Genomic DNA, 45,102 nt, shown 5'->3' with positions numbered 1-45,102 from the left:
ATGAGACCTGATTCATACCCGATACTTAATAGAAACATTCAATCTCTTAAAGAAAATCCTGATAAGCAGATTATCATTGAAGGACATACCGATGAACGGGGGACAAATGATTATAACTTAACCCTCAGTGAGCGCAGGAGCCGGGCAACTAAAAGATATCTCGTTGCCAGGGGTATAGCCCCTGAAAGAATTACGACTATTACCTATGGAGAGGAACGACCCTTCTGCCATGAGCAGACAGAGGAATGTTATCAATTAAACAGACGAGCTCATTTTGTACCATCTGAGTAAGTGGATGAAGCATGAATTCTCTCAGGACAGCCTTTCCCTCCCCCTTTAAGGGGAGGGAAACATCTCCCTTGTTATCCTGAATTGGTCCCGGCACCTTCTGATCATTCTGATCATTGAAGTCCTTTCTCAAATCTGCTATTATAAATCCTGGTCGATAATATATCTTTGATAATTTCATAATAATCTCCGGATATACTGATCGTTTTAATTGTGATCGTATTTCTGCAAAAAACAATTACTTGTAATTTTTATAGTATACGAATAGGAGGATTTATTGGATTTAAGGTTATTGAATCTACTAATCCCTTTGGGGATCGCATTCTTATCCGCCAGTATTCTATTAATTATCAGAAATATCTCCTTCAGGCTGCTGCACAGATGGGCTAAAAAAACAGAGACAGAAGTAGACAATATAATTATCTTATCTTTCAAAACACCGTCTATTTATTGGTGTATCGCTATTGGGCTTTATATTGGCGTTGGAATATCAGACCTTCCTGACAAGTATATTATTTATCTAAGTAAGATTATTCATATTATAGTGATTTTATCCGTTGCGATAGCTACAGCAAATCTTTCCGGCAAGGTCTTTACACATTATATTCAGAAGTCTAACCTCCCGCTACCGACTACAGGGCTGGCCTACGGGATATTAAAGGGGACTATTCTTGTATTAGGTGGTTTGATTGCACTCAGTGTCATCGGTATCTCAATAACACCATTCCTTACTGCACTTGGTGTAGGAGGGCTTGCCGTAGCACTGGCCCTGCAGGACACCCTGGCGAACCTTTTTTCCGGTATACATATCCTTATAGAAAAGTCTGTCAGGGTTGGCGACTTTATCAGACTTGAAACCGGGCAGGAGGGTTATGTGGATGATATTACCTGGCGGACTACAAGGATAAGGATGCTCCCGAACAATATGGTCATAATCCCAAACAGCAAGCTTTCACAGAGCATAGTAACAAACTACTATCTCCCGGAAAAGAGGATGTCGCTGTTGATTCCAGTGGGAGTCAGCTATTCTTCTGATCCGGAGAGGGTGGAGAGAATTCTTGTAGAAGTGGCAAAAAGCGCGGTTGGCAAGATACAAGGGCTTCTTGGGAATCCTGAGCCGTTTGTAAGGTTCATACCGGGATTCGGGGATAGTTCTCTTGATTTTACGCTGATTTGTCAGGTCCAGGAATTTGTTGATCAGTATTTTGCACAACATGAGCTGAGGAAGATGATTTTTAAGAAATTCAGGGAGGAAGGTATAGAAATACCATTTCCACACAGAACTGTTTATCTCAGAGAAGAAAAGGATTGGAAAGGATAATGGTATTGCATGGAAAACAGGGGTAATAGCGTATTGGAGATTTAATATGAATATGTTGAATAATATCATAGAAGAGAATTTTCCTGACAAGACCCTGGTCATAGTATCCAACAGAGAACCTTATATCCACAAGAAGAGGGGAGACACAGTCAGGGTTGAAACGCCGGCAGGTGGTCTCACATCAGCCATGGATGACATTCTAAAAGCTACAGGCGGAACATGGGTAGCCCTTGGCACTGGCAATTATGACAGGGAAGTTGTTGATGAGAAGGACTGCATCATGGTGCCGCCGGATAATCCATCCTACAAGTTAAAAAGGGTCTGGCTTGAGCATCATGTCATAGAAAACTACTATCATGGATATTCAAACCAGGTGCTGTGGCCCCTGACGCATATCACCCTTGACAGGATCCACTTCAGGGAATGTTTCTGGAAGGATTACAGGATTGCGAATCAGGCTTTTGCCGATGCCGTTCTCGAAGAGGTTGATGAAGGCGGAGTTGTATGGATACATGATTATCACCTTTGTCTCCTTCCTGCCATCCTCAAACAAAAAAGGGGAGACCTTACCCTGGCCCATTTCTGGCATATCCCCTGGCCAAACTGGGGCGTTTACAGGGTCTGTCCTCAGGCGCAAGATATCCTTGAAGGGTTACTTTGTAATGACTTGATAGGTTTTCAGATCCCGCTCTTTGTGAAGAATTTCATGGATTGTGTGCGTGAATGTCTTAAAGCTGATGTAGATTACGATAATGCCTCTGTCACTTACAGAGGTCATACCACAAGATTAAAGGCATTTCCCATAAGTATTGACTATGATAAGTTCAACTCAATGGCTACTGCCCAAAAGGCTATCCGCTTGATAAAGAAATTCAAATCAGTTCACGGCATCGAAAAGATGCTCATTGGAATTGGTGTTGACAGGCTTGAGTACACAAAGGCCCTGCTGAAAAGATTTCAGGCTATTGAACATTTCTTTGAGACATATGAAAGGTTCAGAGAAAAATTTACATTTATCCAGATAGCAGTGCCAACGAGGATGAGTGAGCCATATATAAGTTATAAAAAAAGTGTTGAAGAGTCTATATCGTGGATTAATAAAAAATATTCAAAGGGTAAATGGAAACCAATTATCTATATTGACAATAAGGTAGATCATAAAGAGCTTGCGGCCCTTTACAGGATGTCTGATGTAGCCATAATAAGTTCGGTGTACGACGGGATGAACCTTGTGGCAAAAGAGTATGTTGCCTCTCAGGTTGATGAAAAGGGCATGCTTATCCTGAGCGAATTTGCAGGAGCAGCGGAAGAGCTGGAAGGTGCATTACTTGTCAATCCTTATGATATAGAAGATTTCTCTGAAAGAATAAAAACGATACTGGATATGAGTCTTGAGGAGAAAATGACAAGAATGAACTCGATGCGAAGACACGTAAAGACACATGACATATACCAATGGATATCAGATTTCCTGAAGGAGACAGCAGAGATTTCATTATCCAGGGACGAAAAGTTTCACTATATATTTGATTATGCGGATGAGTTAAAAGCTCGTATGGCCGGAAAGAACATATTTGTTTTTATAGATTACGATGGGACGCTCACACCTATAGTTGAATCACCGGATAAGGCAAGGCTTTCTGACGACATACCACCTCTATTGTCAAGGTTGAGGATGACCGTTCCTGTAGCCATAGTAAGCGGCAGAAAGCTTGAAGACCTAAAAAGAAGAGTAGGGGTGGAAGGCATAATCTATGCGGGCAATCATGGGGCGGAGATTTTTGATGGGAGCAGGACGGTAGTAAATCAGGAGTCTTCTGCAGATCCTGATTTACTAAAAGATTTCCTGGAAAGGCTGGGTTCTGCCTTATCTCATCTTGAAGGTGTGGTAATAGAGAATAAGGGGATTACTGCAAGTATCCATTTCAGATTGGTAAACCCGAAGTATCTCTGGGAGCTGCTTTCCATTTTCAGGAAGACAGCAAAGAATTATGAAGGTGCTTTCAGGATCACTCATGGTAAAAAGGTCATTGAAATTAGACCGGGCAATACATGGAACAAAGGAAATGCAGTTTCATGGATAATGGAAAATATGGGGCAAGAGGGTATACCCCTTTATATTGGTGATGACACCACTGATGAGGATGCTTACAGGGCTATAAAGGACAAGGGTATCAGTATAAGCATAGGGAAAAATACCGAGGCAGAGTATTATTTGAAAACCCAGGGCGAGGTAAAAGGTTTTATTCGGTGGTTTTTAGAACAATAGCTTCTATTACAATTCTCTTCATATTGCTTTGCAATGCCTGCGGTTGTACCAGGAGTGGGAATGATTCGGACAGGTCTGTTGTCCTCGTATTCAAGCATGGCAAGACAGCCGGTGACGCCGGACTTTTCCGTGAAATAATCAAAGAATTTGAAAACAGGAATCCCGGCATCAAGGTAAAAGATGAGACCCTGCCTGCGTCAACAGACGAACAACATCAGTTTTATGTTATTAACCTTGAAGGAGGGAGTTCCGAATTTGATGTCCTCAGTATGGATGTCATATGGGTGCCTGAATTTGCGCGGGCCGGATGGCTTAAAGATATAAGTAACCTCCTGCCCGGGGATGAAAGGGAAAAGTACTTTCCAGGCCCGATACAGTCAGTTTCGTTCGAGGGAGGATTCTATGCAGTTCCGTGGTATATAGATGCAGGCCTGCTCTATTATAGGAAGGATATCCTTGAGAAATACAAGTTATCACCTCCGGAAACATGGCAGGATCTTGTTGATATTTCAAAACGAATTACTGAGAAAGAAACCGGCATGTATGGATTCATCTGGCAGGGCAAACAATATGAAGGTCTGGTGTGCAATGTACTCGAATATTTCCAGGGCAACGGAGGGGAGGTCCTCGAAAACTCAGTGTCTGCTCTCGGCGGATGGCAGCTCGGAATTAACAGATACTCAAAAAATCCTGAGGCGGCAGAGAAACTTATAAACTATCTTACTTCAACAGAGATACAGAAGAGACTTGCGCTTACAATAGGCTACAAACCAACAAGAAAGCAGCTTTATAAAGACCGTGATCTGATAAGGGAGCAGCCTTTTATCACCAGCCTTTATGCCGTCTTTATGGCGGCTGTGCCAAGGCCCGTTACCCCTTACTATATGATGATAAGCCAGATCATGCAACCAGAGTTCAGCGCCGCCGTATCAGGGATAAAGAAACCTGAGGATGCCCTCAGATCGGCACATGAACAGATTGAATATATTCTACAAGTGGAGAAATGACCTCAGCTAAAAATGGTAACGGATATAGATTTGTTTCGCCTGTCCTTATATTATTACTTTTAATTACAGTATATCCTGTCTTGTATGTCGTGTATCTCAGCCTCAACAGGAGGTTGCTCATCTTTGATATATCAAGGTTTGCAGGCATTGAAAATTATCTTTTCCTGTTGAGGGATGACAGGTTCTGGAATGCGTTGAAGAACACTGTGTATTTTACTGTATCATCAGTAACGCTTGAATTGTTGACAGGCCTCTCTATAGCCCTGCTGTTGAACAGGCAGTTCAGGATGAAAGGCATAATAAGGGCAATAGTCCTTATCCCATGGGCTGTACCAACCGTTGTCTCTGCAAAGATGTGGGAGTGGATATATAATACAGACTTCGGAATATTAAATTATATTACGGGCATTAAGATAAACTGGCTTGGCAGCCCTTTATATGAAACCGGCCAATACCTTTGTTGCAGGATTCATCGGAACTCCCCTGATGAATTTTATTCCTGCGGTTGTCAGGAAATTCACCCCAGTGCAAGTAGATTGTAATGGACTATTACTGTCCCCATTAGTGGACAGTCCACCGGAGAGAGAAAATGTTGTTGCCGGTATCAGGCCGGAAGATGTTATTATAACGTCTCAAAATGGAGGTAATGCTATAGCTGTCACAGTATCTATGATTGAACCTGCTGGGTCATTCAACTGGGTTGAATGAAAATGGAATGCTCTGATTATTAAAGGAAATTCCAATTTAGATGAGAGGCTCAGACCCGGAGACACTGCATTTATGAGTCTGGCTCAATCTAAAATAATCCTGTTTGACCAGATAACAGGTATAAAAATATAATAGGCATCAAATAGGGAGATATTAAAGCTTTTTTATTTCTGCAGAAGATGCCGAAAAGTTTATAATTGATTCTGATAACCTGGTGTATGACTACAATCATTGTTAAAATTTAATTTACGGGAGAAGGGATGAAAAAACTATATTTAGCTGTCGCCTTTTTGGCAATAATATTTTTCCTGACACTTGTTAATCTGGGAGTGAAGGGGGAGGGCGATGAGGGAGTAAATCGAGACAATGTATACAGGGAGATAAGCGGGGTTGTAAAACGTGGCGAAACCTTCTCTGATATATTTAAAAGATACCGGCTTAATATCTCAGAGCTGTTCGAGTTGAGGAAGGCATCGGCTGACATTCATAAGCTTAAAAATTTAAAGCCTGGACAACCTTACAAGATATCTCTTGATGAAAGAGACCAGATAAAAGCATTAACATACCTGATAGACGATGATAATGTCCTTACCATAACCCGCACCGACTCAGGATTCTCTGCGGAAAAGGAGGCTATTGAATATGAAAAGAGACTTATTCACATGTCAGGCTCAATAAGTAATAATCTTATATCCTCTATAGGGAATGGTAAGGAAAATCTTATGCTGGCACTGACTCTTTCTGACATCTTTGGCTGGGATATTGATTTCACTTCAGATCTCCGTAAGGGAGATACATTTAAGATAATTGTAGAAGGCTTGTACCGGGATGATCAGTTTAAGAAATACGGTGATATCATCTGTGCCGAGTTTATCAATGACGGACAGGACTATAAAGCCTATAGATATGAACATGATGGTGAGACTGACTACTACGATGATGAGGGTGGCAGCCTTAGAAGGAGCTTTCTTAAATCACCACTTAGTTTCAGGAGGATCAGCTCATCTTTTTCATTGAATCGCTTTCATCCAATACTGAAGACATACCGCCCTCATCACGGTGTGGATTATGCCTCTCCCGCAGGTACGCCGGTTTCGGTTACAGGAGACGGGGTCGTTCATTTTGCAGGGCTTAAGGGGTCGTATGGTAAGCTGGTTATTATCAAACATCCCAATGGTTATAAAACATATTACGGCCATCTTTCCAGTATAAGCAGGGGAGTAAAAAAAGGAAAAAGGCTGACACAGGGAGAGGTAATTGGGAAAGTGGGCGCTACAGGAATTGCGACCGGTCCTCATCTCCATTATGAAATGCGGATAGGAGATCGTCCGGTCAACCCGCTTACTGTTAAGTTGCCGAAGGGAAAAGCTATTTCAGAAAGACAACTGGCTGAGTTCAACAGGATGAAAGAGGGGATGCAAAAACGCCTGGCGGCTATCAGCACACCTGATAGCCTGTCAGCGTTCTGAAGATATTAATTCGCGTTTGGACTATAAGGCTTAATAATTTTGCCGCCGGATTTTATTTTATCTTTTTGATCTTTTTTGTTGTCCTGGCAACCACTTTTTTTACCGATTTTTTTACCGTATTTTGTGTGTTTTTTTCCAGTTTAACGATCTGTAATTCAATCTTCTTGATTCTGGTGATTGCAGCTTTAACTGTACTGTCGAGCATTGGGTTTTTCACCTTTGCACTCAATCCGTAGACCTTTCCTCCCAACTCGGATATTTCCTTTTGTACTTTTGTCTTAAGGAGAAATATCTGGTAACGCCTTTTCCCTTCGTCCGACATCTCTCCGGCTTTTTCCTTTGCAACTGCAACGCCCTCTTTCATTACTTCAACCCCATCCTTTAAACCTTTCTGTACATCCCTTTTGACTTTCTGCCAGAAATCCATCTTTGTCCCCCTTTCGTTAGTGTTCCTTGTTCTTCTTAAACTTTAACAAAGTAGAGTGAGGAATTCAATGTTTTTACTTCTCACAAAGCGACGGACCTATATTTGATGGGATACTCGATTCCCTCCTGCCTTTAATAATGGGTGGCCGTTTTTCCTCGAAACAAAAAAAACACCAGTGGTCATCAGGATGTTTGTCATGACAATAACAGCAAATGTATAGTCCGTAAAATGTTCAGTACCAATAATGTTGGCCGTTGCCGGGAGAGTAGCCAGGACAGCCGAGGCAAGTCCCCTCGGAAGCATGGAAAGCATCACGAACCTGTCCCTCTTTTTTTCCTGAAAGAACAACGCAATTACAAAGACGCTTATATACCTGACCAGCAGGATAATCAAAACCAGTGCAAGACTCAATGCAAGGAAGTCGCGACTAATGAGAGAGAAAGAGATCATCATTCCCATATAGACAAAGAAAAAGGTCCTGATAAAGAAGGTTACTTCTCCATGCAGAAATTTGATGGATACATCTACCAGAGAGCAGGTCTTTAATTTCAGAAATCCAGCCAGATCAGTACAATTACCGAGTATGATGCCAAATATCAGAATAGAGATCGGCCCGCTCCCTCCAAGAAAATTTACTAACGCATAAACTATCAGCATTGCAGCCAGCGTAGTCATGTAGGAATATTTTCGGTCCTTGAAAATATCAAGTATCTTCAGCCAAAATAACCCTGAGGCTACCCCTAATACAATTGCGATTGAAAAAGAACTGGCGACTGCTCGAAAAGGTGCATCAATTCCTTTAGTCTCGAGCTGTACAAATTCGATTAATGAGACAGTAAATATGACTGCAAAGACATCGCTGAATGCCGACTCTACGGATAGTATAGTCTTTATTTCCTCTTTTAATGACATCATGCCAATAACAGGAATAACTATGGCTGCGCTTGTACAGCCCAGAATTGTACCTAACAGAAGGCTTCTCAATATGTCCCAGCTTTCTATGAAAAATAGAAAACCTGCGATGGAAAGGGTGGAAAGTACGAAGGAGAGCATAACAAGGAGAGAGGCTGTCCCGAACTCTTTCATCAATTTTTTGAGGTCCATATCCATCCCACCCTCGAAGAGAATGATCATGAGTGCCAGAGAACCGAAATATTCTGCAAATCGGGTTAGGTTTTTTGGGTCAACAAGACCGAATAAGGGGCCCAGGACTACACCTATCCCCAGGAGGACAAGGACATCCGGGATTTTTGTCCTTTCGAAAGAGACACCTCCAAAAAAACCGATAATTATGATAAGCCCTGCTATTAAAAAAACGAACGATATTTCCATAACTCTTTAAGTTGCACTTTCCCGAAGTCAGGCCGTTTCAGATTGTTATATTATTAGTAGCCGGCAAAAATGAGGTCGGCACAGCTACTTACATAGATGTAAGTAGTATTATTTCCTGAACCACCGGATACGTCTATTTTACATGATTTCCATATCTATATCCAGTCAAATTTTCTGCCATTACCTTTTCTAACAATCCTTTAATATTGGATTATTATAATGACTTATAGAAATTGGAAGGAGGAATTAAAATGGGTAAACATACAAAAATTCAGCTTTATGCGGGGTTGGTCCTGACCATAGTAGTAATATCAGCTACGGCATTTGGAGTAGTCATCTATGGCTTTTAATGCAGCTTTAATATTGGATTATTATAATGACTGTAAGAAATTTAAAGGAGGATTAAAATGAGTAAATATACGAAAATTCAACTTTATGCAGGGCTGGCACTGAATATATTAGTAATATCTGTAACTGTTCTTGGTGTAGCCGTTTACAGTTAATTTGAAGAAATATTAATTGTTCCTTAAAATAAGCCCCATTATCAGAGATATTGGGGCTTATTCAATATTATGCATTAGAAACCTGATCAGTGGTGTCCTACTGACTCCCCTTCGTGCAGTGCGAGCATTTCACGGTCAACAGATGACATGTGGTACTCCTCGGCGAATGATCCTTCAGGCTCCTTTAACAGAAAGATACATGTTAAAAAACTTACAAAAGCGCCAGCCGCAATAATCAAGAAGAACTGACTCGGGGTGACAAAAGTATAAAGGAAGAGATAGAAAACAGCCCCAACATTGCCGTAGGCACCAGCCATCCCGGCTATCTGACCTGTGATGCGTCTCTTGATCATAGGGATTACGCCGAATGTTGCACCTTCAGCTCCCTGAACAAACATTGAACATGCAACAGTCAGAATTGTGGCGAGAATTATAGGCCATGCAGATGATATGAATCCCATCCCCAAAAATCCTAAAGCTATACCGAACATGTAGATGGTCATAATCAACTTCCTGCTGCTGAGTTTATCAGACAGGAACCCTCCCAGGGGCCTCGCAATGAGATTCACAAAGGCAAAGGATGAGGCAATGAGACCGGCTGCTGTGGGGGTCAATGTGAACGTACTTTCAAAGAAAGCCGGGAGCATGGAGACAACCGCAAGTTCAGCGCCAAAGTTTGCAAAATAGGTCGTATTCAGGGAGATGACATTATTAAACTTATACTTGTCATCTTCAGGCACACCTTTCTTTAAAATCGGAATATTTACCCTTAATATCTGAATTATCTGGTAAAGTATAACGACAACTATAACAGCATATGCGATAATTGCACCATCTGCACTGAGATAACCAAAGTTCTGGATTCTCCAGATGAGGATGGAGAGTATACCCCAAAGTGGGATGGTTACAATAATGAGTTTGATCATATCAAACCAGGTGCTGACTTCCATAGCAGAGGTCTTTCTCGGTTTATGCTGAGGAGCCCCTGCCGGACCATCAGTAATAACAAAAAAATAGAGGATACCGTATCCGAGCATTACAATCGCGTTTGCTGCCAGGGCATATCTCCATCCCTGGGAGCCTCCGCCAAATAGATACAATGCAACCCATGGCAGTGTCATTGCAGCTCCGGCAGAGCCGAAATTTCCCCATCCTGCGTAAAACCCCTCTGCAAAGCCAATATCTCTCGGTTTAAACCAGAGGGCTGTCATATGTATACCGATACTAAAGCTGGCGCCGATGCAGCTGAGGATCAAACGGGTGACGAGAAGCTGTGCCCCGCTGTTGCCAAAGGCAAATGCCAGGGCTGGTATTGCCATCAGTATCATTAATACCGAATAGCATTTTCTCGGTCCATACTTGTCCTGAAGCATGCCGAAGAAGACGCGGGCCGGGATTGTGAGTGCGACATTACATATCGCAAAGAGTTTGATATCCTTCATGGTCAGCCATCCCAGCTCTTTGATCATGGTGGTAGCAAGAGGCGCCATGTTAAACCATGTATAAAAGGAAATGAAGAATGCGATCCATGTAAAATGCAGGGCACGAATTTCCGGGTTTTTAACTTTAAATAAGTCTGATACTGTCATTTTTATCCCCCTTTGAGAAAGCCATTAAGTCATAATCAGCAAGGGGCGTGTTGAATGCCTGACAAGAAAGGCACTTACACTCCCCAGCAGCATCTTTTCCATCTCAGTCTTACCACGTCTTGCCACAACGACCATGTCTGGCAACTTCTTATTTATTATCTCCAAAATCATTTTTCGCGGATCTCCTATGGCAAGGATAGAGTCAACGTCCAGTCCGTGATCAGCTACATATGAACTTACTATTTTTAATTCTTTGTGCCGGTCCTGCCGCCATTTATCAAATATAGCTTCATTCTCCAGACTTGCATCAAGGGGCTGCTCCACGACAGTCAACAGGATAATTTCCGGGCTCTTTTGCTTAAAAAACTCTATAGACTTTTCCATTGCCCTTTGTGATGCAGGTGACCCATCGTAGCATATCAATATTTTCATACTTACAACAACACCCCCCTTCCGGGTTAGAATTACTCCCTCAATAGTATTACTATAATACCAGGCTAAATTATAACTTTGCTTGAAGTTTAAGAGCAAAAAAAATGCCATAGTTCGATTAATATGTTATTTTGTCTTAGTTAACAATAAGATATGGTATTTTTGATAGGTCAGCAGAAAGTTCAGGCTGTTTCAATTTGGTAACACTCTAAAGAGTGATATTGGTCAATATTGCAACCTGACGATGTTATGATTAATAATATCAATAAGATAGGATGTTACGAATTCGCAACGGAAGTATAATCTTCATTTATTATATTGTAACATTCCATCTACATAAAATCTTTATCCCCCCTCCATTTAGGGGAGTGGGTAACGGAGAGGGGTAAAGGAAAAGAGAACAATATAATATGTTAAGTCATAACAAGCACAGGGAGTGGTGAGTGCCGCACCAGGAATGCACTGACACTCCCGAGTATCATCTTATCCATCTCTGTTCTTCCCCTTTTCCCTACGACAACCAGGTCCGGAGCTTTCTTTTCTATCGCCTTAATCAGCATCTTCCGGGGATCGCCCACCGCAAGAATCGCATCAGCCTCCAGACCATGTTCTGTAACCCACTTTGCTGCATCTAAAAGTTCATTTTGCCGACTATTTCGCCATCTTTCAAATACTTCTTCATTTTCAAGGCTGGAATCAAGGGGGGGGTCCACGACTGTTACAAGTATTATCTCCGGCTTATGAGCCTTAAAATAATCTACTGTTTGTTCCATTGCCCTGTGTGAGCCTTCAGAACCATCATAGCAGATCATTATCTTCATGAAATATTTCACCTCCTTCCACGGGTAATTACCATTCTGATTCCTCACGCGAAAGAGTTGTTATTTCGGCTATCTTACCTCTTTAAATAAGATAAATCAAGGAGAAATAGAAAGGAGAAAGAGGTGTTCTTCTTATCTGAAGAATAAATACCACACGAGTGCATATGTTGGAATAAGAACAGGTAGTGCATACTTGTAAAAGTATTCAAAAAAACTGGGGCATTCCACCCCGGACTGTTCAGCGATTGACTTTACCATAAAGTTTGGGCCATTGCCAATGTATGTATTTGCCCCGAAAAATACAGCTCCAAGAGAGATGGCCTGCACATATTTCCACGTATAGACAGTCACGCCGTTTAGTAATGTTATAGTATGGCCCGGGTCAAGAAACTTCATCATATCCGTATCCACTGAGAGATTTGCAAGCCCAAACGACGCACTGAGGAAATTAAGATAAGTGGGTGCATTGTCCAGAACGCTTGACAGTATCCCTGTTCCCCAGTAAAACTGCCCATAGGTATTTACGCCGAGCGCGGCTGCATTCTGCTCAAGGTAATCGAGGGCAGGTATCATAGTGGCAAATATGCCTATAAAGAGAATTGCAACCTCTCTTATTGGAAGAAAATTAAATTCGTTTGCCTCAATGGCCTCTCTGTTTGATCCTTTATATGCGATAGCTGACACAATGATCATAAGGGTTGCGACTATCATTGTTATATAGAGTTCGCCATTCTCCCCAATCATCTCTTCAAAATGCTTAATAGAATCCATCTTTTGCATCAGTACCAGAGCAAGTACCATAAAAAGATAAATGAAATTTTTCTTGCCCAGGATTTCCATCTTCCCCGGAGCGCCAACTTTAGAGATCTTTGTCTTAACCCTCGAATAACTTATGGAGTCCATTACAAAAAATACTGCCAGTACTATTGCAGTGGTAAGCAGCCATATATGCCAGACACGTCCGATTACCCAGAAAAACGGGACACCTTTAAGGTAACCCAGGAATAATGGCGGGTCCCCTATAGGGGTAAGAGCCCCGCCTATGTTGCTTACAATAAAGATGAAGAATACTACCTGATAACCCTTTACCCTCTCCTTGTTGATCCTCAGGAATGGCCTTATGAGGAGCACTGAGGCGCCGGTAGTACCAAGGAAATTGGCAACTATAGCGCCTATAAAAAGTATGACAGTGTTTATAAGGGGGGTTGATTTATTGTTAAGCTTTATATAGATTCCGCCAGAGACAACAAAGAGAGAGCCGATAAGCGCTATAAAGCTGAAATATTCAACACCGGTATGAATGAGCTTGTGAAGTCCATATGACGTTTCCCCTGAGATGTCGGCAAAGCCATTTGAGGCACGTATATAAATGAGATAATATAATATCACCAATAATCCCAGTCCAAAAGAGACGAGGTGATAATTTTTTTCCCACCAGTGTCTGTTTATAAATGGCATTACCGCTATCGAACCGAGGAGAAGGGCAAATGGGATTATTGTCATTGCACTGAAGTGTCCCATGCTGTGCATTTCAAATTCACCGGCCAGGGCAAGACTGGATGATGATATAAGTATCAAAGCCGTAAAAATTACATAAGCTGCAAATCTCTTCACAACTGCCTCCATTAGTTCATTACCCCTCCGAGGTTTTATATATATACATTAATAGTACTGTTCAAGTCAACGAAATATTGACTGTTGACTTAATCTTGACTGCTAAATCCTATCCTGCTATTATTGCGGTGAAAATGAATCCCTGAACATCCTGATTTCAATAAAAGTATGTAACCGAAAAGGAGAAACAATGCTACGGCGAATCCTGATTCCTTATGACCCTTCACCTTATGCAGCAGCTGCTTTGGAGTATGGTTGTTTTCTGGCAAAAAAACGGAACGCTGAAGTCACTGGTGTCGTAGTGCTGGATACCCCTGGAATCAAGAAATCCATCGGGCCGACACCTCTTGGCGGGATTTACTATGCAGAGAAACTGGAGAAGACCAAAGAAGAAAAGGCCCGTGAACATATTAAGGCATTACTGGGTAACTTCAGGGAGAAATGCCAGCGGGAGGGCGTTGCCCACCGTGAATCTGAACTTCAGGGGTCTCCAAGTGAGCAGATTATTCAGGACTCGATATTCTATGATTTAATGGTGATGGGGATATCTACACACTTTGATTTTGAAACGGCACAGACTCCGGGTGATTCTGTTGAGAGGATACTAAGTAATGTAGTTACCCCTGTTCTGACAGTGCCTGACAGCATTTCACTCAAGGAAAAGATGAATGTCCTGATAGCATTTGACGGAAGCCTGCCGGCTGTCAGGGCCATGAAGGGGTTTGTCCATTTATTCGATACCGCTGTCTTTGAAACAGACATTACGTTATTGATGTCCGGGATTGATGAAGATATTGCGAAATTCTATCTCGACGGCGCCACTGCTTATTTAAATGCCCATTCCTTCAGCAGCGTTAAAGTTGAACAGATATCGCAGGACATTATCGAGGCAATGGAAGAAAGATATCTTCAGTGGGCGGATATGGTAGTGCTTGGGGTTCATTCTAAAAAAGGACTTCTTGATTTTATGATAGGGAGCCTTAGCAGGCATTTGATAAGATCGGGAAATAAACCACTATTGTTTGGTCAGTGAGTTTTTCCATAGAGTAGTCCCTTAATATTTATCACTAAAATAATCATCCAGGATCCTTCTATGATCAAATACGATCTCATCAGGGAGTGAGTTCTTAGTATATATCCCTGCGTCCTGTGCATCATCAGCTGCCATAGGAGTGCCGGTTGCCCGGGCAATAAATACTGTAGACACGGTATGAAATCTCGTGTCGCGGTCAGGGGATGAATAGACGTGGAATTGCCGGAGGAGTTCTACCCTGAGAGATGTCTCTTCCAGCGCTTCACGTGTCGCAGCGTCCTCGACTGACTCTCCGTAATCAACGAAACCGCCCGGTATCGCCCATCCATAAGGAGGGTTTTTACGTCGTATCAGTACAATGCCCTTCCCATCAAGCTCGATAATTATATCAACAGCAGGGAAGGGATTTTTAGGCTGGATCACAGCGCCGCAATCAGGACAAGCCAATGACTTCATGCATAAATTTATAGCAGATGCAGAGATGAATAGCAATGACGGAAAGGTAGTGTTTTCGAGTGAATTTATTCAACTATACAAGTGATTGTGCCATCATGGAGTTTAGCCTCTATCTTATCTCCATTCTTCACATCAGCAGATGACTTTATAATTGATCTCTCAGGGAGCTTATATGTAATGCTGTAGCCCCGAGACAGAATAGCCAGTGGGCTGAGGCTATCAATCCTCGCAACGACAATGTGAAATCCCTCTTTTTTCAGTGCAAGCATGTGTGAAAAATTCTTAAACAGAGAGTTTAGTGAAGTATCCATTCTGTGTTTGTACAGCTGGATTCTGTTTTGCGGGTTGAAGGAATTTATATCCATTATCAGTTTTTCAATGTTATGTTGTTTGTCTTTAATTAATCTTTTAATCCCGTTTCTCAATCTAATTTCCACATCATCTAATCTCTGAAAATATCTGCCTATCTCCTTTTCCGGGCTGAATACCCTGGCTCTCAAAGAGTTGATTCGTTCCCGTGTCTTCCCTAAAAAAGTCTTCTCAGCATACAACAGTCTCTGATAGAGCGTATGCAGATGCCGCTGTATATCTTCCTTGTTCTTAACAACCATTTCTGCCGCTGCCGATGGCGTAGGCGCCCGCAAATCAGCAACAAAGTCAGCTATTGTAAAGTCTATCTCATGCCCGACTGCAGATATGACAGGTATCTGTGAGTTAAATATTGCACGGGCTACTATCTCTTCATTAAATGGCCATAGGTCTTCTATCCCTCCGCCGCCCCTTGTAACAATAATTACATCAATGCCTTCAATCGCATTCAAATCCACTATTGCATCAACGATCTCAGGAGCCGCCCTCTCCCCCTGTACTGACGCAGGGGCGATGACTATTTCCACACTGGCAAAACGCCGCTCTATTACTTTGAGTATATCTCTTACGGCGGCCCCTGTAGGAGAAGTTACAATCCCGATCTTTTTCGGGAAGGGGGGTATCGGCCTCTTTCTTGATTCATCAAACAGGCCCTCTTTCAATAGACGTTCCTTTAATTGTTCAAAGGCCATCAGGAGTGCTCCAATCCCCCTCGGTTCCATGTATTCTATTACAATCTGGTACTCGCCCCTGAATTCATATACGGTAATCCTCCCTCGGCAAAGTACATGAAGACCCTCCTTAGGGACAAATTTGAGCATGCGGGCAGATGTTCTGAATAATACAGCCCTGATCTGGGATGAGTTATCTTTCAGTGTAAAATAGATATGCCCTGAAGAAGGTACCCGGAAATTAGATATCTCACCTTCTATCCACACGTCTGTAAATTTATCTTCAAGTGATGACTTAATTATGGAAGTCAGCTGGGAGACGGTAAGAATATGCCGGAAGGGAATGTCCATTTGCTCAGTCATCTCTTAACTGTAACCTTTCAATTGATAACGCCTTTCCATCAAGTTCATTTACCTCAATTACCACTGCAGACAGGATAGTTCTGCCTTTAGCTACTTCAAAGCGCTTTGGCATCAGCGTAAGATATTTATCAATGACCATTTCCTTTTCTATACCTATGACTGAATTTGTTGGTCCGGTCATCCCGACGTCAGTAATATAGGCCGTGCCTTTTGGCAGGATCTGTTCATCAGCCGTCTGGACATGCGTGTGTGTGCCTATGATAGCTGATACCCTGCCGTCCGCATACCACCCTAATGCAATCTTTTCAGATGTTGCCTCGGCATGAAAGTCAACTATGATAATATCCGACTCAGCCCTAAGCCGCTTGATTTCACGGTCAATAAGACGGAAGGGGCAGTCAAAATTGCCCATAAAGACACGACCGGTAAGATTAAGTACAACGACCTTATCACGGGTATTCGTGTAAGCGGTGAAACTTCCGTGCCCAGGGACACCATCAGGATAGTTGGCAGGCCTCAGTACCCTACGCTCTTTCTCGAGATAGGGCACTATCTCCTTCTTATCCCATATATGATTACCTGAGGTAATTACATTTATCCCGGCATCCAGCAGTTCGTCCGCAATCCTGGGCGTTATGCCGAAGCCGCCTGCAGCGTTTTCACCATTCGCAATTACCAGGTTGATCCTGTATTCATCAACAACCGTCTCAAGTTTATTTCCAATTATCTTCCGTCCTGTCTCGCCTATAACGTCACCAATAAACAGGATATTCACTTGGCGAGCTCCACGTAACGGCTTTCTCTAATAACTGTTACCTTGATCTGACCAGGATATGTCAACTCATCGTGAATTTTCTTCGCCATGTCACGCGCTATCTGTGCGGCCTCCGCATCTGAAATATTTTCATGTTTTACGATGACGCGTATTTCCCTTCCTGCAGATATCGCGTATGCCTTATCTATTCCTTTAAAGGATGTTGCAACCTTTTCCAGATTCTCAAGCCTCTTTATGTAAGCCTCAAATGTCTCTCTTCTTGCCCCTGGTCTTGCGCCGGAAAGGGCGTCAGAGGCAGCTACGAGCACACTCTCCACGCAGTTTGGCTCAATGTCCCCGTGGTGTGAAGCTATCGCATTCTGCACCTTTAAATTCTCACCATATTTTTTTGCAGCTTCCAAACCGAGTGTTGTATGGGCCCCTTCATGCTCATGAGTTAAGGCCTTGCCGATATCATGAAGCAGCGCCATCCTCTTGCATAAGGTAACATCAAGGTGAAGCTCGGATGCCATCATGCCGCAGATAAAAGCTACCTCCCTGGCGTGGAAGAGATTATTCTGGCCATAACTTGTCCTGTATTTAAGGCGGCCCAGAAGTTTAACAATCTCAGGATGGACGTTCTGAATCCCGAGTTCAAACAATACCTTCTCGGCATCCTCCTTCATATTTTTTTCCACATCCTTCTTAACTTTTTCCACAAGTTCCTCAATACGTCCAGGATGTATCCTGCCGTCTGATATTAGTTTTTCAAGCGTTTGCCTTGCAACCTCACGGCGTACAGGGTCAAAGCCTGAGATGATTACTGCTTCAGGTGTATCATCTACGATAAAGTCCACTCCTGTAGCGCTCTCAAGTGCGCGAATGTTTCTTCCTTCCCGTCCGATAATCCTTCCCTTCATATCGTCATTCGGCAGATTTACTACTGATACCGCCACCTCTGCAACATGTTCATTGGCATATCTCTGAATAGCGGTTGTAATTATTTCCTTGGCCTTTTTCTCAGCGTTAGCTTTGGCATCATCCTCTATGTGCTTTATTTCTTTGGCAGCCTCAAACTTTGCCTCATCTTCCATAGCCTGCATGAGGTGCTTCTTTGCTTCTTCTGCCGACATTCCTGATATATGCTCCAATTGTTCTCTGGACGTGCGCAATAATTGTTCGTATTGATCTATCTTCTCAGTCGCGAGCTTTTCACGTACAACCAGTTCCCGTTCTTTTCTGTGCAGATCGTTATCCTTTCTGTCTAACTGGTCCCCTTTTTTATCCAGGTGGGACTCCTTCTGGCTCAGTTTCTTGTCCAGGTTTACAAGCTCTGCCTGTTTGTCCTTGGTTTCACGTTCTATTTCAATCCTTGCCTGATAAAGCTTATCTTTAGCCTCTATCTCGATTTCTTTTCTTTTGGTTTCTGCCTCCCTCTCAGCATCTTTGATGATTCTCTCAGCCTGCTCACGTCCTTCCTTAACCTTGTCCTCCATCATCCGGTTTCTTATTATGAATCCAGCGATTGCCCCGATAATGATCGCACCGATTCCTATTATTACGACCTCTATAATTTCCATAAATTCCATTTTTTCTCCCCTCTCGTCCTTAGTCTCTGCCTGACTTAGAATTTTTCAGTTCAGCAGCCCTTTTCTTAATATTTGCTTCATACCCATTTGAGGTCGGGTTGTAATACACGGCTTGTTTCAATAAATATTTCTGCTCCACATAACCGCCGAAGTCGTGTGGATATTTATAATCCTTTCCCTTTTCAAGCCTCGAAGCGCCTTTGTAGTGACTGACTTTTAGATATTCCGGTACAGATTGCACAACGCCATTCTCAACATCCCTCAATGCCGCATCAACTGCCGCATAGGAGGCATTGCTTTTCGGGGCTGTAGCAACATAGACAGCGGCCTCTGCAAGGGGGATCCTCCCCTCCGGCATACCTATGGCCTCAAGGGCATGCAGCGCCGAGACAGCAACAGTGAGCGCCCTTGGATCTGCCATACCTACATCCTCAGAGGCACATATGATTATTCTCCTTGCGATAAACAGAGGATCTTCCCCTGAATAGATCATCTTTGCAAGCCAGTAGATGGCGGCATCAGGATCTGACCCCCGCATACTCTTTATAAATGCTGAAATTGTATCATAGTGGCTGTCTCCGTCGTCATACTGAACATACTTCTTCTGAACAGATTCTACTGCAACAGTTAAATCATATAGTATCTCTCCTTTTTCATCCGGTTGAGTAGTTAAGGCGCCTATCTCCAGGGCGTTTAAGAGTCTCCTCGCATCACCTTCTGAAGACATTATCAGATGTTTCCGCGCATCTTTGCTCATATGCAGTTGATGGTTGTTAATTATATCCCTAATGCAGGCAATAGCCCTCTCCAGGATAATATCTAATTCTTCCTCCGGCAAGGGTTGGAATTCAAGTATAAGTGACCGCGATAACAATGGCGGAATAATAGAGAAAAAGGGGTTTTGAGTAGAAACGCCTATTAAGATTACGATACCCTGTTCAACATGAGGCAACAGGGCATCCTGCTGTGTCTTGTTGAACCTGTGTATTTCGTCAATAAATAAGATCGTTTTTTCATGTCCGGAATTACGCCATTCCCTGGCACGTCCTATGGCATCCCGTATATCGGCTATCCCTGCAGTGACTGCATTTATCTCAATAAATTGTGCCTTGGTAAGACTTGCTATTAGATGGGCTATTGCGGTTTTACCACTGCCAGGTGGTCCAAAGATGATGAGAGACCTGATTCTGTCAGCGACGATGATGCGCCTCAGTAGTTTGCCGGGGGCCATTACATGCCTTTGACCGACAAACTCCTCAAGCTTTTTAGGCCTCATTCTCCACGCGAGCGGGGCACTCTTATCGTCTGCGAAATTGAATAAGTCCATTCTTCTCATCTTGATCTAAAAATACCTTCATTTCTATTGCAGAAGAGAAGCGGGCTTTATGACAGGTACTATAAGGATGGTTTTATCAATGCTAATCGGGATCTACATCATCCCTCTTTTTATTGTTTCCATATATAAATTGACTATCCACCTTAGCAAACTGATATCTTATATCTTTACCCATATTAAACCCTTATCTCTTTTGCCCCACTATTGCCGTGTAAAAAGAAAATTTTTACCTGGTCAGACCAAGTGGGCACCCTGACAGACGCTTAAGGCTTCCCTTCGTTAAAAGGGCATGCACACCGCATCTTTGAACAAGGTCCCCATTTTAAAACTGTTCGGTTAAAATTTCCTTTATATCACGAACAGAGCAGGGCATATCTATAATATCAAAGTCAGGTCTTAAATTCAACAGAAAGGAGATCTAACAGTTTATCCGTCCTTTTTGCTATTACCGAATCCTTTTCATCCATCTCCTTTTTTAATGAAAACAACTCATGTGCAATATTTATTGCAGACAACACGGCTGTCTTCGCAGGTGTTGAGAGTTTATGCCGGCCATGCATCTCGCGCATCTTCGAATCAACATAATCTGCTAATTGCTGAATATATGCCTCATCATTATTACCCTTGATGACATATTTCTGGCCGAATATCTCGACTTCAACTCCCTTGCCGGTTTCTTTACCGCTATTCAACGGGTTGGCCGCCACCTCCCACTCCTTTTAATGAATCCAATATCTTTTCAATCCTTGAGCGTACCTCGCCCCTTTCGTCTTTCATCTTGCTGAAATCATCCTCGACCTTCTTATATGATGCAACCTGTTCTTCCAGGTCTTTAATGATCGTCTCCTTTTCCTGCAGGCCCTTCTCAAGCTCGATCCTCTCCGCCTGAAGTTTCATAATATATTCCATCACCTGGGTTACACGGTCTTCCAACACCTTGATCTTGTCAATGCTCATAAAGTCCTTTCCTTTCGTGATATTAATACTGTCTTAGCTTTGATGCCTTTTTTATCAACTCATGCATGTCTTCATTGTCATATGGATATGTACTATATCCTATATAAATTGAAACGTCGGATTTTTTTTCTTTTAATGTCCCAAGTCCATCCGCTATCCTGACAACAGCATCCTTCACCGAAGGCCCGGTATCAGGGAGGAGGATAGCAAACTTAGCCTCCTTCAATCTTACCAGCACGTCAATGTATCTGAATGTCTCCTTTACGATCCGTGAAGCATAATGTATGATGGTTTCATCAGCAGGTTTGACATCCAGAAAGATAAGGGATACGGACCTGTTATATCTTCTTGCACGATTCAGTTCTTCAGGGAAACGCATCTGAAGGTATCGCTCATTCCTGAGTCCTGTTAACTCATCTATAGTTATCAGTGACTGATTCTCGCTGTAACGCCTCGCGTTTATTATTCCTCTTGCAATATACTGTATGAAACGTTCTGCAATCTCTCTGTCATCATCACTGAAAACGAGACTGCTGAAGACTTCAGGGGCCGTCTTATTATAAAAAGAGAGTGTGCCAAGAACCTCAGTGCCGTATGTGACCGGAATAACCATTGCCGTTTTATAACGGAATTCACCGGACGAAGTGAGAATTATCCCTGATTCAGCATACTCCGCAAGGTCATGTAGAATAACAGGAATCTTAGTCTGCATGGCGGTGGTGCAGAGTTCATTGTCAATATCAATCAGAGTCTGACCGGCACTATTTTCCTTTAAACCGCAGGTAGATTTTACGACAAGACCACCATTCTCATTTAAACGGAGAACTGCTGCCTCGGAATCCAGGAGCATGGCTGATGATGAAGTCGCCAGGGTTCCTATTTTCTCAATGTCAACTGTGGATAGGATTTCTATCCCCTCTTCGTTTACCGTGTATAATTTGAGGATTTTCCGCGACATGCGATGGCGTTCCACATCATTGCTAATAGAGCCTGCAAGCTGGAACCCGATATCTTCCAGACAACTGATGGCCTTTGGCGTCAGATTGCGGACATTGGTAAATTCCATTGCAATTACACCAACCCCGTCACCTTTGGAGACAAGTGGGAGATACACAATGGATACAGTGTCTTCTCTTTTTGCAAATTGAGAGATACTCTCGCCTTCAGAAAGACCCGGTTCAGAGAGAGTAATCAAATTCCGCCGTTCGAGGATCTCGCTCAATATGCCTGTCCCGCTCCTTATCCGTATCTCTCCTGTAAGAAAAGGAAATTTCAAGGTGGTAGCTTGAAGGACAATATCCCCTGTTGCCGGGTCTTTTATGTAGATATGTGAATCTTCTGCCTCGACAAAATTACGCAATGTCCTGTTAATATCATTGAGTTTCTGTCCCGCAGGCTTATCTGACCGGATAATGTTTAGTGGCTCAGTTAAAAGTCTTTCTTCTATATTCAGCAGCCGTGATTTTTCAGATTTGATGGCATCCTGGATATACTCCCCGAATAGACTCACTAACGGCAGAACAAATGAAATGTCATCTTCAGCACGATTAATATTGTCATTTGTATAGTAAAGCCAGACCATAGCTATTACATCACCGTCTTTAGTAACTGGAATTACTGCCCCGGTATCCAACTTATAGACTTCTCTTTTTTCTACAACACTTCTGATGATCCTGTCCGCTTTTTTGTCATCACTGACAGGAGAGTTAATCCTCCCCTTTTTGATGAGGAGGTCTCTTCCGCTGCAAATATCCTTTAATATTTTGCAGCCGGAATCTTTGCTCAGTATCGTTAACTGAGCTGAATCAGCATGTACCCCGAGAAGGGCACTCCTTAATATAAGGGAACTGACCTCATTTAATGCATGGGCATACGGGATTTCAGAAATGCCTGTTTTGAGATCTTCAAGTACTGCAGTCAGACGCCCTGATATGAGGTTTCTTTTATCTTTCATGTCTGATTTGGATTTAAGCTCCCATACAAGCCTTGCGGAAGAACCGTTCATTATCTCGGCCGGGCGGAGGTATATCGAGTAGATATCCTTATGGTATTTCTCAGGTGCAGTATCAATAATCAAGCTGAGGTTCTGTATGGAAGACAGGGTCTGGAACCGCTGAGAAAACCCTAAGTCAAGGTTGTCAGAGTATTTATAACCATAATCGGCCAACCTGAACCCCAGAGCGGACTTATCGGGGTCAACAAGCATCATTACAGAGAGGTCAGGGTCCTTCCTCATAAGAGAAAGAATCTCTAACCCTTCCTGTCCTGCCCCTATCAGGGCAACCTTTATCTTTCCATTATGATTCATTATGAATTGCCTTTATCAATCCCTCGGACTCTAATCTTTTTAAAAACTCAAGCGTTTCATCAACAACTATACGGACTTCTTCTGTCGCTTCTACTCGTAAAGGTTGTTCTTCTATCTTTTCATCATCCTTTTCCTTATGCGTCTCACGGTACTCTATCCAATCCATAATAAGAGACTGGATGTCCTTTTCTATCCGTACCGTTAAATTTTTCTCAACAGATGTGCCAATGTAGAAATCTGCTCCCTCCCAGTCAAGCAGATGATATAGCGCAGGTTCACCACTGAGAGATCCAGATATTGCATCAACGATCCTTCCGTCTTTTAGGAAGATCTCTCCCTTCTCATTTCCCTTCTTTAGAAATAATGTGCATGTTTTCTTGTTGACAGACAGGACTTGAAGGACATCCGTAAGGTTTATATCAAGGAGTGATCCGGTATGATTTTCCTCAGAATGGTATTCTTCAGGATGGCTTTGCAAGTTTGGCTCCCGTAAAAAAGAGTATAAAAATAGTAAAGGATAGAATCGGCAGATTTTCGACAGACTATACACCTTTTACTACAGGGTGTCAATCCTCATTTCTTCTTTATACAGACGGTTATATTCCATATAACTCCTGAAGACTTTTTTTACATATTCGCGAGTCTCCTTATACGGGATATCCTCAATAAACTCATCAAGTTCAACTCCACTGAGTTCATTCATCCATTGCTCAACAGCCTCAGGCCCTGCATTATAACTTGCTATTGCGAGGAAGATGTTCCCGTCAAATTGACGGAGTCTCTCGGAGAAAAATTTCGTTCCCAGTTCTATATTTGTCTCCGGATCGAATAAAGATTCTCTTCCGGCATATGAGTCTTTTGCCACGCGTTTGGCAGTCCCGGGCATTAACTGCATAAGACCTAATGCGCCGGCAGGAGATACGGCCTCTTTGTTAAACCAACTCTCCTCCCGAATTATAGCGTAAACCAGAAAGGGGTCCAGATTACTCCTTATTGCATGTTTTGTAATCAGATCGCTGTATCCCGCAGGATATACCAGCGGCCACAGGCTGTTGTCAGAGCCGTCTACGTTGTCAGACTTTAGTGAAGGAATATATGGCCGTATCGTGTACATGGCTCGATTATACTCGCCCAGTGAAGAGAGGATGTTTGCAAGCATCAGCGATGTTTCTTTGTTATCATTCATTCTGCTGCGTAACTTGAGAACTTCAGTTTTAGCGTCATCCTTTAATCCGAGATAAAGAAAGAGCCTGATGCGTTTCAGTCCTTGTTCCTCAGGATTATTGCTGATGCTGTCACGCGAAAATGAAATCCCCCTGTCATCCCGAACCTGAATAATTTGAGATACTGAAGACGATGCTGATTCGAGTTCAGCCCGATGTTCCGGTTGACATGCCTGTTTTTCATCATTTCTGTTCACATTAAAATAATATTTAGAAAACAGGCAATAGAACGATTGACCATGGTTACTGCATAACCGGCAAAGGTCCTTATTCATTGCCTCATAATCCCCGTTTTTTCCCAAAAGCTTTGCCCGCCAGTACAAGGCCTGTGCCTTATATGGATGTTCACCAGGGGAATTAATAATTGTATTGAATGTTTGCAGTGCTCCTTCTTTATTGCCGGTCTTATATGAAATCCATCCCTTCTTCCACGTGCTGTCAGCCGCAAAACTGTTCAGAGGATACTCGCTGATCACCCTGTCGAAATAAAAAACGGCATTTTTAATATCATTTCTTTCCGCGCAGATGTTCGCCAGCCTGAACAATACCTCCGGGTACCTTTCATCTTTTTTATACTGTTTCAGGAACTCTTTACTGGATGAGATATACGCGTTCTCTTTACCCAGCCTGAGGTAGGTTCTTCCAAGCCAATATGCGGCGTCCGGTGCCATTTTATCATGTGGATATTTTGTCAGAAAGAGTTCAAGGTTAGTTTCAGCCTCACCCGACATCCGCAACCTGTAATATGACATTCCAATTTTGAAAGCAGCCTCTTTCCTGACTGCCTTTGAAACCCCCTTTTTCTTTGATAACACGCTCTTATATTCGTCAATTGCCTCTTTATAATATCCTTTATCATAGAAGCTTGACCCCCTCCTGAAAATATTGTCTGCACTTAGAGGGAGATGGACCATCGTCTTTACTAACCGGGCCTCCCTGCTTAAAGGGTAATCAATCCATATTTTTTGGAAGAAGTTTTGGGCATCTGATTCCCTGCCCTCGCGAAGATAACTAATCCCGATGTTATACAATGCCTCAGGTACTGCCGTATCTTTTGAATAAATATCCAGGAATGTCTTAAAACCTGCCCTCGCATCCTTTGTATTACCAGTTAACTGGAAATTCCTTGATGCCCTCAGCAGGGCCTTTTTTTGTAAACCTGAGTCAGGATATGAATCATAAACCCTTGTATATAGTTTTGCCGCTTCGGCAGGGTTATCTTTTCTTTCTTCAGATTCAGCTAACCTGAACAGTGCATAATCAATAAGAAGCGGATATACGGAGATAATCTGTTCATAGTATAATGCAGCCCCTTCCAATCCAAGCTCACTCATAATATGTCCGGTCATGTACAGGGATGGACCTGTAATTTCAGGATCATTGATCTCCAGTCTGTTGTCTGCAAGGAACCTGAATTTTTCAAGGGCGCCATTGGGGTTCCCATCCTTATATTGACTAATGGCATCTTCATAGTAGGCTTCAGGATTAAATTGATATTCACAGCTGACGTCTCCTGACAACGAAGATGGTAATTCAGTTAAATTATTTGATGTTTCTTCCCCCTGCGGCAGGAGGCTTAAGGGAGGTGTGAGGTGTGCTATTTTGTCAGCAAAAATATCTGTCGTAGTACAAATGATTATGACCAAGGAAATAAGGATGGACCTGATTCGCATATTTATATTATAACAAGAAATGTCTGTGATTAACAGCGAATGAAGGGAAAAAAGTTAGTCCTTCGGTAAAAAAAGGATTTTTCTCAGTGCAGTCGTAAGCCGTCTCTCGCATTCTTTGCTGCGGTGTAGGCACCCTCAATATTTGCCGTAACATCCTCCATGTTAAACGTGTGCCATGATGTCTTTGCATTCTTCAAATAATTCCTGGCAATTGTCAGCTGTTTTTCAGATTCAGGGGTACTTTTTCTATCCTTCTGTGCCTCTTTGATGAAATCTTCTGACCAACTTACAACTGTATTAGCCAATTCCATCATACTAAGGACATTTTTGACTTCCTTTGGTGCATTAGGAAGAATGCCTCTCTTATTATTATGGCATATGGTGCAGAATTCCGTTATCTGTCCTGACGTAAGGATGAAAGTACCCATCGAACCATGACACGTTACACAGGATGGACCTCTGCCTGAGGTCTTCAACTCTGCATAATGCCTGCTCCTGGAAAAATTGACAAGCTCCTTGCCATGGCACTTTCCGCAAGTTTGTGGAAGGTTTCTGAAATAAACAGGGCTCCCGGGATCACCTGATCTGAGGACTCCTTTGTGAGCTGCAGTCTTATCAGCAGATACCGGATCCCCGCCGTGACATGCCTCACATCTGACATTATTCTTGTCATGCACAGAGCCTGTATAATCAGAAAATTTATGTCCGGCATAAGAGCCAGCGGGAAGGTCCTTGTGACACCCAATACAGGAGTTGTTTTGTTCTGCAGCAGAAATGGCAACCGGCATCAAGGTACCAAGAGTAAGAAGTAAAACAAGAAAAATAACAGACATGTTTTCTCCGCTCTTTCTATTTAACTCCCCATGAACGTATGAATGCCATGAGAGAGTCTATCTCTTCAGGCTTAAGGAGTTTCTGGTAGCCTGGCATACCTTTAACCCCTTCTGTTAAAGTCTTTCTGATCTCTTGATCCGTCTTGCTGAGGACCTTAGGATCATTTATTTTGATCGCAACCCCACCCTGACCCTGCTCTCCGTGACACATTACACATTTTTTCTTAAAGACAACTTCCCCGGACTTCAAATCAGCGGCATGAGAAGAAGAACCCAGTAACAGTATCCCTGTAAATACTGCATTAACGACTATTGCGAAGATTAATTTTCTGTAATTCATACTATCTCCCTCGGTTATTTGTTTTTCTGTGATGGCTCATGTCAATCATTTTGCAGGCAAGCAATCGCAGTCTTTCGATTCTGTACCGGATATTGTATTGTGAATTTTCTTTGATGAGTATTTCCAGGTAGTATATCATAATTAAAATAGCAGTAGGATATTATTCTGTCAATCTCTGCGTGACTGATAGTAAGGTAGTGATGTAAAATGATTGAATATCCCCTTTCCCTTCCGTTTTTCAGAGGGGGTATCGGATTCCCATCTTTACAGGGGGAGGGGATGGAGGGGTGAGCGGGAATATTCTTGTGAAAAAAACAGACCTGAAAAATCTAAGTTTAACAGAACTGGAGGAGTTTTCGCTTTCTTCAGGGCTGCAAAGGTACAGAGGGCGTCAAATATTTCACTGGGTTTACGGTAAGAGTGTGGAGTCACCTGAAATGATGACGGACCTCTCAAAAGAGAGCCGTGAGCTCCTATCCGGGAAGGCATACATAAGCAAATTGCTTGAAATCAGGAGGCAGGTATCTTCTGATGGTACAGAAAAATTCCTGTTTAAGCTTGAGGATGGTCACAGTGTAGAAAGTGTTCTGATACCGGAGGAAGACCGTTTAACACTCTGCATATCAACGCAGGTTGGATGCGGGATGGGTTGCACATTCTGCCTCACAGGTAAAGGCGGGCTCGTGAGAAATATGAAAAGCTCAGAGATAGTAAGCCAGGTTCTCCTGGTTCAGAAGGGTCTGCCGGAGAGAATGGGAATCACGAATATTGTGATAATGGGTATGGGTGAACCCCTGTCGAATTATAATAATGTGACTAAAGCAATTGAAATCCTTAAGCACCCTATGGGGCCTGCTATCGGAGCCCGCAGGATTACGCTCTCGACCTCCGGGCTTGTACCGGGAATCAGGAAACTGGGGGGATGCAGTCTGAACATCAACCTTGCAATATCTCTGAATGCATCAACAGATGAACAGAGGAGCTCGATAATGCCGATAAATAAAAAATACCCATTGAAAAATCTGCTCGATGCGTGCAGGAACTATCCCCTTCGCAAGGGCAGGATGCTGAGCTTTGAATATGTCCTCCTTGAAGGGATTAATGACAGCCCGGAAGACGCAAGGCGTGTTTCCAAGCTGCTCAAGGGATTACAATGCAAGATTAACCTGATACCTTTTAACGAGTTTCCAGGATCCCCTTATAAGAGGCCGTCTGAGCAGTCTGTTTACAGGTTTCAGGAGATACTTGTCAATAACAATTACTCAGTATTTATTAGAAAGTCACGCGGCCGAGATATCCTTGCCGCATGCGGTCAATTGAGGGAGGAGATCATTCCACCATCCGCGCAATAGTAATTACATATACCCTGTCAGCTCCGTTTTCCTTCAAAACCCTTGAGCACTCATTGATTGTTGACCCTGATGTGTAGACGTCATCCACGAGGATTATCTCTTTACACTCTATAATCTTTCTGTCATCAACACTAAAAGCCCCTGATACGTTTTCTTTTCTATCCTTGCCGTCCAGTTCAACCTGTGGTCTTGTGTGGCGATGGCGTACGAGAGCGTTTGCTGCAATTGGAATGCCGAGGATCCTCCCAAATACTGAACCTATGATGGCTGACTGGTTAAACTCACGTTCCCTGAGCCGTTTAACATGAAGAGGAACGGGTACAATCACTGTTTTCGCTGAAACAGCTGATTCAGCCCGATAGGCAGGGAAGCCGCACACTTTATCAGTAGTTCGAGGGAAATGAACTTCTCGAACTGTTCTTTCAATTAAAGAAGATGTCAGCGCCTGCTCAGCCAGCTTTTTCCCAAGTTGTATCTTTTTTTTATATTTAAAGAGCTTTATGGCCTCAGACAATGCACCTGTATAACGGCCAGCCGATACGGACATGTCAAAATATGGAGGTTTCTCACGACAGTCTCCGCAAATGTGACCTGCAGCAGATTGTCCGGGCCAGGATTTCTTGCCGGTATCAAAATAATTATTAACATATGGCACTCCGCACCTCGGACAGGATGGAAAGTCTAACCACTCGATACCCTGCCAGCACTCCTTACAGAAATAGGGTGTAACTGCATCTGCAGAGACCATTCTATTGCAGTTTTTACACGCTGAGGGAAAAATCAAGTTTATTGCATGAGACAGCAGTTTCATACGAAGATAAAGCCCCCTGTCACTCACACCGCGGTCATCCTGAATGTATTTAAGGATCTGAAACAACTGGGTTACATTTCATGAAATATGCCAATCTCTAACTGCTTATAAGCAAAGTAAAACACAGAGTTGTGAACCCATGCCTGCACATTGCTATATGCACAATGAAACGAGGATGACCGTAATCATGTGCATTTATGTTATTGCTTTTACACTGCTTTTTATGATAAAAGTTAATAAGTTAGGAGGTGAGAAAATGCAGGATGATGATCAGTTTACGATAAGGGATAAGAGGCGATTTAAAGAGGATGGGGATGCTGCCGATGTTCCGAAAGATCAGGAACCCGGACATGAGAAGCGGGAAGAGGCTGGCGCTGAAGAGCAGTCTTACTCGATTCCAACTGAAATTAATTTTGCAGCATTTACATTCTCCCTTGGCAGGTCAGCTTTTATACATCTTGGCGAAGAACCGGATCCTGTCAGCGGCATAAAGAAGGTATCACTTCAATTGGCTAAAGAGACTATTGATATTATCTCAATGCTTGAAGAAAAGACAAAGGGTAACCTTACTCAGGAAGAAGGTCAGTTAATTAAGAACCTCTTGTATGCCTTGCGGATGAGGTATGTTGAATTAGTTTCCAAGAAAAGTGCTTGAAGCTGAAAACTCATAAAAAAGCACACCTGTCATGCTGAACTTGTTTCAGCATCCTGCTTGTTCCCTAAGAAGGATGATATAGAAACAGAGTTACTGATATAGGAGAGCGGTTGAAAAGTAAGTATGTGATTGTTTTCTCCATTATTGTTTTCTCCCTCCTCATAATTTCTGCGTCAATTTATCTGGAACGTGAATACCTCACGCGTATAATTGAACAAAAGGTCTTACATATAGTTGAAGATTCCATAGGTCGGAGAATTACATTTTCTGACAGTCAGATAAACCTGTTCCCCTTTTACTGGAACCTTAATAATACATATATGACAGAGAAAGACGATGGCAAGGTTCTGCTGACAGCTAAAGAGACCAGGGTCTATCTCAGTCTTGCCAATTTACTAAGTAAAAGAGTACACATCGGAAATATCAGGTTGGTTGAGCCGTCCCTTACCATAAGAAGATATCCTGACGGCAGTATGAACATTGCAGGCCTCTTTCCTGACACACCAAAGACCGGATGGGTCGTGAAGATTGAAAAAATCCAGGTGGTAAAGGGACGTATAAGGATTGATGATCAGCTAAAAGAGAGAGATGTCTTACTGACGAACTCTGAGGGATTCGTATATCCTGACCTGGTCAGGAAGGAAGTCACTACGGACCTCTCAGCTACAGGTGATTATAGGGACCCATATATATCCAAAAAAAAACTCAATGTTAAGGGGGTCCTTGTCTTTGTGGCAAAAGAGAAGAAATTAGAAAGGGTTAAAATCAGGAAGATTAACATCTCTTCGGCAGGCGGATCAAATGTTTACGGCGAAGGATATATCAGGGGGGATGACTATGTGGAACTTACGGGGAACATGTCCATATTACTGAAAGATATAGCCTCTGACATCCCAGGCAAAAAAGACTTAATCGGCAAAGTAACATTTAAGGGAGGCATTAGAGGAATGCTGCCGCAGCCTGCAGTAGAAGGGACTGTTGACGCGGAGGAGGTTGCATACGATGGTGTTAAATATGGTAAGGTCAGGGGAAGGCTATTATGGGAAGATGATCTTTTATCACTTTCAGGTCTTAAAGGTCATGTCCTTGGAGGTGATATAGATGGAAACATAAGTATCAGGCAATCAGATGGAACACCATCGTATACGGTAAATATAAAAGGAAAGGCTGTAGAACCATATGCGCCTTTGTCCCGCTATCTGCCAGGTGTTACTGCGTCTATAGATGAGAAGGGCACGGTGAATGCAGAGATATCGGTCAATGGCAGTGGACATGACATGGATGAGATTGAAGCCAGAGGGTGGCTTACATATAAAGATGAAAGTCAGGATCTCTCTGTTTCAGGGCAGTTAAACAAAGGGCTTAACCTGAGTGCCGGCTTTACAGGAGGATTAAGAGACATAGCAAGTTATCTCCATATACCCTACTTTCCCCTGCACGGACCTGCATCTCTAAGCGGTGATGTTTCAGGAAACATGGAGAAACCTGTGGTGAGTGGCATTATTACTATGCCTGAAGGTATCGTAAACGGGGTAGCCTTTGATTCAATTACAGCAGATATTTCTTTATCAGGAGGCAATCTGACACTGAAGCCGGTGGTCTTCAGAAAGATGGATGCTGTTTACAGCGTGACCGGCACTATCAAGTTCCGGTCACCAGGTTTTAAAGACCCGTATTTCGACCTGGGGGGCGACATAACGCTGGGAATCCCTAAGGATATTAGCGCTATATTCTATAAAGAAATACCGGTAGATATGAAGGCAAGCGGCAGGATAAAATTTGCCGGAGAAGCACATGATTTCTCCGGAAGTGCAGATATGAATGTTTCAACTTTTTCAGTATACGGACAGAAGTTCGACAGCGGTCATGTGGCTGTATCGCTCACAACGGAGAGGGTAATTTTTGACAAAGTAAAGGTGGAGCGCAGTGATGAGTCTGTAGTTGGAAGCGGCTGGATAGAATACAGCGGAGAGTCAAAGGGGACTTTTCATGCAGAACTGGATTCTCAGCAGTTTAACCTGCAGAATTGGGAAATACTAAAGAGTACCTTTTCTTCCGTGAGTGGTGCAGGGACATTTAGTGTAAAGGGAAGCGGTAAGTTGAGTGCTCCTGTTTTGGAGGCTGTGATTAATGTCCCGCATCTTATGATTAACGGAACAGACACTGGTCAAACGCAGCTGACGGTGTCAAAATCAGGGGATGAACTGAAGCTCAGCGGAAAACTTATGGATATAGATTATAAGGGTACCGTGGGGTGGAACAGGGATGCACCGTTTGAGATATTTGCACAAATTAAGAATAGCAGCCTGAATACATTCCTCCTGCTTTTTAAACCATCGCTGGCACGCGATATTACGGCTACTGTGACAGGGGAGTTTACATTAAAAGGCCTTCTATCTGATTTGAAGACATTAGATGCAAAGGCCCTGATTTCAGAATTTACAGCTAATTATGGCGAATATAGCGTAGAAAACGATGGAGATTTACAATTCAGTATTCAGGAAGGCAGGTTGTCACTTGATATCGTCAGGTTTAAGGGAGAAGGGACATCACTTGGTATGATAGGCACTATCTCTCTGCATGGAGAGTCTAATGTCTTCACAAATGGCGAGGCTGATCTGAGACTACTATCACTCTTTACCCCTGAGATCAAATACAGCAGGGGAAAGATGTTCATTGCATTTTTGATGAGCGGTGACTTAAAGAACCCCGCGATTCAGGGCGGACTTGTTATAAAGGATGGTACCCTCAGGAGCAATACATTAAAGCAGACACTGGAAGGAGCAGAGTTGTCGCTATTTTTTAATGGACGTGAAATTGTGCTTGAATCAATGAGCGGCCGCCTTGGCGGCGGCACTGTCAATGTCACAGGCAAGGTAACTACAGAGGACTTCGTTGTAAAAGAGTTCGGGTTCGTCCTGGAGATAGCTGATGCCATTTTCAGGTATCCGGAAGGACTTACAACGAAGATTGACGGAACGCTTGTTTTTCAGGGGACACCGGAGTCAAAGGGACTGAAGGGTGAGATAAACCTGGAAAAGGCTTCCTATGAAAGAAACATAAGCATCCGATCGCTTATCTTTGAACTCCGGAAAAAGAAGGCAAATAACGAACAACCCCTGCCCTTTATAGGAAACACAGATATTAATATATATATTACCGGAAAGAAGGACCTCTGGATAAATAATAACATTGCCAAACTTCCCTATGAGGTTGATCTCATCCTGAAGGGGACCATAGATCACCCGCTGCTTTTTGGGAGGATGGAGGCACTTGACGGGACATTTATATTCAACAGAAATGATTTTAAGGTGATTTCTGCTTCCCTGGACTTTGTCAGTCCGGATAGCATCAATCCTGTAATTGATCTCCACGCGTCAACAGAGGTTAGAGGATACTTGATAGACATGAGGCTTTCCGGAACAACTGACAGAGTTGATCTTTCACTCAGTTCTGACCCTTCTCTGAGCGAGACTGATATTCTTGCACTTCTGACAACAGGTCAGACGGCCTCAGAGGCATCCGATACACTGGCTGAAGTGGGCGCTTTTGAGGCAACAGCATTTCTTGCGGCGCCGATTCAGGAAAAACTGGAAGAGACTTTAAGTGATTTTATAAAGGTTGACAGGTTTCAGGTAGACCCTTACTATTCGAATTCAACGTCATCAGCAGGCGCAAGGCTTACTGTCGGCAAGAGATTAATGGATGACAGGCTCTATGTTACATATACCACAGGTCTTACTACTGTAGAAGAGCTCATTAAGCTCGAGTACCTTCTCAGCAGGAATGTTTTCCTTGTTGGTGAGAGGGATGAGCTTGGAAGAGTGAGCGGGGATATCAAGTTCAGGTTTGAGTTCAAATGATATGTATTTCATATATTCATTATTTCTTGCTGCTATTTTATTAACTGCTCAATGCTCATATGCTCAGGATAGTCTGAGTACATTTGCCGGCAGGCCGGTATCATCTATAACTACGTTTACTGATACCGGCATAACAGGCAAAGATGTAGAAGAGGAGTGCAATATCAAGACAGGTGAGTTGCTTTCGCTCCCTCAGGTAAGAGATTGTATCATCCATTATTACAGGAAAGGAATCTTTAAAGATGTTAGTGCAGAGGCCGTGCAGGAAGGAGACGGAGTTGGTCTCAGGTTCCACTTTGTTGAAAAGATGAAGATAGCTGACATCAAAATAAAAGGTAATAAATATTTTTCAGCAAAGAAGATTAAGGCGGCTATTACGCTTAATAAAGGAGGGGAGTTATCGGATGAGAAGATTACAGTATCAAAAGAGAATATCATCAAGTTATATAAAGAGGCCGGATTTTTTAATGTATCGTTAGTTATACTCACTAATCCCGAGGGTGACTCTAAGAAGTCGGACATAGAGATTAATATAGAGGAAAAAGGGAGGGCCCGGATTTCAGATATAACGTTTTCTGGCTATAAGGTCTTTGATGACGAAAAACTAAGATCACTTCTCAGAACAGGCAGGAACGATTATTATAATGAAAGAGATATGTTTTCGGGTATAAAGGCTATTACCAACTATTATTATAAGAAAGGCTATATTAAAGCGCTTGTCAATGCACCGGAATTGATTTATGACAGGGTCAGGGAGGAGGTCTCTGTTAATCTCCCAATAGATGCCGGTCCTCATATAGAGATTAAATTTGAGGGTGCAAATGCTGTTAGCCCGGCTGCCCTTACGAAGGAGCTTCTGATATGGAAAGAAAGGGCATATGACAGCTCCGTTATTGATGAATCTGCTGATCATATTACAGAATTTTATCAGAAAAAAGGGTATTACTTTGTGTCAGTCTCATACAAAGTTGAGAAACCGGATGACAGAAATATACGTATCGTCTTTATCATTAAGGAAGGTAAGTCAATCACTATAAAGAATATCAGTTTTATTGGAAATTCTTTTTTTAAGGACGAAACACTCAAGGAATATGTTGATATTAAAGAAGGGGGATTTTTAAATGATGATGTCCTGAAGGAGGGATTGAGGGGCATAGCGAGTCTCTACAGGAGCAACGGCTTTCTTGCTGTCAGGATAACTCATGAGGTCTTATATATAGAAGAAGCTCAAGCCGTCAGCGTTGATATCAATGTTGATGAAGGTCCGCAGACCCTGTTATCACAGATCCGTCTTGAAGGCAATAATTCATTCAGCAGGGAGGAGATTCTTATCAGTAGTAAGTCAAGGGTTGGAAAGCCGTATAACGAATCACAGATAGTAGATGACATATACAATATACAGTCGTTTTACCTCAGGAAGGGTTATATATATGTATCCGTAGAGCAAAAAACCACATTTAATGATGATAATACTACTGCTGTAGTTGATTATATAATACGTGAAAATAATCCTGTTTACATAGGGGAAATAAGTTTGACAGGCAACTCGTTTACAAAGGAAAGGGTGATCAGGCGGGAATTGCTTATTAAGGAGGATGACCTGTTCAGCTATGAGAAAATATTCCGAAGTCAGAGACAATTGCAGAATCTGGGTATATTTAAGAATGCTAAGGTTGACATTCTGAACCCTGATATAAAGGAAGAGAAGAAAAAAATATCTGTCAGTATAGAAGAGGGTTATCCCGGACGGGTAGAGTTTGGAATAGGTTATGGAGATGTGGAAAGGATAAGGGGAATGATCGAGGGCGGGTATAAAAATCTATTCGGGACAGGCCGTCAGATATCGTTACGCGCAGAGGGTAGTTCAATAGAACAAAAATATAGCATCAACTATAAAGAACCGTGGGTACTTGGTTATAAGATGGACGGCAGGCTTAATTTAGTTGACTTGGCTGAAAATAAAAGTAGTTTTAACAGAAGGACACTCGGTTTCTCTGTCGGATTAGATAAAAAAATCAGTGATCGTATAACAGGGTCATTAATATACCAGTATGAGGATGTGAAACTCTCTGATGTCCAGTCGGAGGCCATTCTGACACCGGAAGACACTGGAAAGGTTGAAATATCAACAATCAACCCCTCCGTAATCATTGACAGACGGGATGATCCGTTTAATCCGTCTAAGGGCTCTCTATTTAGTATTTCATTCCGTGAGGCTGCCAAGATTCTTGGATCGAGACCACAGTTTGCCAAGATAACGGTTCAGGACAGTCATTATTTCTCACCAATAAGTAAGCTTGTTGCCGCATTATCAGTCCGCGGCGGAGTGGCATGGAACTTTGGTGAATCAAATGAAGTGCCAATATTTGAAAGGTACTTTGTCGGGGGTCGAAGTACGATACGCGGATATGATCAGGACAAGGCTGGCATTCCAGGGAAGACGATAACATATGATGGTAAATCGTGGACGCCAACAGGAGGGAATATGATGCTTGTACTTAATGGTGAGCTCAGGTTTCCTCTCTTTAGAGGTATCGGGATGGTAGTCTTTATTGATGGAGGCAACGTCTGGAGAAATGTGGATGAGTTTGATATGTCTGAGATCAGGGCAACCTCAGGTGCAGGGATTCGTTATAATACCCCGGTTGGTCCTCTAAGACTTGATGTAGGTTGCAAGCTGGACCGGGAAAAGGGAGAGGATACCTGTACACCACATTTTACGCTGGGGCATGCTTTTTAGATTCCTAATTAATCTAATTAATCCTAACCAGGAGAATGATACCATGACCTTACATCCTTTAGCAGGGAAACCTGCCCCGCAATCTATACTGATCAACGTCCCGGAGCTGATCACCTCATACTTTACGAGGCATCCGGATGTGTCGGATCCGGCCCAGTGTGTCGCATTTGGCACCTCAGGACACCGGGGCGTTTCCTTGCAAAAAGGTTTTAACGAGGATCATATCCTTGCTATAACGCAGTCCGTTATCCATTACCGTAAAGAGAATGGTATTGACGGCCCGCTATTTCTTGGCATGGATACACATGCACTGTCGGAACCGGCCTATGTTACGGCACTGGAAGTCCTGTCAGCCAATGGGATCAACGTACTGATCCAGAAGGGGCGGGGTTATACGCCGACACCTGTAATCTCCCATGCCATCCTGACATACAACCGTGAAAGAAAGTCCGGCCTGGCCGATGGCATCGTCATTACGCCCTCTCATAATCCCCCTGAAAGCGGCGGCATCAAATATAACCCGCCAAATGGCGGACCTGCGGACACAGGTATTACACGGTGGATAGAAGGTATGGCCAATGATCTGCTTAGAAATAGTAACAGTGGTGTAAAAAGGATCCCATATGAAAGGGCGATCAAGGCAGATACTACGCGTGAACATGATTATATCAAATCATATGTAGAAGACCTTGAAAATATCATAGACATGGACATCATCAGCTCTGCCAGGCTCAGGCTCGGAGCCGATGCCATGGGAGGGGCAGGACTGGCATTCTGGGAACCTATAGCAGAGAGATATGGCCTGAATATTGAGGTTAAAAACCAGTATGCGGATCCTACGTTCCGATTTATGACTGTTGATAAAGACGGCAGGATCAGAATGGACTGCTCCTCTCCCTACGCCATGGTCAGCCTTATCAACCTCAGGGATCAATATGACATAGCCTTTGGTAATGACCCGGACTTTGACCGTCACGGGATTGTTACCCCTGGTGCAGGACTGATGAATCCGAATCACTATCTGTTAGTTGCCATCTGGTATCTGTTCCAGAACAGGAATGGGTGGAGGAGTGATGCCGCCGTTGGAAAAACCCTCGTCAGCAGCAGCATGATAGACAGGGTAGCAAAACACCTGGGAAGAAGGCTTTCAGAAGTACCTGTTGGATTCAAGTGGTTTGTTGAAGGGCTTATTGATGGTTCCTGCGGGTTTGGCGGTGAGGAGAGTGCAGGGGCATCTTTTCTGAGGAAGGATGGAACCGTCTGGACCACGGATAAGGACGGGTTTATTATGGATCTGCTTGCTGCAGAGATGACGGCAAGGACGGGCCGCGATCCGGGGGAACATTATCATGATCTGACAGAGATGTTTGGAGATCCTGTCTATGAGAGAATTGATGTTGCTTCATCCAGAGAACAAAAGAAGATTCTTGAAAGGCTCTCACCTGATCAGATTACCACAACTTTACTGGCGGGAGAAAAGATCATTTCAACATTCACGACGGCCCCGGGAAATGGGGCGCCTATCGGCGGTCTAAAGGTCGTTACAGAAAATGGATGGTTTGCCGCAAGGCCCTCAGGGACAGAGGATATCTACAAGGTCTATGCAGAGAGTTTCAGGGGAAAAGAACACCTCAGGGAGATCCAGGTTGAGGCAGAGGAGATCATCCGTAACACATTCAAGACCGCAGGAGTTTTATGACAGCTAACAAAGTGACGAAAAATTTGACAGTTGTTTAAGTGAGGTAACTTATTGATATATAAGTAAATTGTGTGATTATGAATTCAATCATTCTTTCTCCACCTCTAAAATAACTCAAATAGTGAAATAAAATTTAACACAAACTTAGATGGATAATTTTAATTCTATTAAAAAACAATGGGTTATATTGATGGCAAGGAATTTGCTAACTAAATGTTATTATCATCTAATTTTACAGAAAGGAGAGAAATCGATGAGGAATATATTAACAGGTGTAATCGTTATGGTCCTGTTTGTTACCGCGAATGTCGCTGCTGGAGGAACTCCTCCTCTCCCGCCTGTTACGCAGGTGCCTGAGCCCAGCTCACTTTTATTACTGGCTTCAGGGGCTGCATCAATAGGTGGAGTAGTCTTGTGGCGGTGGAAAAAGAGATAGGACATACCCATCACATTTTTTAAAGGGGCAAGGTTAGAGACCTTACCCCTTTAATTTTTTGTAATTCAAAAAAACCTTTTTTTCCGTTGTAACACTATAAATCTATGACAAGACGCAGACTGTTAAAGGTGATACTATTGTTTGTCATTGTATCAGTTTATACGACTGTCCTCTGGCGTTCTGAGTGGGGGAGATATCACATCTTACGCATTGTTAAGCCCCGACTCAAGGCCTCCTCACAAACCGGAGTTTTGTCAATCAGGGAAAAGGAAACAATTATTGCTTTTGGTGAAGTTTTGGTCAAGGAAAAGAGCCTGACGGAAGAAGAGAGAAAATATTTTATAGAACATATAGATTACAGAACACAAAACACACCTGGTTATCTTTCAATCTATCGCAGAACGGCGAATCTCTTAAATCGTCTTGCAAATTCCAATTTCTCCACGTTAGACCTGAATGATCGTGTTACAGTTGTCATATCCAATCATCTGAACTCTCATCATGTTAAGGGCTGGGAGTATCTTAACCTTTTTCGACGTCAGGATCTGACTATACGGACATATGTTGTCCCTGATATAATAAAAGGGTTTTATAGCTCTCCTGCTGGTTGGGCTATAGTCGGATATAAGACATTCCCCGGGAGATGCAGCAGCCAGTTCAGATATACTCATTCAGAAGTGTAATCACAAGAAGTTTATTATGAAATTGGAAAATCCTGATGTCTGTATTATTGGTGCCGGTGCAGCAGGTGGAATTATGGCATGGGAACTTGCCCGGCGTGGGATTAAAGTTGCTGTGATAGAGTCAGGTCCTGTTCATCCCATTGAGCAGCGATTTGAATACATGTATAGATTTCTGAGGGGCGAAAATCCCTGGCAAACAAAACTTCCAGGATTGGACCTCTACAGCACAGGGGGAGGTTTCCCTTATCATCTCGAGTGGAATCGTGCAAGGGGTGTAGGTGGAAGCACCCTCCATTGGGAAGGGTACACCCTTCGCCTGCATGAAAATGATTTTCGCATGTTCAGTCTTTACGGTATTTCAGAGGATTGGCCAATATCCTATGAGATCATTGAGTCGTATTATGGGAAGGCAGAGATTGCATTAGGTGTGGCAGGGACTCCAGATGACCCATGGAGTTCGTTCAGGAGTACACCATTTCCGCTTCCTCCTTTTGAATTCAGCTATTCTGACGGATATTTTTCCAGGGGGTGTAACAAACTCGGCATTGCCCTGCACCATCTGCCGCAGGCACGAAACTCAACAGCTTACGATAAACGACCCCAGTGCCAGACCTGCGGGACATGCCATGTCTGCCCCATTGGAGCCAAGGCGAGTATTGATATTACGCACATGAAAAAGGCTGTAGAAACCGGGAATGTGAATGTATTAATGGATTCTACTGTGTTAAGGTTAGAGACTGATCATTCGGAAAAGGTAAGCGGAATTATCTATGCTGGACACGACAGGATTGAACATCGTTTATCCTCACCAATTGTTGTTATTGCTGCCGGAGCTGTTGAAACACCACGACTTCTATTGCTATCTGCATCAATAAGTTTTCCGGATGGACTAGCCAATAGAAGTGGCCTGGTTGGTAATTATTTTATGTCTCACCCTGCGATAGACGTGACTGGCCGTGTGATAGAGAAGGTCTATCCATATCGTGTTGGATTTTCAACGGCGATGACACGGCAGTTTGCCATAGATCGTGACCGGGCGGCAAAGGGGGCATATTTTCTCGAATTTTTGAATTCTGCCGGCCATAAGCCTGAAGAGATTGCACTTTCATCTGAAAAATGGGGAAAGACTCTGGAAAGACATGTGCGGGAGGAGTTTGGTCATACATTAGGTGTTCGAGTCTATTGTGAACAATTACCTGATAAAAATAATTCTATTTCCCTGGACACTTCGAAAAAAGATTATTTTGGGAATCCGGTTCCCAAAATTTATTGCGGCTTAGGGGAATATGAACGCGGGGCATTAAAAGATGCCGCAGTGGCAGCAAAGACAATCCTGCAATCTGCAGGAGCCTCCGACATTGAGACCGGCACCCTTAGGTATGCTTCACATCAGATAGGAACTCACAGGATGGGCAAGGATTCCGGCTCAAGTGTTGTAGACGAAAATCTTTGTGCACATGATATCCGAAATCTCTATCTGGTTGGCAGCGGGGCTTTTGTCACATCGAGCGCATCGCCCCCTACTCTAACTATTGCTGCATTAGCGATCAAGACGTCGGAGCATATTGCCTCACTACAGCGGTCAGGGAGGACAGTATAAATTGAACCCTTTGTTTCAGATTTTATGTTATCTTAGTGCTGCCCTTCAACGTGAGGGGCCTATCAGAAGCAGAGGTATGCTGATCTTGTGTTTGAGAGTCCGGGAAACACTTCCGAACAGAATGTCGCCTATGAAAGAATGACCATGGGTGGCCATTGCCACTAGATCATAATCTTTTTCCTCGATCTCCTTCAGTATCTCTTTATCCGGTTCTCCGCTTCTGATAATGATATAGGTTTCGATATTCCTGGCCTGCAACACATCGCGGTGGGATTTCAAGGATGCTTCAGTCAGTTCACGCAACGCACGGTCCTGGTCGAGTGTGTGAGAGTGAACAACATGTAAAAGATAGACCTGAGCGTTGTTCTGAAGCGCCAGGGCCGACACATGCTCGATTATGGCATCGTCAACGGGTGAGCAGTCCATCGCGACCAGGATCTTCCTGTATGCCTGCATATCATCCTCCTCCTGCGATTGTTGAATAAAACAGGTAGATGTTCAGGACAATTACGACACTGGAGATGGTCACGGCGGCAGCGAACTCCAGTGTGCTGCTTTTAAAGAGGCCCATGCGGCTGTGATCGCGGCACAAAATTAGAAGTGGAATCAGTGTGAAGGGTAGCTGAATGCTCAGTACAACCTGACTGAAGATCAGAATGCGAAACGTGTCCATGGCGAAAAGAATGATTATAAATGATGGTATGGCCGTTACAAAAACGGAAACTCTGTAGAGCAGGGTCCGTGGATCTTCCGGTTTTCCCAGGAACCCGGTGATAACATTGACCTCTGCCATGGACGACGTCACTGATGAGCCGATTCCCGCGAATACAAGGGCGAGGGCGAACAGGAAACCGGCAAGAGGCCCGGCCAGAGGCTTCAGTGTTTCCGATGCCTGCTCAATGCTGTCAACCAGGATATGATGGCGGAAGAAGACGGAGGCCGCCACGATGATCATCGCTGAGTTCACCACCCAGCCTAAGAGCATGGCAGTAAGCGTGTCTATCTTCTCGTAGCGCAGGAGTGACATTTTTTCGCTCTCTGAAATACCCCAATTCCGGCTGTGAATGACGTTGGAATGAAGGAAGATATTGTGAGGCATCACAACCGCTCCAAGTATGGCCATGGCCACGTAAATGCTGCTTCTGTTGATATTGGGAACGACCATTGACGATGCCAGTTCGGACCAGTCGGGATTAACGATAAGAATTTCCACGAGGTAGCACAGACCGATGATTCCAAGAAAGATCATGATGATCGCCTCTACACGATGATATCTTTGGCTGACAATAAGAAACACTTCAAAGAGCACTGTGAGTAGTGCACCCGACCAAAGAGGCATGCCGAAGAGGAGATTAAATCCGATTGCCCCTCCCAGTAATTCCGCCACATCGGTTGCGAAACAGGCCAGAACAATCGTCAGCCCGAGGAATGCCGAGACCGGAAGAGAGAATCTCTCCCGGATGTTGACTGCAAGAGATTTTCCTGTGGCAATACCGAGCTTGGCGGCCATGTTCTGTATCACGATCAGCATGATCGTACTGAGCGTGATGACCCAGAGAAGTTCATATCCGAACTTTGATCCACCCTCAATATTGGTAGCCCAGTTGCCGGGATCTATAAACCCGACAGTGACAAGGAAACCAGGTCCAAGAAAGCTGAGAAGCGTCTTGAGGGGGAAACCTTTTCTGGATGCTGACAAAATTCTCATATATTCTTCTCCGGTTATAGCGTCAGACCGGAGGTTGTCAGGAGGAGTTGTGATCCCGGTCTCAGGCGCTCCTTTTCCGCGAGTCCTTCGTGGACTTCAAGCACATACCTGGAGTTTAGCGGCGGTTTGTATGTCGGACAGGGCTCAGAACGGCATGGAGGGACGCGTTCCTTCACATAGATAATACGGTAGTTACTGTCCAGCCAGAGAATGTCCAGTGAAATCAGGCAGTTCTTCATCCAGATACCATGGATCCCGTCCTGGGGATATATGAACAGCATTCCGCGGTCTTCCTCAAGGTGTTGACGATACATCATTCCTTCCATCTGTTGTTCGTGTGTTATGGCCTCTTCCGCAGTTATTAACCTGCCGGAAGGCAGTTGAACCGAGATCAGGGTGGAGGCTTCTCCGGAAGTACCATATTTCGATAATGACCAGAAGATGATAAGCATCCACAAGACCCACCGAAGCCTCATACCGGTAATCATAAGAGAGTCAAACTTTGTTGTCAATTACGCTGGGAGTCATTCCCTGACCATCTGCTCTATCATCAAAGGCCTCCATATCTTTTGCAGGATAAGGAATGAGTAAAGGCAGTATCCTTTTTTTATCATGGATTTCCGGATCAAGCCATTATGTTATAAAAAATGTCACGGAAGGTTTGTGGTTTCCGCAAGATCAAAATGATGTTATAATATTCTATAAGTTTTATAAAGCGTCCATACTTTTCTTAAAACTAACCCCTGCGTGCAGCAAGGAGGATAGGCCAATGATGTTTCCCAAGGAACAGAATAATCAGGGAGAATTTGTCAGACAGGAAGACCAGTTCAGGGGCTGGGTGACACACGATGGCTCAAGCGGTTATCCGGCTGAATCGGGCCGTTATCACCTCTATGTTTCTCTTGCCTGTCCCTGGGCTCATCGCACCATTATTATGCGAAAGTTAAAAAGGCTTGAAGATATCATCGGCATGACAGTTGTAGATCCTATTCGTGATGAGCGTGGATGGGCGTTTCGAAAAGGTCCGGGGTACAGTGAGGACCCGGTAAACGGCTTTCAGTTTCTCAGTGAGGCATATAAGGCATCGGATCCTGACTTTAACGCAAGGGTCACGGTTCCGGTCCTCTGGGATAAGGAGACGGGCCGGATCGTCTCAAATGCTGATGATGACATCATGCGTATGTTAAACAGTGAATTCAACTCATTTACCGGTTGCAATTTTGATTACTACCCTGAGCCGCTTCGTGAAGAGATTGATGAGATCAACGACATTGTTTATTCAAATATTAATGACGGTGTATATCAGGCCGGCTTTGCGACCACGCAGGGTGCCTACGAACAGGCAGTCCGGGCACTGTTTAAGGCGCTCGACTCCATAGATGAACGCCTCGCTGCAAGCAGATACCTGGTGGGCAATCAGATTACTGAGGCTGACTGGCGGCTGTTTGTGACACTGATACGATTTGATGCGGTCTATTACTCCCATTTTAAGTGTAACATACGCAGGATCGTAGATTATCCAAACCTGTATGGATACTTACGTGAGCTGTATCAGCACGACGGAATCGCAGAGACCGTTAATCTCGACCATATCAAACGACACTATTACATCACCCATACAGATATCAATCCCACCGGGATAGTCCCTCTCGGTCCTGAACTTGATTTAGATTATCCACACGGTCGTGATACTCTCACGTTTGAGCCATGAACATCCAGATTAAACGCGTGTATGACAAATCTGGTCCAAAAGATGGACTCAGGATTTTTAGTTGACAGGCTTTGGCCCAGGGGGCTGTCCAAAAAGGATGCGAAAGTTGACCTTTGGATTAAAGATGCAGCACCTTCCAATGAACTTCGTCGCTGGTAT

At 43.4% G+C, this 45,102-nt stretch carries 39 protein-coding genes, 1 other RNA gene and 1 pseudogene; 18 read left to right on the top strand and 23 right to left on the bottom strand.

Going from position 1 to position 45,102, the window contains the following annotated elements:
• From IT392_10815 to IT392_10785, 7 genes are all read left to right on the top strand, one after another.
• Window positions 1-291 (top strand): OmpA family protein (locus IT392_10815; GenBank protein MCC6544969.1); only part of this gene is annotated, 291 nt, incomplete at its 5' end.
• 289 nt (window positions 292-580) lie between these two features.
• Window positions 581-1,609 carry a mechanosensitive ion channel family protein gene (locus IT392_10810; protein ID MCC6544968.1) on the top strand — a complete coding sequence of 343 codons (1,029 nt, stop codon included), beginning with the start codon at window positions 581-583 and terminating at the stop codon, window positions 1,607-1,609.
• A 46-nt stretch (window positions 1,610-1,655) separates the two neighbouring features.
• Window positions 1,656-3,878 carry a bifunctional alpha,alpha-trehalose-phosphate synthase (UDP-forming)/trehalose-phosphatase gene (locus tag IT392_10805; GenBank protein ID MCC6544967.1) on the top strand — a complete coding sequence of 741 codons (2,223 nt, stop codon included), beginning with the start codon at window positions 1,656-1,658 and terminating at the stop codon, window positions 3,876-3,878.
• Window positions 3,860-4,885, top strand: a complete 1,026-nt coding sequence (locus IT392_10800) for an ABC transporter substrate-binding protein (protein ID MCC6544966.1) — start codon at window positions 3,860-3,862, stop codon at window positions 4,883-4,885. Before IT392_10805 ends, IT392_10800 begins: the two co-directional genes overlap by 19 nt.
• Window positions 4,882-5,427, top strand: a complete 546-nt coding sequence (locus IT392_10795; GenBank protein ID MCC6544965.1) for a sugar ABC transporter permease — start codon at window positions 4,882-4,884, stop codon at window positions 5,425-5,427. Before IT392_10800 ends, IT392_10795 begins: the two co-directional genes overlap by 4 nt.
• Complete coding sequence (locus IT392_10790) at window positions 5,372-5,593, top strand: hypothetical protein (protein MCC6544964.1); 222 nt, start codon at window positions 5,372-5,374, stop codon at window positions 5,591-5,593. The genes IT392_10795 and IT392_10790 overlap by 56 nt, the downstream gene beginning before the upstream one ends.
• Window positions 5,594-5,853: 260 nt before the next feature.
• Entirely contained in the window at window positions 5,854-7,062 is a 1,209-nt protein-coding gene (locus tag IT392_10785; protein ID MCC6544963.1) for a peptidoglycan DD-metalloendopeptidase family protein, read from the top strand.
• A gap of 52 nt (window positions 7,063-7,114) precedes the next feature.
• Here the strand turns inward: IT392_10785 and IT392_10780 are convergent, their stop codons facing one another.
• The 6 genes from IT392_10780 to IT392_10755 all read right to left on the bottom strand — a co-directional run bounded on the left by IT392_10780 (window position 7,115) and on the right by IT392_10755 (window position 13,696).
• A complete protein-coding gene (locus IT392_10780; GenBank protein ID MCC6544962.1) occupies window positions 7,115-7,489 on the bottom strand; it encodes a hypothetical protein in 375 nt (124 codons plus the stop codon).
• A 96-nt stretch (window positions 7,490-7,585) separates the two neighbouring features.
• A complete protein-coding gene (locus IT392_10775; GenBank protein MCC6544961.1) occupies window positions 7,586-8,821 on the bottom strand; it encodes a cation:proton antiporter in 1,236 nt (411 codons plus the stop codon).
• Between the two features lie 589 nt (window positions 8,822-9,410).
• Window positions 9,411-10,913 carry an MFS transporter gene (locus IT392_10770; protein ID MCC6544960.1) on the bottom strand — a complete coding sequence of 501 codons (1,503 nt, stop codon included), beginning with the start codon at window positions 10,911-10,913 and terminating at the stop codon, window positions 9,411-9,413.
• A gap of 24 nt (window positions 10,914-10,937) precedes the next feature.
• A complete protein-coding gene (locus IT392_10765) occupies window positions 10,938-11,345 on the bottom strand; it encodes a universal stress protein (GenBank protein MCC6544959.1) in 408 nt (135 codons plus the stop codon).
• A gap of 413 nt (window positions 11,346-11,758) precedes the next feature.
• Window positions 11,759-12,166: a universal stress protein gene (locus tag IT392_10760; protein ID MCC6544958.1), complete on the bottom strand. Its 408-nt coding sequence runs from the start codon at window positions 12,164-12,166 to the stop codon at window positions 11,759-11,761.
• 132 nt (window positions 12,167-12,298) lie between these two features.
• Window positions 12,299-13,696, bottom strand: a complete 1,398-nt coding sequence (locus IT392_10755) for a sodium:proton antiporter (protein MCC6544957.1) — start codon at window positions 13,694-13,696, stop codon at window positions 12,299-12,301.
• A gap of 274 nt (window positions 13,697-13,970) precedes the next feature.
• On the opposite strand from IT392_10755, the gene IT392_10750 reads away from it, so the two are divergent.
• The gene (locus IT392_10750) at window positions 13,971-14,813 is read left to right on the top strand and encodes a universal stress protein (protein MCC6544956.1); all 843 of its coding nucleotides are present in this window, start codon (window positions 13,971-13,973) and stop codon (window positions 14,811-14,813) included.
• A 21-nt stretch (window positions 14,814-14,834) separates the two neighbouring features.
• On the opposite strand, the gene IT392_10745 is transcribed toward IT392_10750, so the two are convergent.
• The 13 genes from IT392_10745 to IT392_10685 form a co-directional block, all read right to left on the bottom strand.
• Entirely contained in the window at window positions 14,835-15,269 is a 435-nt protein-coding gene (locus tag IT392_10745) for an NUDIX hydrolase (GenBank protein MCC6544955.1), read from the bottom strand.
• A gap of 65 nt (window positions 15,270-15,334) precedes the next feature.
• A complete protein-coding gene (locus IT392_10740) occupies window positions 15,335-16,660 on the bottom strand; it encodes an exodeoxyribonuclease VII large subunit (GenBank protein MCC6544954.1) in 1,326 nt (441 codons plus the stop codon).
• Window positions 16,661-16,664: 4 nt separating this feature from the next.
• The gene (locus IT392_10735) at window positions 16,665-17,447 is read right to left on the bottom strand and encodes a TIGR00282 family metallophosphoesterase (GenBank protein ID MCC6544953.1); all 783 of its coding nucleotides are present in this window, start codon (window positions 17,445-17,447) and stop codon (window positions 16,665-16,667) included.
• Window positions 17,444-19,006, bottom strand: coding sequence for a ribonuclease Y (gene rny / locus IT392_10730; protein MCC6544952.1), 1,563 nt, complete (start codon window positions 19,004-19,006; stop codon window positions 17,444-17,446). The genes IT392_10735 and rny overlap by 4 nt, the downstream gene beginning before the upstream one ends.
• A 28-nt stretch (window positions 19,007-19,034) precedes the next feature.
• Complete coding sequence (locus IT392_10725) at window positions 19,035-20,342, bottom strand: replication-associated recombination protein A (protein ID MCC6544951.1); 1,308 nt, start codon at window positions 20,340-20,342, stop codon at window positions 19,035-19,037.
• Between the two features lie 200 nt (window positions 20,343-20,542).
• Window positions 20,543-20,725: non-coding RNA, 6S RNA (gene ssrS, locus IT392_10720), on the bottom strand.
• A gap of 15 nt (window positions 20,726-20,740) precedes the next feature.
• A complete protein-coding gene (locus IT392_10715) occupies window positions 20,741-21,043 on the bottom strand; it encodes a cell division protein ZapA (protein MCC6544950.1) in 303 nt (100 codons plus the stop codon).
• A complete protein-coding gene (zapB, locus tag IT392_10710; GenBank protein ID MCC6544949.1) occupies window positions 21,036-21,308 on the bottom strand; it encodes a cell division protein ZapB in 273 nt (90 codons plus the stop codon). Before zapB ends, IT392_10715 begins: the two co-directional genes overlap by 8 nt.
• Window positions 21,309-21,330: 22 nt before the next feature.
• On the bottom strand, window positions 21,331-23,616 hold the full coding sequence (locus IT392_10705; GenBank protein MCC6544948.1) for a GGDEF domain-containing protein: 2,286 nt from the start codon (window positions 23,614-23,616) through the stop codon (window positions 21,331-21,333).
• Window positions 23,606-24,094, bottom strand: a complete 489-nt coding sequence (locus IT392_10700) for a DUF4388 domain-containing protein (protein ID MCC6544947.1) — start codon at window positions 24,092-24,094, stop codon at window positions 23,606-23,608. The genes IT392_10705 and IT392_10700 overlap by 11 nt, the downstream gene beginning before the upstream one ends.
• Window positions 24,095-24,172: 78 nt before the next feature.
• A complete protein-coding gene (locus tag IT392_10695; GenBank protein MCC6544946.1) occupies window positions 24,173-26,512 on the bottom strand; it encodes a tetratricopeptide repeat protein in 2,340 nt (779 codons plus the stop codon).
• Between the two features lie 83 nt (window positions 26,513-26,595).
• Window positions 26,596-27,345, bottom strand: coding sequence for a hypothetical protein (locus IT392_10690; protein MCC6544945.1), 750 nt, complete (start codon window positions 27,343-27,345; stop codon window positions 26,596-26,598).
• Between the two features lie 16 nt (window positions 27,346-27,361).
• Complete coding sequence (locus tag IT392_10685) at window positions 27,362-27,685, bottom strand: cytochrome c (protein MCC6544944.1); 324 nt, start codon at window positions 27,683-27,685, stop codon at window positions 27,362-27,364.
• Window positions 27,686-27,984: 299 nt separating this feature from the next.
• Here IT392_10685 and rlmN point away from each other — a divergent pair, with 299 nt between their 5' ends.
• A complete protein-coding gene (gene rlmN, locus IT392_10680) occupies window positions 27,985-29,037 on the top strand; it encodes a 23S rRNA (adenine(2503)-C(2))-methyltransferase RlmN (GenBank protein ID MCC6544943.1) in 1,053 nt (350 codons plus the stop codon).
• Here the strand turns inward: rlmN and IT392_10675 are convergent.
• Window positions 29,015-29,914 (bottom strand): ComF family protein, encoded by a 900-nt coding sequence (locus tag IT392_10675; GenBank protein ID MCC6544942.1) that lies wholly within the window; start codon window positions 29,912-29,914, stop codon window positions 29,015-29,017. The two genes, rlmN and IT392_10675, sit on opposite strands and share 23 nt — an antisense overlap.
• Window positions 29,915-30,104: 190 nt before the next feature.
• Here IT392_10675 and IT392_10670 point away from each other — a divergent pair, with 190 nt between their 5' ends.
• The 7 genes from IT392_10670 to IT392_10640 all read left to right on the top strand — a co-directional run bounded on the left by IT392_10670 (window position 30,105) and on the right by IT392_10640 (window position 41,524).
• A complete protein-coding gene (locus tag IT392_10670; GenBank protein MCC6544941.1) occupies window positions 30,105-30,503 on the top strand; it encodes a DUF1844 domain-containing protein in 399 nt (132 codons plus the stop codon).
• A 110-nt stretch (window positions 30,504-30,613) separates the two neighbouring features.
• Window positions 30,614-34,366 carry a translocation/assembly module TamB domain-containing protein gene (locus tag IT392_10665; GenBank protein MCC6544940.1) on the top strand — a complete coding sequence of 1,251 codons (3,753 nt, stop codon included), beginning with the start codon at window positions 30,614-30,616 and terminating at the stop codon, window positions 34,364-34,366.
• 1 nt (window position 34,367) lies between these two features.
• Window positions 34,368-37,106: an outer membrane protein assembly factor BamA gene (gene bamA / locus IT392_10660; protein MCC6544939.1), complete on the top strand. Its 2,739-nt coding sequence runs from the start codon at window positions 34,368-34,370 to the stop codon at window positions 37,104-37,106.
• Between the two features lie 43 nt (window positions 37,107-37,149).
• Window positions 37,150-38,805, top strand: a complete 1,656-nt coding sequence (locus IT392_10655; GenBank protein ID MCC6544938.1) for an alpha-D-glucose phosphate-specific phosphoglucomutase — start codon at window positions 37,150-37,152, stop codon at window positions 38,803-38,805.
• A 253-nt stretch (window positions 38,806-39,058) separates the two neighbouring features.
• On the top strand, window positions 39,059-39,241 hold the full coding sequence (locus tag IT392_10650) for a PEP-CTERM sorting domain-containing protein (GenBank protein ID MCC6544937.1): 183 nt from the start codon (window positions 39,059-39,061) through the stop codon (window positions 39,239-39,241).
• Window positions 39,242-39,345: 104 nt separating this feature from the next.
• Window positions 39,346-39,924: a hypothetical protein gene (locus IT392_10645; protein MCC6544936.1), complete on the top strand. Its 579-nt coding sequence runs from the start codon at window positions 39,346-39,348 to the stop codon at window positions 39,922-39,924.
• 16 nt (window positions 39,925-39,940) lie between these two features.
• Entirely contained in the window at window positions 39,941-41,524 is a 1,584-nt protein-coding gene (locus IT392_10640) for a GMC family oxidoreductase (GenBank protein MCC6544935.1), read from the top strand.
• Between the two features lie 45 nt (window positions 41,525-41,569).
• On the opposite strand, the gene IT392_10635 is transcribed toward IT392_10640, so the two are convergent.
• Genes IT392_10635 through IT392_10625 form a run of 3 tightly spaced genes read right to left on the bottom strand, consistent with a single transcriptional unit; the run spans window position 41,570 to window position 43,744 of the window.
• Window positions 41,570-41,980: a universal stress protein gene (locus tag IT392_10635; protein ID MCC6544934.1), complete on the bottom strand. Its 411-nt coding sequence runs from the start codon at window positions 41,978-41,980 to the stop codon at window positions 41,570-41,572.
• A gap of 1 nt (window position 41,981) precedes the next feature.
• Window positions 41,982-43,232, bottom strand: coding sequence for an Nramp family divalent metal transporter (locus IT392_10630; protein ID MCC6544933.1), 1,251 nt, complete (start codon window positions 43,230-43,232; stop codon window positions 41,982-41,984).
• A 14-nt stretch (window positions 43,233-43,246) separates the two neighbouring features.
• A complete protein-coding gene (locus IT392_10625) occupies window positions 43,247-43,744 on the bottom strand; it encodes a DUF192 domain-containing protein (protein ID MCC6544932.1) in 498 nt (165 codons plus the stop codon).
• A 257-nt stretch (window positions 43,745-44,001) separates the two neighbouring features.
• On the opposite strand from IT392_10625, the gene IT392_10620 reads away from it, so the two are divergent.
• Together IT392_10620 and IT392_10615 are read left to right on the top strand one after the other, a co-directional pair.
• Complete coding sequence (locus tag IT392_10620; GenBank protein MCC6544931.1) at window positions 44,002-44,943, top strand: glutathione S-transferase family protein; 942 nt, start codon at window positions 44,002-44,004, stop codon at window positions 44,941-44,943.
• Window positions 44,940-45,102: pseudogene (locus IT392_10615) on the top strand (DUF488 family protein). The gene IT392_10620 and the pseudogene IT392_10615 overlap by 4 nt, the downstream one beginning before the upstream one ends.

Source organism: Nitrospirota bacterium (genome assembly GCA_020846775.1).
Lineage (GTDB): Bacteria > Nitrospirota > 9FT-COMBO-42-15 > HDB-SIOI813 > HDB-SIOI813 > RBG-16-43-11.
This window is presented reverse-complemented; position numbering and strand designations above follow the sequence as displayed.

What these genes read in the sequence shown, in the direction of transcription:
- IT392_10785 (MCC6544963.1), top strand. Translation starts at nt 5,854, where the DNA reads ATGAAAAAACTATATTTAGCTGTCGCCTTTTTGGCAATAATATTTTTC.
- IT392_10750 (MCC6544956.1), top strand. Translation starts at nt 13,971, where the DNA reads ATGCTACGGCGAATCCTGATTCCTTATGACCCTTCACCTTATGCAGCA.
- IT392_10755 (MCC6544957.1), bottom strand. Translation starts at nt 13,696, where the DNA reads ATGCACAGCATGGGACACTTCAGTGCAATGACAATAATCCCATTTGCC.
- IT392_10775 (MCC6544961.1), bottom strand. Translation starts at nt 8,821, where the DNA reads ATGGAAATATCGTTCGTTTTTTTAATAGCAGGGCTTATCATAATTATC.
- IT392_10805 (MCC6544967.1), top strand. Translation starts at nt 1,656, where the DNA reads ATGAATATGTTGAATAATATCATAGAAGAGAATTTTCCTGACAAGACC.
- rny (MCC6544952.1), bottom strand. Translation starts at nt 19,006, where the DNA reads ATGGAAATTATAGAGGTCGTAATAATAGGAATCGGTGCGATCATTATC.
- IT392_10650 (MCC6544937.1), top strand. Translation starts at nt 39,059, where the DNA reads ATGAGGAATATATTAACAGGTGTAATCGTTATGGTCCTGTTTGTTACC.
- IT392_10620 (MCC6544931.1), top strand. Translation starts at nt 44,002, where the DNA reads ATGATGTTTCCCAAGGAACAGAATAATCAGGGAGAATTTGTCAGACAG.
- IT392_10705 (MCC6544948.1), bottom strand. Translation starts at nt 23,616, where the DNA reads ATGAATCATAATGGAAAGATAAAGGTTGCCCTGATAGGGGCAGGACAG.
- IT392_10745 (MCC6544955.1), bottom strand. Translation starts at nt 15,269, where the DNA reads ATGAAGTCATTGGCTTGTCCTGATTGCGGCGCTGTGATCCAGCCTAAA.
- IT392_10645 (MCC6544936.1), top strand. Translation starts at nt 39,346, where the DNA reads ATGACAAGACGCAGACTGTTAAAGGTGATACTATTGTTTGTCATTGTA.
- IT392_10640 (MCC6544935.1), top strand. Translation starts at nt 39,941, where the DNA reads ATGAAATTGGAAAATCCTGATGTCTGTATTATTGGTGCCGGTGCAGCA.
- IT392_10780 (MCC6544962.1), bottom strand. Translation starts at nt 7,489, where the DNA reads ATGGATTTCTGGCAGAAAGTCAAAAGGGATGTACAGAAAGGTTTAAAG.
- IT392_10760 (MCC6544958.1), bottom strand. Translation starts at nt 12,166, where the DNA reads ATGAAGATAATGATCTGCTATGATGGTTCTGAAGGCTCACACAGGGCA.
- IT392_10695 (MCC6544946.1), bottom strand. Translation starts at nt 26,512, where the DNA reads ATGCGAATCAGGTCCATCCTTATTTCCTTGGTCATAATCATTTGTACT.
- IT392_10770 (MCC6544960.1), bottom strand. Translation starts at nt 10,913, where the DNA reads ATGACAGTATCAGACTTATTTAAAGTTAAAAACCCGGAAATTCGTGCC.
- IT392_10670 (MCC6544941.1), top strand. Translation starts at nt 30,105, where the DNA reads ATGCAGGATGATGATCAGTTTACGATAAGGGATAAGAGGCGATTTAAA.
- IT392_10765 (MCC6544959.1), bottom strand. Translation starts at nt 11,345, where the DNA reads ATGAAAATATTGATATGCTACGATGGGTCACCTGCATCACAAAGGGCA.
- IT392_10635 (MCC6544934.1), bottom strand. Translation starts at nt 41,980, where the DNA reads ATGCAGGCATACAGGAAGATCCTGGTCGCGATGGACTGCTCACCCGTT.
- zapB (MCC6544949.1), bottom strand. Translation starts at nt 21,308, where the DNA reads ATGAGCATTGACAAGATCAAGGTGTTGGAAGACCGTGTAACCCAGGTG.
- IT392_10795 (MCC6544965.1), top strand. Translation starts at nt 4,882, where the DNA reads ATGACCTCAGCTAAAAATGGTAACGGATATAGATTTGTTTCGCCTGTC.
- IT392_10790 (MCC6544964.1), top strand. Translation starts at nt 5,372, where the DNA reads ATGAATTTTATTCCTGCGGTTGTCAGGAAATTCACCCCAGTGCAAGTA.
- IT392_10725 (MCC6544951.1), bottom strand. Translation starts at nt 20,342, where the DNA reads ATGGACTTATTCAATTTCGCAGACGATAAGAGTGCCCCGCTCGCGTGG.
- IT392_10630 (MCC6544933.1), bottom strand. Translation starts at nt 43,232, where the DNA reads ATGAGAATTTTGTCAGCATCCAGAAAAGGTTTCCCCCTCAAGACGCTT.
- IT392_10740 (MCC6544954.1), bottom strand. Translation starts at nt 16,660, where the DNA reads ATGGACATTCCCTTCCGGCATATTCTTACCGTCTCCCAGCTGACTTCC.
- IT392_10690 (MCC6544945.1), bottom strand. Translation starts at nt 27,345, where the DNA reads ATGTCTGTTATTTTTCTTGTTTTACTTCTTACTCTTGGTACCTTGATG.
- bamA (MCC6544939.1), top strand. Translation starts at nt 34,368, where the DNA reads ATGTATTTCATATATTCATTATTTCTTGCTGCTATTTTATTAACTGCT.
- IT392_10655 (MCC6544938.1), top strand. Translation starts at nt 37,150, where the DNA reads ATGACCTTACATCCTTTAGCAGGGAAACCTGCCCCGCAATCTATACTG.
- IT392_10685 (MCC6544944.1), bottom strand. Translation starts at nt 27,685, where the DNA reads ATGAATTACAGAAAATTAATCTTCGCAATAGTCGTTAATGCAGTATTT.